Origin of the sequence: Aquamicrobium lusatiense (genome assembly GCF_014201615.1) — a bacterium.
GTDB classification, from domain to species: Bacteria; Pseudomonadota; Alphaproteobacteria; order Rhizobiales; family Rhizobiaceae; genus Mesorhizobium; species Mesorhizobium lusatiense.
Genome location: NZ_JACHEU010000006.1, coordinates 1 through 56,157, shown reverse-complemented (window position 1 = coordinate 56,157; position 56,157 = coordinate 1). Strand labels below are relative to the sequence as shown.

General features: G+C 63.5%; 54 protein-coding genes, 1 tRNA gene and 2 pseudogenes (1 of these 57 only partly in view). 13 read left to right on the top strand and 44 right to left on the bottom strand.

What is annotated here, in order from left to right; translation table 11 throughout:
* From trbJ to HNR59_RS19240, 24 genes are all read right to left on the bottom strand, one after another.
* Positions 1-238: the 5' end (the start) of a P-type conjugative transfer protein TrbJ gene (trbJ, locus tag HNR59_RS19355; protein ID WP_183832733.1), read on the bottom strand. It extends 545 nt beyond the left edge of the window; only the first 238 of its 783 coding nucleotides appear in the window; it begins with the start codon at positions 236-238; the stop codon falls past the left edge of the window.
* Positions 235-2,745, bottom strand: coding sequence for a conjugal transfer protein TrbE (gene trbE / locus HNR59_RS19350; protein ID WP_183832731.1), 2,511 nt, complete (start codon positions 2,743-2,745; stop codon positions 235-237). The genes trbJ and trbE overlap by 4 nt, the downstream gene beginning before the upstream one ends.
* Positions 2,746-2,755: 10 nt before the next feature.
* Positions 2,756-3,037: a VirB3 family type IV secretion system protein gene (locus HNR59_RS19345; RefSeq protein ID WP_183832729.1), complete on the bottom strand. Its 282-nt coding sequence runs from the start codon at positions 3,035-3,037 to the stop codon at positions 2,756-2,758.
* Positions 3,037-3,369, bottom strand: coding sequence for a TrbC/VirB2 family type IV secretion system protein (locus HNR59_RS19340; RefSeq protein WP_183832727.1), 333 nt, complete (start codon positions 3,367-3,369; stop codon positions 3,037-3,039). The genes HNR59_RS19345 and HNR59_RS19340 overlap by 1 nt, the downstream gene beginning before the upstream one ends.
* A complete protein-coding gene (gene trbB / locus HNR59_RS19335) occupies positions 3,366-4,364 on the bottom strand; it encodes a P-type conjugative transfer ATPase TrbB (RefSeq protein WP_183832725.1) in 999 nt (332 codons plus the stop codon). The genes HNR59_RS19340 and trbB overlap by 4 nt, the downstream gene beginning before the upstream one ends.
* A gap of 183 nt (positions 4,365-4,547) precedes the next feature.
* Positions 4,548-4,976, bottom strand: coding sequence for a CopG family transcriptional regulator (locus tag HNR59_RS19330; protein WP_183832723.1), 429 nt, complete (start codon positions 4,974-4,976; stop codon positions 4,548-4,550).
* Between the two features lie 4 nt (positions 4,977-4,980).
* A complete protein-coding gene (locus tag HNR59_RS19325) occupies positions 4,981-6,969 on the bottom strand; it encodes a conjugal transfer protein TraG (protein WP_183832721.1) in 1,989 nt (662 codons plus the stop codon).
* 25 nt (positions 6,970-6,994) lie between these two features.
* Complete coding sequence (locus HNR59_RS19320; RefSeq protein ID WP_183832720.1) at positions 6,995-8,740, bottom strand: relaxase/mobilization nuclease domain-containing protein; 1,746 nt, start codon at positions 8,738-8,740, stop codon at positions 6,995-6,997.
* Between the two features lie 243 nt (positions 8,741-8,983).
* A complete protein-coding gene (locus HNR59_RS19315) occupies positions 8,984-9,748 on the bottom strand; it encodes a lytic transglycosylase domain-containing protein (protein WP_183832718.1) in 765 nt (254 codons plus the stop codon).
* Between the two features lie 2 nt (positions 9,749-9,750).
* On the bottom strand, positions 9,751-10,086 hold the full coding sequence (locus HNR59_RS19310; protein ID WP_183832716.1) for a DUF736 domain-containing protein: 336 nt from the start codon (positions 10,084-10,086) through the stop codon (positions 9,751-9,753).
* A 67-nt stretch (positions 10,087-10,153) separates the two neighbouring features.
* Positions 10,154-10,696 (bottom strand): S26 family signal peptidase, encoded by a 543-nt coding sequence (locus tag HNR59_RS19305; RefSeq protein WP_183832714.1) that lies wholly within the window; start codon positions 10,694-10,696, stop codon positions 10,154-10,156.
* Positions 10,693-11,178: a DUF2840 domain-containing protein gene (locus HNR59_RS19300; protein WP_183832712.1), complete on the bottom strand. Its 486-nt coding sequence runs from the start codon at positions 11,176-11,178 to the stop codon at positions 10,693-10,695. The genes HNR59_RS19305 and HNR59_RS19300 overlap by 4 nt, the downstream gene beginning before the upstream one ends.
* The gene (locus HNR59_RS19295; protein ID WP_183832710.1) at positions 11,175-11,429 is read right to left on the bottom strand and encodes a hypothetical protein; all 255 of its coding nucleotides are present in this window, start codon (positions 11,427-11,429) and stop codon (positions 11,175-11,177) included. The genes HNR59_RS19300 and HNR59_RS19295 overlap by 4 nt, the downstream gene beginning before the upstream one ends.
* The gene (locus HNR59_RS19290) at positions 11,426-12,169 is read right to left on the bottom strand and encodes a DNA-methyltransferase (protein ID WP_183832708.1); all 744 of its coding nucleotides are present in this window, start codon (positions 12,167-12,169) and stop codon (positions 11,426-11,428) included. The genes HNR59_RS19295 and HNR59_RS19290 overlap by 4 nt, the downstream gene beginning before the upstream one ends.
* Positions 12,166-12,819 carry a ParA family partition ATPase gene (gene parA / locus HNR59_RS19285; protein WP_183832706.1) on the bottom strand — a complete coding sequence of 218 codons (654 nt, stop codon included), beginning with the start codon at positions 12,817-12,819 and terminating at the stop codon, positions 12,166-12,168. Before parA ends, HNR59_RS19290 begins: the two co-directional genes overlap by 4 nt.
* Positions 12,816-13,991, bottom strand: coding sequence for a replication initiator protein A (locus tag HNR59_RS19280; RefSeq protein WP_183832704.1), 1,176 nt, complete (start codon positions 13,989-13,991; stop codon positions 12,816-12,818). Before HNR59_RS19280 ends, parA begins: the two co-directional genes overlap by 4 nt.
* Positions 13,992-14,009: 18 nt before the next feature.
* Positions 14,010-14,291: a helix-turn-helix transcriptional regulator gene (locus tag HNR59_RS19275; RefSeq protein ID WP_183832702.1), complete on the bottom strand. Its 282-nt coding sequence runs from the start codon at positions 14,289-14,291 to the stop codon at positions 14,010-14,012.
* A 140-nt stretch (positions 14,292-14,431) separates the two neighbouring features.
* Positions 14,432-14,932 (bottom strand): DUF2285 domain-containing protein, encoded by a 501-nt coding sequence (locus tag HNR59_RS19270; RefSeq protein WP_246374866.1) that lies wholly within the window; start codon positions 14,930-14,932, stop codon positions 14,432-14,434.
* A 46-nt stretch (positions 14,933-14,978) separates the two neighbouring features.
* Positions 14,979-15,203 carry a transcriptional regulator domain-containing protein gene (locus HNR59_RS19265; protein WP_183832698.1) on the bottom strand — a complete coding sequence of 75 codons (225 nt, stop codon included), beginning with the start codon at positions 15,201-15,203 and terminating at the stop codon, positions 14,979-14,981.
* A 111-nt stretch (positions 15,204-15,314) separates the two neighbouring features.
* Positions 15,315-15,590, bottom strand: coding sequence for a DNA -binding domain-containing protein (locus HNR59_RS19260; RefSeq protein ID WP_183832695.1), 276 nt, complete (start codon positions 15,588-15,590; stop codon positions 15,315-15,317).
* Positions 15,591-15,689: 99 nt separating this feature from the next.
* Entirely contained in the window at positions 15,690-15,938 is a 249-nt protein-coding gene (locus HNR59_RS19255; protein WP_183832693.1) for a helix-turn-helix domain-containing protein, read from the bottom strand.
* 456 nt (positions 15,939-16,394) lie between these two features.
* Positions 16,395-16,715, bottom strand: a complete 321-nt coding sequence (locus HNR59_RS19250; RefSeq protein WP_183832677.1) for a hypothetical protein — start codon at positions 16,713-16,715, stop codon at positions 16,395-16,397.
* 473 nt (positions 16,716-17,188) lie between these two features.
* Positions 17,189-17,590, bottom strand: coding sequence for a single-stranded DNA-binding protein (locus tag HNR59_RS19245; RefSeq protein ID WP_183832675.1), 402 nt, complete (start codon positions 17,588-17,590; stop codon positions 17,189-17,191).
* 707 nt (positions 17,591-18,297) lie between these two features.
* Complete coding sequence (locus tag HNR59_RS19240) at positions 18,298-18,714, bottom strand: hypothetical protein (RefSeq protein ID WP_183832673.1); 417 nt, start codon at positions 18,712-18,714, stop codon at positions 18,298-18,300.
* A 277-nt stretch (positions 18,715-18,991) separates the two neighbouring features.
* Between HNR59_RS19240 and HNR59_RS19235 the strand changes: the two genes are divergently transcribed.
* Positions 18,992-19,498 (top strand): YcxB family protein, encoded by a 507-nt coding sequence (locus tag HNR59_RS19235; protein ID WP_183832671.1) that lies wholly within the window; start codon positions 18,992-18,994, stop codon positions 19,496-19,498.
* 47 nt (positions 19,499-19,545) lie between these two features.
* Positions 19,546-20,343, top strand: a complete 798-nt coding sequence (locus HNR59_RS19230; protein WP_183832847.1) for an aminoglycoside adenylyltransferase family protein — start codon at positions 19,546-19,548, stop codon at positions 20,341-20,343.
* A 175-nt stretch (positions 20,344-20,518) separates the two neighbouring features.
* Here HNR59_RS19230 and HNR59_RS19225 read toward each other — a convergent pair whose 3' ends face one another.
* The 4 genes and pseudogenes from HNR59_RS19225 to HNR59_RS19210 all read right to left on the bottom strand — a co-directional run.
* On the bottom strand, positions 20,519-21,454 hold the full coding sequence (locus HNR59_RS19225; protein WP_183832670.1) for a DUF2493 domain-containing protein: 936 nt from the start codon (positions 21,452-21,454) through the stop codon (positions 20,519-20,521).
* Between the two features lie 332 nt (positions 21,455-21,786).
* Positions 21,787-22,830, bottom strand: coding sequence for a DUF7146 domain-containing protein (locus HNR59_RS19220; RefSeq protein WP_183832669.1), 1,044 nt, complete (start codon positions 22,828-22,830; stop codon positions 21,787-21,789).
* Positions 22,830-27,188: a strawberry notch family protein gene (locus tag HNR59_RS19215; RefSeq protein ID WP_183832668.1), complete on the bottom strand. Its 4,359-nt coding sequence runs from the start codon at positions 27,186-27,188 to the stop codon at positions 22,830-22,832. Before HNR59_RS19215 ends, HNR59_RS19220 begins: the two co-directional genes overlap by 1 nt.
* A gap of 159 nt (positions 27,189-27,347) precedes the next feature.
* Positions 27,348-27,476: pseudogene (locus tag HNR59_RS19210) on the bottom strand (antitoxin of toxin-antitoxin stability system); the annotation flags it as partial.
* 309 nt (positions 27,477-27,785) lie between these two features.
* On the opposite strand from HNR59_RS19210, the gene HNR59_RS19205 reads away from it, so the two are divergent.
* Together HNR59_RS19205 and HNR59_RS19200 are read left to right on the top strand one after the other, a co-directional pair.
* Entirely contained in the window at positions 27,786-27,965 is a 180-nt protein-coding gene (locus tag HNR59_RS19205; protein ID WP_183832667.1) for a hypothetical protein, read from the top strand.
* Entirely contained in the window at positions 27,952-30,021 is a 2,070-nt protein-coding gene (locus HNR59_RS19200; protein ID WP_183832666.1) for a recombinase family protein, read from the top strand. The genes HNR59_RS19205 and HNR59_RS19200 overlap by 14 nt, the downstream gene beginning before the upstream one ends.
* Here the strand turns inward: HNR59_RS19200 and HNR59_RS19195 are convergent.
* From HNR59_RS19195 to HNR59_RS19175, 5 genes are all read right to left on the bottom strand, one after another.
* Entirely contained in the window at positions 30,018-30,572 is a 555-nt protein-coding gene (locus HNR59_RS19195; RefSeq protein ID WP_343060871.1) for an antitoxin of toxin-antitoxin stability system, read from the bottom strand. The genes HNR59_RS19200 and HNR59_RS19195 overlap by 4 nt on opposite strands.
* Positions 30,565-30,981, bottom strand: coding sequence for a hypothetical protein (locus HNR59_RS19190; RefSeq protein ID WP_183832665.1), 417 nt, complete (start codon positions 30,979-30,981; stop codon positions 30,565-30,567). Before HNR59_RS19190 ends, HNR59_RS19195 begins: the two co-directional genes overlap by 8 nt.
* 68 nt (positions 30,982-31,049) lie before the next feature.
* A complete protein-coding gene (locus HNR59_RS19185; protein WP_183832664.1) occupies positions 31,050-31,607 on the bottom strand; it encodes a hypothetical protein in 558 nt (185 codons plus the stop codon).
* Between the two features lie 99 nt (positions 31,608-31,706).
* On the bottom strand, positions 31,707-32,075 hold the full coding sequence (locus tag HNR59_RS19180; protein ID WP_183832663.1) for a thermonuclease family protein: 369 nt from the start codon (positions 32,073-32,075) through the stop codon (positions 31,707-31,709).
* A 175-nt stretch (positions 32,076-32,250) separates the two neighbouring features.
* Positions 32,251-32,415 (bottom strand): hypothetical protein, encoded by a 165-nt coding sequence (locus HNR59_RS19175; protein ID WP_166435462.1) that lies wholly within the window; start codon positions 32,413-32,415, stop codon positions 32,251-32,253.
* Positions 32,416-32,624: 209 nt separating this feature from the next.
* Here HNR59_RS19175 and HNR59_RS19170 point away from each other — a divergent pair, with 209 nt between their 5' ends.
* Positions 32,625-32,801, top strand: a complete 177-nt coding sequence (locus HNR59_RS19170; RefSeq protein ID WP_183832662.1) for a hypothetical protein — start codon at positions 32,625-32,627, stop codon at positions 32,799-32,801.
* Here the strand turns inward: HNR59_RS19170 and HNR59_RS20850 are convergent.
* The 8 genes from HNR59_RS20850 to HNR59_RS19130 all read right to left on the bottom strand — a co-directional run bounded on the left by HNR59_RS20850 (position 32,798) and on the right by HNR59_RS19130 (position 38,879).
* Positions 32,798-33,457 (bottom strand): hypothetical protein, encoded by a 660-nt coding sequence (locus HNR59_RS20850; protein ID WP_246374865.1) that lies wholly within the window; start codon positions 33,455-33,457, stop codon positions 32,798-32,800. The genes HNR59_RS19170 and HNR59_RS20850 overlap by 4 nt on opposite strands.
* Before the next feature lie 102 nt (positions 33,458-33,559).
* Positions 33,560-33,982 (bottom strand): antirestriction protein, encoded by a 423-nt coding sequence (locus HNR59_RS19160; RefSeq protein WP_183832661.1) that lies wholly within the window; start codon positions 33,980-33,982, stop codon positions 33,560-33,562.
* A gap of 96 nt (positions 33,983-34,078) precedes the next feature.
* Positions 34,079-34,378, bottom strand: coding sequence for a hypothetical protein (locus HNR59_RS19155; RefSeq protein ID WP_183832660.1), 300 nt, complete (start codon positions 34,376-34,378; stop codon positions 34,079-34,081).
* A complete protein-coding gene (locus tag HNR59_RS19150; protein WP_210307458.1) occupies positions 34,375-34,707 on the bottom strand; it encodes a hypothetical protein in 333 nt (110 codons plus the stop codon). The genes HNR59_RS19155 and HNR59_RS19150 overlap by 4 nt, the downstream gene beginning before the upstream one ends.
* A 72-nt stretch (positions 34,708-34,779) precedes the next feature.
* A complete protein-coding gene (locus tag HNR59_RS19145; RefSeq protein ID WP_183832658.1) occupies positions 34,780-35,256 on the bottom strand; it encodes a hypothetical protein in 477 nt (158 codons plus the stop codon).
* Positions 35,257-35,357: 101 nt separating this feature from the next.
* A complete protein-coding gene (locus HNR59_RS19140; RefSeq protein WP_183832657.1) occupies positions 35,358-37,478 on the bottom strand; it encodes a ParB/RepB/Spo0J family partition protein in 2,121 nt (706 codons plus the stop codon).
* A gap of 112 nt (positions 37,479-37,590) precedes the next feature.
* Complete coding sequence (locus HNR59_RS19135; RefSeq protein ID WP_183832656.1) at positions 37,591-37,926, bottom strand: hypothetical protein; 336 nt, start codon at positions 37,924-37,926, stop codon at positions 37,591-37,593.
* Positions 37,926-38,879: an ArdC family protein gene (locus HNR59_RS19130; RefSeq protein ID WP_183832655.1), complete on the bottom strand. Its 954-nt coding sequence runs from the start codon at positions 38,877-38,879 to the stop codon at positions 37,926-37,928. Before HNR59_RS19130 ends, HNR59_RS19135 begins: the two co-directional genes overlap by 1 nt.
* Positions 38,880-39,163: 284 nt before the next feature.
* On the opposite strand from HNR59_RS19130, the gene HNR59_RS19125 reads away from it, so the two are divergent.
* The 7 genes from HNR59_RS19125 (at position 39,164) to HNR59_RS19095 (ending at position 53,615) form a co-directional block, all read left to right on the top strand.
* A complete protein-coding gene (locus tag HNR59_RS19125) occupies positions 39,164-39,757 on the top strand; it encodes a DUF6088 family protein (RefSeq protein WP_183832654.1) in 594 nt (197 codons plus the stop codon).
* A complete protein-coding gene (locus HNR59_RS19120; protein WP_183832653.1) occupies positions 39,750-40,775 on the top strand; it encodes a nucleotidyl transferase AbiEii/AbiGii toxin family protein in 1,026 nt (341 codons plus the stop codon). Before HNR59_RS19125 ends, HNR59_RS19120 begins: the two co-directional genes overlap by 8 nt.
* Positions 40,776-40,888: 113 nt before the next feature.
* The gene (locus HNR59_RS19115) at positions 40,889-42,112 is read left to right on the top strand and encodes a Druantia anti-phage system protein DruA (protein WP_183832652.1); all 1,224 of its coding nucleotides are present in this window, start codon (positions 40,889-40,891) and stop codon (positions 42,110-42,112) included.
* A 15-nt stretch (positions 42,113-42,127) separates the two neighbouring features.
* Positions 42,128-44,986 (top strand): hypothetical protein, encoded by a 2,859-nt coding sequence (locus HNR59_RS19110; protein WP_183832845.1) that lies wholly within the window; start codon positions 42,128-42,130, stop codon positions 44,984-44,986.
* Positions 44,983-46,059 (top strand): hypothetical protein, encoded by a 1,077-nt coding sequence (locus HNR59_RS19105; protein ID WP_183832651.1) that lies wholly within the window; start codon positions 44,983-44,985, stop codon positions 46,057-46,059. The genes HNR59_RS19110 and HNR59_RS19105 overlap by 4 nt, the downstream gene beginning before the upstream one ends.
* Before the next feature lie 21 nt (positions 46,060-46,080).
* Positions 46,081-51,645, top strand: a complete 5,565-nt coding sequence (locus HNR59_RS19100) for a DEAD/DEAH box helicase (RefSeq protein WP_183832650.1) — start codon at positions 46,081-46,083, stop codon at positions 51,643-51,645.
* 5 nt (positions 51,646-51,650) lie between these two features.
* Positions 51,651-53,615: an AAA family ATPase gene (locus tag HNR59_RS19095; protein ID WP_183832649.1), complete on the top strand. Its 1,965-nt coding sequence runs from the start codon at positions 51,651-51,653 to the stop codon at positions 53,613-53,615.
* Between the two features lie 383 nt (positions 53,616-53,998).
* On the opposite strand, the gene HNR59_RS21010 is transcribed toward HNR59_RS19095, so the two are convergent.
* Complete coding sequence (locus HNR59_RS21010; protein WP_343060870.1) at positions 53,999-54,361, bottom strand: hypothetical protein; 363 nt, start codon at positions 54,359-54,361, stop codon at positions 53,999-54,001.
* Between HNR59_RS21010 and HNR59_RS21005 the strand changes: the two are divergent.
* Positions 54,284-55,264: pseudogene (locus HNR59_RS21005) on the top strand (recombinase family protein); the annotation flags it as partial. The gene HNR59_RS21010 and the pseudogene HNR59_RS21005 overlap by 78 nt on opposite strands.
* Before the next feature lie 54 nt (positions 55,265-55,318).
* On the opposite strand, the gene HNR59_RS21000 reads toward HNR59_RS21005, so the two are convergent.
* A complete protein-coding gene (locus HNR59_RS21000) occupies positions 55,319-55,651 on the bottom strand; it encodes a hypothetical protein (protein ID WP_343060869.1) in 333 nt (110 codons plus the stop codon).
* Between the two features lie 199 nt (positions 55,652-55,850).
* Positions 55,851-55,927, bottom strand: a tRNA-Met gene (locus HNR59_RS19085).
* Positions 55,928-56,157: the final 230 nt, after the last annotated feature.

Genomic DNA, 56,157 nt, shown 5'->3' with positions numbered 1-56,157 from the left:
GCATCTGCGCCTCGTTCTGGAGGCTGGTGATCTGGTTGTTGATCTGCTCCAGCGTCCGGGCGGCGGTCAGCAGGTTCTCGGCATGGTTGGTCGGGTCGTAGACGATGCGGCCGAAGCCGCCGAAGAAGCCATGGGCAGGCGTCGTGAACACCGGGGCCAGTGCCAGCGGGGCAGCGAGCGCGAGGGCGAGCACCGAGGCGCTCGCCGTGCGGGGGAACCGGGGCAGTTTGTACGTCATGGAGTGATCTCCTCTTCTTCCAGGGTGATGCCGAACTCGTCTTCATCGACGACGAGCGGTGGCAGGTCCTCGCTTTCCACCGCGAGATTGATGAGGTCCGGGATCAGGTCAGCCGCCCAGTCGACGCCGCGCGCTCGAAGCCAAGCGGCGAGGAAGCCGTCTCGGCCGTGCTCGGCGAAGATCTCGGCAATCAATGCCTGGTCGGATTTGGCGGACGCGGCGCAGAGCGCGAGACCGACTTCGGACAGGCCCAGTTCGAACAGCCGGTTACCCCGCCGGGACTGGCAGTAGTAGTCGCGCTTGGGCGTCGCCCGTGCGAGGATCTCGATCTGCCGGTCATTGAGGCCGAAGCGGCGATAGATCGCGGTGATCTGCGGCTCGATCGCGCGTTCGTTGGGCAGAAGGAGCCGCGTCGGGCAGCTTTCGATGATTGCCGGGGCGATGGCGGAATTGTCGATATCCGACAGCGACTGCGTGGCGAAGATGACGCTGGCGTTTTTCTTGCGAAGGGTCTTGAGCCATTCACGGAGCTGCTCCGCGAAGGCATCATCATCGAGCGCCAGCCAGCCCTCGTCGATGATCAGCAACGTGGGCCGGCCGTCCAACCTGTCCCCGATGCGATGGAACAGGTAGGAGAGGACGGCAGGCGCGGCGCCGGTCCCGACCAGCCCCTCGATCTCGAAGGCCTGCACGTCCGCCGATCCCAGATGCTCGCTTTCGGCGTCCAGCAGGCGACCATAGGGACCACCGACACAGTAGGCCCGCAGCGCCTGTTTCAGGTCGTTCGATTGCAACAGCACGGCAAGGCCGGTGATGGTGCGTTCCCCCACCGGGGCCGAGGCGAGCGAGGTCAGCGACGTCCAGATATGCTCCTTCACCTCGGGGGTGATCTGGATGTTCTCGCGCGTCAAGATCGCCACGATCCAGTCGGCCGCCCAGGCACGCTCGGCCGTCTCGTGGATGCGCGCCAGCGGTTGCAGCGAAACGGATGTCTCGGCTGCATCGGTCAGTTCGCCACCAAGATCGTGCCAGTCACCGCCCATGGCGAGCGACGCGGCGCGGATCGAGCCGCCGAAGTCGAAGGCAAAGACCTGGCTGCGCGGATAGCGCCGGAACTGCAAGGCCATCAGCGCCAGCAACACGCTCTTGCCCGCGCCGGTCGGGCCGACGACGAGAGTGTGGCCGACATCACCGACATGCAGGGAAAACCGGAACGGGGTCGATCCTTCGGTCCTGCCATAGAGCAGCGGGGGTGCGCCGAAGTGATCGTCCCGCCCCTCGCCCGCCCACACGGCACTTGAGGGCACCATGTGGGCAAGGTTGAGCGTCGAGACCGGCGGTTGCCGGACATTGGCATAGGCATGTCCGGGCAGGCTGCCGAGCCAGGAGTCGACGGCATTGACCGTCTCGACCATGACGCTGAAATCGCGGGACTGGATGATCCTCTCGACCAGCCGCAGCTTCTCGTCGGCGCGGCGGGCGTCCCCGTCCCATACGGTGACGGTCGCGGTGACATAGGCCATGCCGGCCATGTCGGCGCCGAGTTCCTGCAAGGCCATGTCCGCATCGGCGGCCTTGTTCGCGGCATCGGTATCGACCAGTGCGGATTGCTCGTTGGTCATCACCTCCTTGAGGATGGCGGCGATGGACTTGCGCTTGGCGAACCACTGGCGCCGGATACGGGTCAGCAGCCGCGTCGCGTCCACCTTGTCCATGAGAATGGCGCGGGTGGACCACCGATAGGGAAAGGCCAGCCGGTTCAACTCGTCGAGCAGGCCGGGAGTCGTGACGCCTGGAAAGCCGGTGATCGTCAGTACCCGGAGATGCTGATTGCCCAGGCGCGGTTCCAGCCCGCCGGTCAGCGCCTGATCCGGCAGCAGCGCGTCGAGGTGCATCGGAATTTCGGGCACGCGCACGCGATGGCGGTTGGTCGAGATGGTGGAATGGAGGTAGGTGAGCGTCTCCGCGTCATCGAGCCAGCGGCATTCGGGCATGAACCCGTCGAGCAGCGCCAGCACGCGGTCGGTGCGGTCGATGAAGCCGCGCACCTGTTCCCAGGGATTCACGCCCGAGGTCTCGCGGCCCTCGTAAAGCCAGGATTCCGAACGTGCCGCGTCTTCTGCGGGCGGAAGCCACAAGAAGGTCAGGAAGTAGCCCGAGACGAAATGGCTGCTTTCCTCTTCGAAATCGGCCTTGCGTTCGGCATCGACCAGCGCCGAGGCGGGATCGGGGAAGCGGCTCGCGGGATAGGTCGCGGCCTCGGTCCGCTGCGCCTCGACGAAGATCGCCCAGCCCGAGCCCAGACGGCGGAAGGCATTGTTCAGACGCCCGGTGACCGCAACCAGTTCGGCCGCGACGGCGGAATCCAGATCCGGTCCGCGAAACTTCGCAGTCCTCTGGAACGAGCCGTCCTTGTTGAGGACCACGCCCGAGCCAACCAGCGCCACCCAGGGCAGGTAGTCGGCGAGGCGCGATGCGGTGCGGCGGTACTCCGCAAGGTTCATCATGGATCGTGCCTCACACTGAAAGATGACCGGGGATACGCAGATGGCGGCGCACGACCTCGACGAAGAGCGGATCGCGCTTCGCGGCCCAGACGGCGGCGATGTGCCCGACCGCCCACATCAGGATGCCGGCAAGCCAGAGCTGGAGACCGAGACCGATAGCACCGGCGAGCGTGCCGTTAAGGATGGCGACCGAGCGTGGTGCGCCGCCGAGCAGGATCGGCTCGGTCAGGGCGCGGTGAACCGGAATCGAGAAGCCCGGCACGTCGTCGAGCGCTTCGAAGGCGACCGCCATCAGACCAGCGCCCCGCCGCCGAAGCTGAAGAAGGACAGGAAGAAGGATGAGGCCGCGAAGGCGATGGAGATGCCGAACACGATCTGGATCAGGCGCCTGAAGCCGCCGCCGGTATCGCCGAAGGCCAGCGTCAGGCCGGTGACGATGATGATGATCACCGCCACGATCTTGGCCACCGGCCCCTCGACGGATTCGAGGATGGATTGCAGCGGCGCTTCCCAGGGCATGGAAGACCCCGAGGCATGGGCGGCGGGTGCTATGAAGAGGCTTACATAGGTGACGGCGGCCGCTGTGGCGATGTGATGGCGGATACGGAAGGCGCGACGGATCATTCGGGGTCTCCTAAATCGTGAGTGGTGGCGGGTTCTGAAAAGGCGGGCGAAATCCGGTAGTCGCCGTCCGGCCCGAGGCCTTCGACGCGGGCGAGTTCGGCCAGCCGGCGCGCAGAACCGCGCCCGGCCAGGACGGCCACGAGGTCGATGGTCTCCGCGATCATGGCGCGCGGGACGGTGACAACGGCTTCCTGGATGAGTTGTTCGAGGCGGCGCAGCGCGCCGATCCCGCTCCCGGCATGGATGGTGCCGATGCCGCCGGGATGGCCAGTGCCCCAGGCTTTGAGCAGGTCGAGCGCCTCGGCGCCGCGCACCTCGCCGATCGGGATACGATCAGGGCGCAGGCGCAGCGAGGACCGCACCAGTTCCGACAGGGTGGCGACGCCATCCTTGGTGCGCATGGCGACGAGGTTCGGCGCGGAGCATTGAAGCTCGCGGGTGTCCTCGATGATCACGACGCGATCCGAGGTCTTTGCGACCTCGGCCAACAGCGCGTTGGTCAGGGTGGTTTTGCCGGTCGAGGTGCCGCCCGCCACGAGGATGTTGGCGCGGGTGGCGACCGCCAGCCGCAGGGCTTCGGCCTGCATCCGGCTCATTATGCCGACGGCGACATAATCATCGAGGCTGAACACGGCCACAGCGGGCTTGCGGATGGCGAAGGCCGGGGCTGCGACGACGGGCGGCAGTAGGCCCTCAAAGCGCTCGCCGGTTTCCGGCAGTTCCGCCGAAACGCGCGGGGAGCGGGCATGGACCTCTGCGCCGACATGATGCGCGACCAGGCGGACGATGCGCTCACCATCGGCGGCAGTGAGCGTCTCGCCCGTATCGGCCAGACCCTCGGACAGCCGGTCCACCCAGATTCGACCATCGGGGTTCAGCATGACCTCGACGACGGAAGGTTCCAGCAACAAGGTTGAGATGGCAGGCCCGAGCGCCGTCCGGAGCATCCGCGCGCCGCGGTCAACACTTGCCTGTTTGTGGTTGCTGCCTGCCATCTCGTCCCCGTTCCACCGGGGAGGCGAGATGCGATCCCCAACTGGGGATCACTAAAAGAGACGCAAAACGGGTCGGTTCAACAAGTTTCGGGCGTCGTAGTAGTGTGGGATAAAAATACAGGGAGACGGCGGTGTTGCCCTGTTCTGAAGCCGTGCCCGTCGCCTCTGTCCGGTGCGCGGCAGTCAGTTTTCTGATTCGGGCACATCCTCGGAAACCTCCTGCCGGAGCTTGGGCCCCTGGGCGAGCCGTCGGCCGAGCGCGGTGATGAATGCCTCATACCGCTCTCCCACCTTGGCCTTGGCCGCGTTCGCAGCAGGTTCCGGGAGGGCCGGCGTCGTGGCGAGCCAGAAGCGGATGAAGACCGCCAGGGTCTCGACCGCGATGCCGACATCGCGTTCCATCCGCGTGATGCGGCGGTCGATCTGATCGAGGCGCCGGGCGACGATCGCCTCCCGGCGCTCGGCATCATCGGGTGACAGGAAGGACGCGATGGCAGCCTCTGCGATCATGGACTGCGAGCGATCCCGGCGGGCGGCAAAGTCCGCCAAGGACTTCTCGATGGCCGGGTCGAGATAAACCGTGACCTTTCTCTTTTTCCGGGGATTGGTCATGTCGCTAGAGTTCCATGCCGTCGCCGGGGTTCATCGAGACTTGACGGGCGATCCCCTGCGCATGTGTCATCATGCGCCGGTTCTGCGCTGCTTCTTCGTCAGGATCATCGGCCAGGCCCGCCTCGAACTCGTTCTCGATGGGTTTCTTCTTCTCCACCGGCTTCACGCGGGTGAGTTCGGGTTGCAGCCTGCGTTCGGATTGCGTCGGGTCTTCATCCTCGGCCGGTTCAGATGAAGGCTCTTCTCCGGAATATTCCGGTCGCTCGGGAATCGGCAGTGCGGTCCAGTCGTCCGCCTGCGCCGTGTCGGGCGGCGTCAGGTCTGGTGGTGCGAGAAGGCGTTCGCGGAACCGCGCATCCTCGAAATACCGCGCCTTCTTCGCCCGGACCGGCGGGATGCCGGCGACCATGACGATCTCGTCGTCGGGCGGAAGCTGCATGATCTCGCCCGGCGTGAGCAACTGCCGCGCGGTCTCCGAGCGCGAGACCATGAGATGGCTGAGCCAGGGCGCAAGGCGGTGCCCGGCATAGTTCTTCATGGCCTTCATCTCGGTGGCGGTCCCGAGTGCGTCGGAGACCCGCTTGGCCGTGCGTTCGTCATTGGTGGCAAAGCTCACCCTGACATGGCAATTGTCGAGGATCGAGTTGTTCGGCCCATAGGCTTTCTCGATCTGGTTCAGCGACTGCGCGATCAGGAAGCTCTTGAGGCCGTAACCCGCCATGAAGGCCAGCGCGGTCTCGAAGAAGTCCAATCTCCCAAGCGCGGGAAACTCATCCAGCATCAGCAAGAGGCGATGCCGGCCGTCGTTTTCCTGCAGATCCTCGGTCAAGCGACGGCCGACCTGGTTCAGCAGCAATCGCATCAGGGGCTTGGTGCGGTTGATGTCGGAGGGCGGCACGACGAGGTAGAGCGTCGTCGGCCGATCGCCCCCGACGATATCGCTGATCCGCCAGTCGCACCGGCGCGTCACCTCGGCGACCACGGGGTCGCGATAGAGGCCGAGGAAGGACATGGCCGTCGACAGCACGCCGGACATTTCATTGTCGGATTTGTTGCGCAGCTCGCGCGCCGCGCTGGCGACGACGGGATGCGGTCCCGCTTCCCCCAGATGCGGGGTTCGCATCATGGCAAGCAGGGTGGATTCGACCGGGCGCTTGGGATCGGAGAGGAATTTGGCAACGCCCGCCAGCGTCTTGTCCGGCTCGGCATAAAGGACATGCAGGATCGCGCCGACGAGGAGCGAATGGGAGGTCTTTTCCCAGTGGTTTCGCTTGTCGAGGCTACCCTCCGGGTCCACCAGAATATCGGCAATGTTCTGGACGTCGCGCACCTCCCACTGACCGCGGCGCACCTCGAGCAGCGGATTGTAAGCCGAGGAGTTCGGATTGGTGGGATCGAAGAGCAGCACGCGGCCATGCTGCGCGCGGAAACCGGATGTGAGCTGCCAGTTCTCGCCCTTGATGTCGTGGACAATCGCCGAGCCCGGCCAGGTCAGGAGCGACGGGATGACCAGTCCGACGCCCTTGCCGGATCGGGTCGGCGCGAAGCACAACACATGCTCCGGCCCGTCATGGCGCAGATATTCCTTCTCGTATCGGCCGAGGACGACACCATCGGGATCGAGGAGGCGCGCGGCCCTGATCTCGGACTTCTCGGCCCATCGCGCCGAACCATAGGTGACGACGTTCCTGGCCTCGCGCGCCCGCCAGACCGACATGCCGATGGCGACCGCAATGGCGATGAAGCCGCCCGAGGCCGCGATGATCCCGCCTTTGGCGAAGATCGGTGGCGCATAGGCTTCATAGAAATACCACCACCAGAAGATCGCGGGCGGATAGTAGACCGGCACGCCGAAGAGCACGAACCAGGGCGGCCCGAGCTGGGGCTGATAGCCGAGGCTCCAGGCAACGTATTGCGTCGAGCCCCAGGTGGTGGCGAGGATGATGAGGAAGACGATACTGATCTGTCCCCAGAGGATTTTCGTCGCGGACATGGGCGATGGTCCTTTCCGGTTGAGGCTAGAGGCCGAGCCCCCGCTTGCGGCCGAAATCCCAATCGACGCCGCCATCGTCGCGGGCGACGCCTGACACATGGCGGCCGATCTGTTTTTCGAGAGAGGGCGACCAGGGCACGAGCTGAAATCCGAGGCCGTCGTCGATCATCGCGAAGCGGCCGGAGGCGAGCGCAAGCCGTTGACGGTAGGCGCCGGCGACATATTCGCCGCTGGCTGCGCGATTGAACGGCAGGCCGGTCTCAGTGGCGAGTTTCTCGCCGAGCGCATCGACCTCGCGCTGGCGCAGGGTGCTGAGAAGGCGACGTGCAAAGACGACGCGGCCGCCGTGGCCTTGCCGCTCGGCCATGCCCTCGCCGATGAGATGTTCCGCGCGCTCGTCCATCGCCTGACGGACCTCCGCGCCGAAACCGCTGTCCGAGAGGGCGATGGGTTCGCGGGCAATCGCCTGCCGGTCGAGCCAGGTCGCGCCGGTGGCGTCGATCTGAGCGCCGAGATCGAGATCGGAGCGGACGGCGAGTGCGACACGGCGCTGCCCTTGCGCGTCCTCCCAGGATCGCAGTTCCACGATCGAACCGGGCGGGCTGTCGCCTGTGGCATCGAGATGCGGCAGCCTGATATGATGGGTGCGGCCGTCGGTGCCGTCGACCACGGCATAGGCCGTGCCCTTCAACTCGTCATCGAGCCCGCGCTCGACCAGTCGGCCGATGACGGGAACGTCTAGACTTTCGCCGGCGAGAACATAGCTGCCGGAACCGCGCTCGATGCCGCGCTCGGTCAGGGCGCGGTGCATGCGCTTGATGATGTCCCCGCGCTCGCCCATCTCGCGCAGCACGGTTTCGGCCTCGGGCTTGATGAACCATTGCGAATGTCCGATCTGCCCGGCCAATCCCCGGATTTCGAGGGTGCGCAGACGGCCGACCTTCAGCGCATGGAACTCGTCCGGCTGGCCTCCGGCCGGCGGGGCAAGGTCGATGATCCCGGATTTGTGGGCGTCGCGGACAAGCTGCCGGTCGAGCTGGGTCCAGCGTTCCGCCTCGACCTGGCGTTCCAGATTGCGGTGGATCTCCAGATCGGTGCGCGGGCCGAGTTCCTGCGTGACGAGATCCTGCGCGCGGGCGCGCATCCCCTCCTTGATGTAGTCGCGGGAGATCACGAGGTCCTGGCCGTGATCCGTCCGGCCGCGCAGGATGATGTGGATATGCGGATTGTCGGTGTTCCAGTGATCGACGGCGACCCAATCGAGCTTCGTGCCAAGGTCCTTTTCCATCTGACCCATCAGCTCGCGGGCGTGCGCCTTGAGGTCGGTCATGTCGACGGCATCCTCCGGCGAGACGATGAACCGGAAATGATGCCTGTCGTCCTGGCACCTTTCCGCGAAGGCGCCGGCATCCATGTCGTCGATTTCCGGGCCGAACATCCGCGCCTTTTCCCCGTCGCGGGTCACGCCGTCGCGGCGCAGGTAATTCAGATGAGCGCCCAGCGGGGCGGAACGCGCGGTATGGCGCACCACGCGGGTCTTGATGACGACGATGCGCGAGCGCCCGCTCAGCAGGCGATTGGCCTGGATGCTGGCGCGCTGGCCACGCCCGAAGCGTGAGCGATTGCCGGGTGTGATCTTGCCGGAGCGCGAGACGCGCCCGCCGGCCTTCTGGGCGGCGGCGAGCGCCTGGGCGATGAAGGGCCGGGCCTGTTGCGCGCGGGTCGAGCGGATGCGCCCTGAACGGATGCGGAACTCGCTGTCATCGGACATGGGCCAACCCCGCACAGTGCAAAAGGATGTGGAATATCAGGAAGATGGGCGCGCAGCGCACGGTGCGCGCCAGCGCCGCACGGTGCGGAACGCGCCGGAAAATCCTGCAAAAACAACCGCCCAACCGAAGCGCACCGTGCGCCTTTTTATCTCGCCATCCTTCGGTCGTGGTGCCTGCCGCCACCCCTCGCGCCCTCCATGACACGCCAGCGCCCGACAGGATGCGAATTGCGTTGCCGCCGCTCATGGCTGGTCCCCACCTGCATTGCGGGTGACGAAGAGGCCCTCGAGCTGCAAGGCGGTGAGCGACTCCGGTGCAGCCGGGAGGAGCGAAGGGGCGTCGTCCGGCGTGCGGTCGGGGGACGCGGGATCGGCAGCGGAAGCACCGATCTCACGCGCCACGAAGATCGCCGCTTCGCGCCAGTCGGGCGGCGGAGCGACCGCCGAGCCGCTGCCGGTAGGCCGCTGACCGAGCAGGATCGGGGTCATCGCGGCGACATAGGCGCGCGTCTCGGCCGGCAGCGGACGAGCCGTCGCGCGGTATTCGTCGTAGCGGCCGGGACCGGCATTGTAGGCCGCGAGCATCGCGGCCACATTGCCGTATCGGTCCCACATCTCGCGCAGATACGCCGTTCCCGCGAGGATATTGTCGCGCGGATCAAAGGGATCATGGCCGAGAGCATGACGGATGCGCAGCCCGGCCCAGGTGTCGGGCATCACCTGCATCAGCCCCATCGCGCCAGCCGACGAAACGGCGCGCGTATCGCCCGCACTTTCGGCCCGCATCACGGCCATGACCCATGCTGCGGGGATACTGAAACGCTGCGATGCCTCGGCGATATGGGCGTCGTGCGGATGCGCGGTGACGGCGCGATCCGGCACGGTGATCTGCGCCAGAACCGGCGGCGCGACGATGACCGGGATCAACAGGCCGGAAAGAAGAAGGAGGATGATGCGGCGACGAGCGCCGCATCTTCCCGTAGCGGGATGGGTGCAGGGAATGATCATGGTCAGTCCTGCTCGTCGCGCTTCTTCGGACGGGTCCAGCGCAGGCTCCAGTCGCGACCTTCGTCGTCGGACTGGAACAGGCGGGCGCGGATCGGCTGCTGGAAGGTGGGATCGTCGAGCAGGACCGAGACGAACGGTCCCGCGCTTTCGCCGGTGTGTTTCCAGCCCGCGCCGACTTCCGGGCCATCCTCGTCGCCGAGATGGATGCGGTAGGCCGGTGCCTTCTCCGAGTCGGCATTGTCGACCGGAACGAAGGTCAGTTCCAGGTCGAGCGAGAGCGTGCGAAGCTGTCCGGAATAGCCGGACGGGGTGCGGGTGAATTGACCGATCTGTGGCATTGGAGGCTCCTTCCTCATGCGGTGGATGGGATGCGGGCCGCTCGCACGCCCCGCCATGGGCGCAACGTCACCGCTCCGGCGCGCGCCAGACGAGGCGGCCATCGCCGTCCTCGTCGGTGAAAAGCGGAATGGCCCGGCCGATCACCGCCGAGGCGGGGAACGGCCCGAAATAACGGCCGTCGAGGCTGTCGCCGACATCGAGGTTCATCAGGAATATCTCGTCCTCGGCGATGGTGCGGCAGCCCTGCCAGACCGGCAGGTCGCGGCCCCGGCTGTCGCGTTCCAGCGCCTCGCCCAACTCGATCCCGTCCACCGTGATCGCGCGGCCGTCACGGCACAGGCGCTGTCCGGGCAGGCCGACAACATGCTTGAGGAGCGGCACGTCGCGGGCGACGTAGCCGCGCGCGACCATGAAACCGGCGACGGATTCGGGCGGCATGACGGCGACCAGATCGGGCACCTCGAGCCGGTCCGCCGGCGCGATGGTGTAGAAGCCGATCGGCACGCTGGCCGATGCGTTCCAGACCAGCTTGGGTGCGGTCGGACCGATGCTGGCGATGACGGTGGCGAGCGCCGCCGCCGTCAGCATGACATAGCGGGCGCGGGTCATTTGCCGATCTCCCGGCGCCGGAGCCATGCGTCATGGCGATCCACGGTATAGGGACGCGGCGCTTCGCTCGCGTTCATCCAGTGGGCGACATGGCGCCAGTGATCGGGATCGACCTCGGCCGGATCGATGCCGAGCGCCTCGATGGCATCGACATGGCGAAGGACATCCTCGACCTTCGGCCAGCCCTCGATCTTCAGCAGAATCTCGCCGCCGGGACGCACGAAGGGCAGCGTCTGATAAGCGCTGCCGGGCGCAACGGCGCGCACGATGTCGATCCGCGAGATGACGGTGCCATAGTCATTCGCCGCCCAACGGACGAAGGCGAACACGGCGCCGGGACGGAAAGAGACGGTGCGGCGGCTGCGGTCGAGGATATGTTCCCCGGCCTCCTGACCGAACCTGATCCAGAACTCGATCTTCTTTTCCACCCACGTCAGTTCCACGCGGGTCATGTCATCTTCATGAGCTGCGGCGCCGATCATGAGCGCTCTCCTGATGTGTCGGGAAATTCGCGCGCGAGCAGGTCGCGCAGCATGTCGGTGACGGTGCCACCCCGCCGGATCGCGGCGATCTTGATCCGCCCGCGAAGCTCGGGCGTGATGTCGATCGTCAGGCGGGCGGAATAGACCGCGGCATCGCCGCCGCGCTCCGGCGGCGTGTCACCGGCCCTGATCCAGCCATCGGGATCGGCCGGGCGGGCAGCAAAGCCGCGCTTCTCGTTCCTCCCCGTCATGACGCGCCTCCGTGGTGAAACGGCAGCACCATGGCGATGCGCGCCCGCGCGCGCTCGGCCATGTCGGGGTCGATCTCGCAGCCGATGTAGCGCCGGCCGGAAAGCCGACAGGCTTCCCCGGCCGCGCCGGACCCGGCGAACCAGTCGCCGACCAGCCCGCCTTCCGGGCAACTCGTGCGGATCAGGATTTCCAGCAGGGCGGACGGTTTCTCGGTCGGATGGATCGCACGGCCGTGGCAGTTGCGCAGATAGATGACCGAGCGCATGAGGCGCGGCCCGCCGTCCTGGCTGACATAATGGCCGGCGTCGATCCGGCCGGTATGGGGAGGACGTTGCTTGCGGCGAACCGTCCGCGCGGTGGCGTCGGGCGTGGTCTGGACGTCGTTGTAGATGTCGCGCCAGGCCGTCTCGGCGGGATAGAACTGGACGGCCAGTTCATGCACCCGCTTGAAGCGGTCGGCATGAAACCCGGTGCCGTTCTGCTTTTCCCAGACGATCTCCTGTGCGATCCGCAAGCCGGCGTCAGTGAAGCGGTCGGCCGTCGCCATGAAGCAGCGCAGCGAGCCGAAGACCCAGAGCGAGCCGGTCGGCCGGAGGGCGGCGCGCGCCAGCGCGACCCAGCCCTCGACGCGCCGATCCCAGGCGAGCGAAGTGTCGCCATAGGGCGGATCGGCGAGGATCATGTCATAGGGCGCGTGCCAGGGCATTTCTTCACGGCAGTCGCCGGTGAGGACGGTCATCGCACTGCCCTCCCGATGCCCAGCCCTTCGATCTCGGCGGTGAGCGCGGCAATCTCACGGGCGGCGGGAGATTGGCGGTCGATCTCGCTGGCGAGCCGCCCGGACTGCGCGGCGTCGGCGAAGACGACGCGCTGGCCGATGGCGCTGGAAAGCATCGGCGGATCGTGGTCGGCCAGTGTTTCGGCCGTCTCGCGGGCGATGACGGTGCGGGCGCCGCAGCGGTTGAGCGCGAAGCGGGCGATGAGCTGCGGCCGGTAGATGCGGGCCTCCGCAAGGAGGGACAGCATCTCGGCCGAGGCCCAGCCGTCGAACGGCGAGGGCTGCACCGGGATCAGCACCAGATCGGCGGCGAGCAGCGCCGAGCGCATGAGCCCGGCGACACGCGGCGGCCCGTCGATGACAACGTGATCGACGTCGCGGGCGAGTTCGGGCGCTTCACGGTGCAGCGTATCGCGCGCCAGGCCAACGGTGCCGAAGGCGCGTGGCAGGCCCTCACGCGCGCGCTGCTGCGACCAGTCGAGGGCAGAGCCTTGCGGATCGGCGTCGATCAGGGTGACGCGGCTGCCCCGGCTCGCCAGTTGACCGGCGAGATGCAGGGCCAGGGTCGTCTTTCCGACGCCGCCCTTCTGGTTGAGGAGCGCGATGATCATCGCAGGCCCTCCGGCGGATCGAGCGGAAGGCGGGGCGCAGGGGGATCGTCGGTGCCTGACGTCCCGTTCTGAGCAGAGCCCGATCGGGATGCGTGCGAGGCGGCAGTTTCCCTTTTCTTCCCGGCGATGCTGAGGCTTTTCGCGGTGTCGCGGATGAGGTTTTCCACATCGCGCGCGCGCTCTTCAAGGTTAGACTCTTTGTTAGACTCTAAGTTAAGGGCGCGATTTCGTGTTTCTGTGCAGGATGTTAGGGCGGGTTTGGGTTCCCCATAGCACGCGACCCCGGTTCCCGATGGCACGCCTTTCCGGGTTCCGGATGGCACGAGGCCTTGCACAGGTTTTCCACAGGGCAGGATCGGCTCGAAGGTGAGCAGCGCGCGGCCGCCGAGTTCGATCTCCAGAAACAGGGTGTAGCCGGGCAGCGGCTGGCGGCGGATGATGTCGCGCAGTTCAAAGGCAAAGCGCTTGAACGGCGACAGGCTGCCGGATTTCTGGTGCAGGTGGCGGAAGTCGAAGCGCCAGCCTCTGCGCTGGCGTCCACCATGCTTGCGGACGATCCGGTAGAGCCAGCGTTCGAGGCCCCCGGTCAGATCGAAATAGGTCCGGTCGATGGTGAGCACCAGCGCGTCATCGAGGACGGCCTGATAGAACCAGTCCGGCACGATCATCTCGATGCCGTCGGCTTTGCCGCAGCGATCGGTGCGCTCCTTCCATTCGTTGATCCAGGAGAAGCGGTGGCGGCGACCTTCCGCCGGCTGGCGGATCGTGGTGGTGACGGTGGTGGACTGGAGCCGATCGAGCGCGGCTTTCAGGCGTTTGTAATCGCGTACCGATGTGCCGCGCCCGATGAAGCGGAGGATTTCATAAGGTGTGGCGACCATGAGCCGCGAGGTGCGAAGCCCGGCGTCGCGCGCCTCGACGATCTGGCTCGCCGCCCAGATCAGGATGTCGGCGTCCCAGATCGTGGCCATGCCGTGATCGGGAACCGCCTCGACCCGGATGCTCACGCTGCCTGCGGTGAAGTCGATCGGCGCGATGCGCTTCGACTTGGCGAGGGAAAAGAAGGGATAGGCCATGAGATCCTGCGCGTCTCGGGGCGCGAAGTCGCCGGGGAGCGCCCGGAACAGATCGAGCTGCCCGCGCTCGGAAAGGGATCGACGTCGCGCCGTCATGGATGGAACCCACTGCGCTCAGCGGGCGTAGCGGCCGGGCTGCGGACCGGCGGGCAGCGTCTGACGCTTGGCTGGCAGGACGGAACCGCGCGGATCGGAGGTCGAGGTAACTGCGCCCCGCGCGGCCCAGGCTTCGAGATCGTCGATGGCATAGACGACGCGGCCGCCGAGCTTGCGATAGGCGGGGCCGGTCCCGTAGGTGCGGTGCTTTTCCAGCGTGCGGGCGGACAGGCTGAGGAAGTCGGCCGCTTCCTTGGTGCGCAGGAAGCGCGGCGGCAGAATGACGGGTTCATGCGGCATGGAACGGGCCTCCGTGGTGTTGCGGCGGCCGCTGCGGATCAGCGGCGGACAAGGACCACGGTGGCGAAGAAGAAGCGGCGAGGTGCAGGGCGAAGTTGGGGGGTATCGAAATCGCCCACCATCGGGCGCAGGATGTTGCGCTATCCTGGATGGCGATGGCGCAGGAGTTTTCGATAGCCGCCCGCGACCATGGCACGGGCATCGCGCAGGAGCGCCTTGATGGCATGGCGGGCCGAGGATGCCTGCCATTCCTCGCGGTCGAGACGCTCAGTGTGCAGGATGACCTGCGCGATTTCCTGCTGGGTCGCGCCGGCCCTGTATCCGTCAAAAGCCCGGAGCATCCGTCGGAGACGTGCGCGCTGCTGCCGGGTCAGGCGCGTGTCGGGCGGGATGGCGCGACCGTGCAGGGCCGAGAGGAAGCGGCGGATCGCTTCGATCCGGTCGAAGCCGTCGAGACCGAGCGGAACCACGGCCACCGTAATCGCTTCGCCGCTGGCGGCGCTGTCGAGGATCTGGAGCATCTGCCCGTTGCCGAGCGCGAAACGGAAATCGCCACCGGCGCTGGCCATCGTGAGGTGGACGCGCCAGATGGCCGGGACATGGCCGAGGCTGTCCTCGAATGCCGGCGGGGCTGGCGTCAACAGGATCGCGCTCGTGTCCTCATGCGGCATCCAGAGGACGGCGGCCTCAGGTGGGGCAGTGAGCGGATCGACGGGGAAATCGCAACCCCCACCGCTGCCGGATGTGTTCGGTCAGCGGTTCGGGGTCTCCATGGCCAGCAAGCGAGGCTTCGAAGTCGGTGTCATAGGCGTCATTGCGGCGAAGCCATTCCCATGCGAGGTCGGATGCCGTCAGCGCATCCAGATGGTCGTATTCCGCCGCAGAACGCCAGGTCGATGCGTCAGGGGTCATCACTGCCTCCCGAGTCTTTTCCAGGGAATTTGGACGACTCAGGATTCCCGCTCGGGTTGAGTTCTGGAAGGCAGGCGCGGGTTGACAGGTGTTACGCGGCACGCATCGCGATCAGCCCTTGCGCTGGCTTTCGCGGACCAGGTCGCGATAGCCCTGTTCGGTCATCCAATGCGCGCGGGCAAGGTGGGCGTCATGGATCGAGCGGCATTGCACGGGATCGCGATCGGGGTCGAGCCCGAACAGAACCCGCACCGCTTCGCGCCAGTCGGCACCGTCGCGCTCGGCGTCCAGCAGCCGCATATAGAGCTTCATATGCTCGCGATCATAGGATGTGAGCGTGTCGCCTGGCGGTGGTTTGTCCAGAAACGCCTGTATTGCCTGTCCCATCAGTTTCTCATCGCCGTCGGTAACGGTTTTGTTAACCATCTCCGATGGGAGATGGCTATCCCTTTTGGGCGAGCACGGGCCGTCGCGGCGGCCGCGACATCACCGTTGCGCGTTGCTGCCTTCGTGAAGAAGCAGCACGCCTTCGCCCTTGTCCGTGGACAGCAGAACGATCCCGGCAGCTTCGAGCGCCCGGCGAACTTCGTCGCGCGTAGATTCATAGACCTCGAGTCCGTTCTCGGATTCGAGGCGCTTGAGCGCGGTAAGCGATACGCGGGCCTTGTCAGCGAGCGTCTCCTGTGTCCAACCCAGCAACGCACGCGCGGCCCGTGACTGTCGGGCGGTGATCATACATGATCACCTCCCATTCGGACCTGCACGCACTCCAGAACTACGACTATTTTAGTCGCTCCATCGCGCCGCGCCAATCTGTTTCTGCGCGAAAACTCCTGATCTTGAGAAAACTGGCCCCGCGGCCTCGCATCTGATTCGGTCGCCGGGGGGGGGCACACCGATGACGTCCTGGGAATACGGCCCGACAGGCCCAGGGAGAGGAGGATGGGTTTGGGAAGGAGGGCGAGGGAACCGTCGCCTCCTTCCCATGGGAGGGTTCAAGGGAGGGGCTTCGGCCCTTCCCTTGGGGAGGTTGTTTGAAGGAGGGGGCTGGCCCCTTCCTTCATGGGGAGAGTTTGAGAGGGGTGGCTTGTCCCCCTTTCATCAGCCCTGGTGGCCGGTCGATCCGGCCATCGGGGCTTGTGACGACGAAGCAAAGACGAGAGGCGGCTTGCGCCGCCTCTCGTCTGGGCCTCAGTCGGCACCGAGTTTGCAGATGACGGACGCAATGTCGTATCCGCCGATCCGGGTAATACGCTGGGCGACGAGGATGCTCACCGCGGTCGGGTCGGCCTCGATGGCCCGGATCGCGTCCTCCATGTCGTCATGGGGACCGAGGTTTTCGATGGGGATCACATCGCCGTCCTCGTCATAGCCGCCATGCAGATACATCGGCGCATTTGCCAGCCGCTCCGCCGCCAGTTCGGCTTCTCGGATGAGGCGGAAGGCAAGTTTCCGCTCGCGCCAGTAGGCTGCGCTGCCACCATCGATGCTGATGATCTTGTGATTATTCATATCATGTCTCCTTTCGCTCTCTGACGGAAGGAGCCTGCACTGTAGCCGCGAGGGGTCAGGGAGCGCGCAGCGACCGCCAGCGGCGGCGAGCGGGGGAGCCGATTTTCTGACGATGCCCTCGGGCATTGGCTGAAAATTGGGGGAACCGCGCAGTCCTTGACGCCGGAGTGGCTGGTGCATGATCCGAAGTCAGAGAGAGAAGAGCCCGCGGCCCCGACCAGGGGCCGCGACAATATTCGGCGCAACGCCAAAGGGGTGGTTTGGAGGGGAACCCCCTCCATGGGTGGGGGAGTTTGAGGGGGCGGGGCTCTGCCCTGACCCCTCATGGGGTGAGTTTGAGAGGGGCGGCTCGCCCCCTCTCATCAGGGCTTCGCGGCCGGTCGATCCGACCGGGGAGCCCCTCTTTGCGGGGGTGATAGGCGCAACCATGAGGAAACCCGGCGGCTTGCGCCGCCGGGCTCCGGGCGTCCCGCTCAGAAGGGGATGTCATCGTCGTCGATGAACTTGCCGTCGTCGTTCTCGGTCTGCTTCGCCCGGCTCAGGAAATCCACCGTCTCGGCGATGACCTCGCAACCGTAGCGGTCAACGCCCGCGGAGTCGGTCCACTTCGAGTAGTGGATGCGGCCACGAACCAGAACCTTCATGCCCTTCTCGCAATACTGCTGGACCGTCTTGCCGAGGCCGTTGAAGCAGGTGATGCGGTGCCATTCCGTGTCCTGGACCCGATAGCCGTTCTCGTCGCGGACGACGCGGCCTTCCGAGTAGCGGGGGCGCGAGGTGGCCAGGGTGAAGTGGGTGATGCCGGTGCCGCCCTGGGTGGTGCGGGTTTCGGGGGCCTGACCGATGTTGCCGGCGAGGATGACGATGTTCTGCATGGGTTTTCTCCGTTGCTTCCTCGGAGGGACCGTCCCTCCGACGAGACCCGGCCAAGGCCGTCGGGAGACTCCCGCAACTGCCGCCCGGCGGCAGCTTGCCCCCAAGGCCCGGAGTGGGGCGGGCAGCCGCGTCCTGCGCGGCAACACGGTCCGGAGCCGCGGGGGTTGCTGGTGGAAACCGAACGGACTTAGGGGATCAGTCAGTCGGAGGGATTGGTGCCTTCAGGAGCGAAACGGAGATGCAAAGCCATTTCCATCGTCATCGCCGGTAGCAGCGGCCCATCAGCCCCTGAACCGGAACCGCCCGGCACCGGACCTGTCCACCCGCCTTCTATTCCCGGCCCGCCCGCGCTCGCCGCCGGAAGGCTATGTCATGCGGGATGAGAACGACGGGGCTATCGGGCTTCCGGGCGCGACAGGGCATCGCTTGGGCTTCGACAGCGCAAGGCCTGGTCCCGCAGCGTTGCGAGAACCGGCATTGAAGGTGTTCGTGGCGGTATTCGCAATACGACGTGCCGATGCAGCAAGGATTAACCGCCATGGCTGTGGGGTCGTCCCGATGACGGATTTCCACGCCGGGCCGCGCGGGCCGGCAGCGATAGAGGCAAGTGCTACGATGATATGACCGCCTGATCATCGTGCGGGCGCCCCAAGCCCGGCGGCGCAGGCCGCCGGGTTTCATGGCGCGTCGGATCGCATCCTTCGCCTCAGCGCGAAAGCACCGCCTCGCCGAGCGCGTTGAGATTGAGCATCGCGGCAATTCCGATAACCAGACCGCCCGCGCCGCAAAGGAGCATCAGCCCGATGCCGGGATCGAGCATGTTCTTCGTGACGCCATGGACGAGCGCATAGCCCGCGACGACGGCCGGCACGGCGAAGAGAGCGAGCGCGGCCAGGCGCAGGACGGGGTTGCGGGCAAAGCCGACGACGACGATCACCAGCGCGATGGAAAGCAGCGCGGCGGCGGCCGCGGCCATACCGGACAGCAGAACGCCGGCCCCGGCGCCCCAGGCATATTGGGCGGCAGAAATGGCGACCATCACCGGCAAGGCATAGATCGCAAGATTATAGGCGATGACGCACATCATGATGGTGAGCAAGATGGCGAGCAGGATCAGGGTCATGGAAACCTCCACATGAACATTGCGGGATCACGTCAGGCTGCCGGGAGATACGCTCCGCCTGCGACTTTGCTGCTTCGCCGGTTCTTCGCAGGCCAATGAGACACCCGACGATCGCGCCCGTCAAGTTATGACCATCGTCGACGCAGCAACATTCCGCCGCGCGCCGTCATTGGACCTCGGCAGTCGGAAAGCTATGATGGACGGATGTGATTTCGTGAGGTGATCGAACAGTTGTCGCGGGTCATGAAAACTCGCGGAAAGCAGAAGCAGGGACGTGATGGCGGACGGCAGGAGGACTTCGGTCACCTATACAAGGGAAATGCTGGAAAGCGCCGTCAAGGCGTTCGTCTGGCGGCGCGGGATCGCCGAACAGAAAGGACTATGGTCTGTCGAAGCCGTGATGATCGCCGCCTTGGCATGGCTGCTCTGGAGCGGCGAACGCGGTTGGCCGATCGGCGTCATCGGCGTCGTCGTGCTACTTCCGCCTTGCCTGATCGTCGGGATGTGGGTCGCGCATTATCGAAACACGGTCGGAAAGTTTCGCCGTATGCCGTCCCGCCAGGCGGATTTTGTTTTCCGCGATGACGGCTTCGAGGTCATATCCGAGCTTGGGGAGGCTCGGCTCCCCTGGTCGACCATCACCGAGATCTGGGAACGTCCCGACTGCTGGATGCTGTTCACGGGGCCGAACCAGTTCATGACGCTGCCGATTGGAACAGTTATGGAAACAGATCGAGAGTTTCTGCGATCCAGGCTATCGTCTGCGGCACGGAGAAAATCGTGAAGGAAGGCTGTCGCAGGTTTCGGGATTTTTGCGACAAAGAAGCTGGTATGAGCGTGAAAAACGATGAAACGAAAATTCCTGTTGAGGCATCCAGAGCACTTTCAATTGTTGAAAACTGCCTTGGGACCTCGCTTCTAGGCGTCTATCTGCATGGCTCGGCGGTGGCTGGTGGTCTGCGGCCAAACAGCGACGTAGATTTACTTGTGATCGTCAGCCGGCCCCTGACACATGCAGATCGCAGGTTCCTCGTGGCCGAGTTATTGAAAGTTTCCGGCCGTTATCCTACCGACGACGCCGGCCGACGTCCTCTTGAGTTGATTGTTTTTCATCGAGCCGACCTCACGGCATCCGCTTATCCAGCTCGCAGCGAGTTCGTTTATGGCGAGTGGTTGCGGGACGCCTTCGAGGCCGGAGAGGTGCCGGAGCCGGTGTCTGATCCCGAACTTACCTTGCTGCTGGCGCAGGCACGGCAGGAGGCGCGAGCATTGATCGGCCCCGATCCCGTCAAGCTGCTGCCGGTCATTCCTGATTCCGACATACGCCGGGCGATTGGGGATGCGCTCCCTGCACTCCTTGGCACATTGGAAGGCGACGAGCGTAACGTCCTGCTGACCCTCGCGCGCATGTGGCGAACGCTGGTCACAGGAGAGTTTGTCCCGAAGGACGTTGCTGCCGAATGGGCTATGCCCCGTTTGGATGCTGACGCGGCCGTGCTGATTTCCCATGCGAGAGGGGTGTATCTCGGCACGGTGGAAGATGACTGGCGCGCATGGAGGCGACAAGTTCGGCAGGTTGCCGACGAGCTGGGTGAGCGCGTGGCGGCTCTCTTGTCGCACAATTCCTAAAACCTGCAACAGATCGGCCACGCCGGAAAATCCCAGCTTCTCGTGTCGCAAGCCTTTGTCGCAGGTGCCACTCCACTTGCGACATGATTTGCGACAAGGACCGACTGGCGAGAGCGCCCGTTCGGTCCGCATAGCAGACGGCACTGATCGGACGCCAAGTGCCAGACGGCGGGGCTTACGCCCCACCGTCGAACTTCATGACCGGGATGCCGAGCTTGCGGGCCTTGTCGGCGAGGTTCTCCTGGATTCCGGTACCGGGGAAGACGAGGACACCGACCGGCAACACGTCCAGCATGGCATCGTTACGCTTGAAGGGCGCGGCCTTGGCGTGTTTCGTCCAGTCGGGCCGGAAGGCGACCTGGGGCACCTTGCGGTGATCGGCCCAGCGGGAGGCGATCAATTCCGCGCCCCTCGGCGAGCCGCCATGCAGCAAGACCATCTCCGGATGTTTCGCATGGACCTGGTCGAGCCTCGCCCAGATCAGATGGTGGTCGTTGAAATCGGCGCCGCCGGTCAGGGCCACCTTCGGGCCGGCAGGCAGCATCACCTCGGTCTCGGCCCGACGCTTCGCGGCAAGGAAGTCGCGGCTGTCGATCATCGCGGCGGTCAGGTTGCGATGGTTGACCATCGAGCCGCTTCGCGGCCGCCAGGCGCTGCCGGTGTGGTGCTCGAAAGCCTCGGCGGCGAGGTCGCGGAAGAGTTCCATGCTGGCGCGCCGCTCGATCAGGGTCTGTCCCTCGGCCGTGAGGCGTTCGAGTTCGACGCTCTTGACCTCGCTGCCGTCCTGTTCCCGCTGCATCCGGCGCTGCGCCTGCTCGTTGTCGTCGAGATCGCGTTCCACCCGGCCGGTGGCGCGATGGAAGAGATTGACGGTCCCCCAGAGCAGCTCTTCGAGATCGGGCTCGAGGCGGGTGTCGCCAAGCGTCGAGACGAGAGCGTCGAAGATGTCGGTGACGGCGGCGGCGACGGTATTGCCCTCGGGCAGCGGCCTCGGATCGGGTTCGTCCTGGAACGGGTGCCAGCCGTAGAGCTGGAGTTCGGAGAGGGCGTGATCGGTCTGGGAGGAGCTGTGGAGCGGCTCGTCGCCTGCGGAATAGGTTTCGTTCGTCATCGGGAGCGTCCTTCGTCTGGAGACCGCGCCCATCGCGGCCTTCGCAGGCGTCGAAGCGCACGGGCGGGACGGGTTGGCAGCCCTCGCCCGCTCCGCGAGGGCCTTGATGGCCGGGTGCGGCTAATTTGCCTTTCGCGATGCAAAGGCGGCGCAGCCGCCGGCGGAAATTAGCCGGACGCGGCCATTGCCTGCCCGTCCCGCTTGTGCGCCGATCGCCCTCTCCGAAGGCCGTGGGTGCGGGACTCTCCGACGAAGGATGCTCCTGGCGATGACCTGAGACCGAAACCGGCAGGGGGCGAAGCTGGGCCGCGCCTCCGGGACCGATCACGCCCTCACCCTTCCATGAAACGGCGGACGTCTTCGGGATGAAGCTGATCCGTCAAGGCCGCCCGGAGGGCATCGGCGCCGTGGCGTCGCAGATCATCGTTGAAATCGCCCTCGCGCGGCGTGAGCGACATCGCCTCGATCCCGAGGCTCGCTGCTCTGGCAACCAGGCCGTCTCTTGCACCGTCCCCGGCCGGGTCGCGATCCCTGACGACATAGAGCCGGCGCAGGCTCAGTGGGAACAGGATGGCGGCGAGGTGAGCGGCCGAAAGCGCCGCCAGCATCGGCAAGCGGGGCAGAACCTGACGGGGCGACAGCACGGTCTCGATGCCCTCGCCGGCGGCGAGAACCTCAGCGGCGGTGCCGAAGCGGACAGCGTGGCCGAGAAGGTCGCCCATTGCCCGACGCGGTGTCTCGACAGCCGCCTTGCCGGAACCGTCCGGGGCGAGCCAGGTGCGATGCGCGCCGGTCTGGTGGCCGGCAAGATCGGTGACGGCGGCAACGAGTGCCGGCCTGATCTCGGTGGGCGAATGCTCGTCGGGCCTGTAATAGCACCTGGGATGGTAGCGCAGCGCGGTAGTGCCCGAGAGGGATGTGATCGCCCGCCCGCGCAGGTAGGTCTCCGCAAGGGTGCCGCAGATCGGCTGCGCCATGGCGAAGAGGCGGCGCGACGCTTCAGGCGAACCGGGCGCGCTGCTGGATGTGCTGCCGGTCGGCATCCTCGTCGACTCCGGTTCGGGATGCGGGAGCGCGAGGAAACGGCGCGCTTCCTCGGCCACGTCTCTGAAGTCGACCAGACCGAGCGCCTCGCGGATGACGTCGAGCAGATCGCCATGCTCCCCGGTCGATGCGTCGGTCCATTTGCCAGCTGCGCCCTTGCCCGAGGCAGGACCGGTAAGACGGACGAACATGGACCGGCCGGGATTGTTCTGGACGTCGCCGACCAGCCAGTATCGCCCGGCGCGATGACCGGACGACAGGTAGTGACGGCAGACCGCCTCGGCCTCCCGGCCGAGACGGATCGCCAGTTCGGATGCGTCGTGACGAGGCATCAGGCCGCCTCCCGCTCGCCGATCCGCTCGACCGGCCAGCGGTCGAAGAGCTTGGCGAGGATCGCCGGGCCGCTGGCATCGACCGGCACGAACATGCGCAGCTTCCAGGAGATGATCTCGTGGAAGAGACCATAGGCCGTGAGCCGCTGTCGCATGGTGTCGGTGAAACCCGACAGCTCGATCCGGTTTGCCCCCATGACGCGGACCCGGCGAAGCTGGAGGCCCTCGGCGAGGTCGAGGATGGTCCGACCTTCCAGCAGCGCCGCGAAAGCGTCGTCCGGCGTGACCGAGTTGATGCCGGTCTCGGTCGCATTGGCCGCCCAGGCCGGGGAGACCTTGCGACCGATGATGCGCTCGCCCGCGTCAGACTGGAGCCGATAGACGCGGGTGGAGTCGTTCGGCAGCCGCTTCCAGATCGGCAGCAGGAGCCCCGTCACCATATGCAGGGTGGACTCGGCAAACTCCGGCACCTCCGCGAGTTCCGCCTGCCAGACGGTAGCGAAGGCATCCCTGTCGGCTTCGACCCAATGGGTCTCGCCCATCATCCTGACCGGGACATTCTGCGCTTCCATCGGCCGGATCAGGCGGACGCGGCGCTCGATCTCGCCATCGTCCAGCATGACGCTGGTGGTCGGGATCTGCACTGCGGCGCGCCCTGAGCGCTCGTTAATCAGCAGCTTCGCGCGCGGATCGTCGAGTTCCGCCAGGGCGGCGTCGAGCGTCACCGGGTGGTTGCGCCTGCGCTCGGTGATGGTCAGCAGGCTGGTTTCCGCCCCTGTGCGCGGGTGCGTGTAGATCACCTGCCGATCCGCCACCACGAAGCTCTCGGCGCGCAAAGTCTCCAGCCCGGCGTCATAGGTGCCCGAGGCGATGGCACCTTCGATCCTTGCGGTCAGAAGCTGCTCGAAGGTGGTGAACAGGATACCCTGAAGCTCGATGGTCAGCGCCAGCAGCCGGTTGAGGAAGGTGGTGATGGCGGGCAGATCGTCCTTGATGCCGTTCGAGTCCATCAGCTTCAGCCCGGTGGCGGATTCGAACCGCTCCAAGCTGCATCCCTCGACCTTGCCGCGCACCAGCAGCAGGTAGAGCTGGCGCAGTGCATCGCGTGCATACTGCGATTCCAGGTTGTCCTCGGGCCGGAACAGGCCCTGGCCGCCGGTCTGGCGCTGGCCGCGCGTGATCGCGCCCAGCGTGTCGAGACGGCGGGCGATGGTCGAGAGGAACCGCTTTTCCGCCTTCACATTGGTCGAGATCGGCCGGAACAGCGGCGGCTGCGCCTGATTGGTGCGGTGGGTGCGGCCGAGGCCCTGGATGGCGGCATCGGCCTTCCAACCCGCTTCGAGGAGATAGTGGACCCGCAGGCGGGTGTTCTTCGCCGAAAGCTCGGCATGATAGCTGCGGCCGGTGCCGCCCGCGTCGGAAAAAACCAGCACGCGCTTGCCATCGTCCATGAAGGCCTGAGTTTCCGCGAGGTTCGCCGAACCAGCACGGTTCTCCACGACGAGGCGATCAATGGTCACGCCGCGCTTGCGGACGATACGGCGCGAGCGCCCCGTCACCTCGGCCACCGTGTCGGTTCCGAAATGCTGGATGATCTGGTCCAGCGCGCCGGGGACCGGCGGCAGCGATGCCAGACTGGCAATCATCTCGTCGCGCCCGGCTACGGCTTCGCGGCTCTCGACCGGCTGGCCGTCGCGATAGACCGGGCGCGAGGACAGGTTTCCTTCGCTGTCGGTGAAGGGCTCGTAGAGCTGCACCGGGAAGGAATGAGCGAGGTAATCCAGGACATACTCGCGAGGCGACAAATCCATTTTCAGATCACCCCATTCCTCGGTGGGGATCTCCGCCAGACGCCGTTCCATCAGCGCCTCGCCGGTCGAAACGATCTGGATGACCGAGGAATGACCCGCTTCCAGATCGGCCGTGATAGACCGGATGAGCGTCGGGGTTTTCATGCTCGTCAACAGGTGCCCAAAAAAGCGCTGCTTGGCGCTCTCGAAGGCCGAGCGGGCGGCGGATTTGGCTTGCCGGTTCAGCGTGCCGGAACCGCCATCGCCGCCGGTGATATTGGCGGCCTGCATCGCAGCGTCCAGGTTGTTGTGAATCACGGAAAAAGCATCGGCATAGCTGTTGTAGATGCGGATCTGCTCCGGCGTCAGTTCGTGGTCGAGCAATTCATATTCGACGCCTTTGAACGACAGCGACCGGGCAGTGTAGAGGCCGAGCGCCCGCAGGTCGCGGGCCAGCACCTCCATCGCCGCAACGCCCCCGGCCTCGATCGCCTCGATAAACTCGGCGCGGGTCTGGAACGGGAAATCCTCGCCGCCCCAGAGGCCGAGCCGCTGCGCATAGGCGAGATTGTGGACGGTGGTGGCGCCGGTGGCCGAGACATAGACGACACGGGCATTCGGCAGCGCGTGCTGAATGCGCAGGCCCGCGCGTCCCTGCTGGCTGGCGGCGACATCGCCGCGTTCTCCCTTTCCGCCGGCGGCGTTCTGCATCTGGTGGGCCTCGTCGAAAATCACCACCCCATCGAAGTCCTTGCCCAACCATTCGACGATCTGTTTGACCCTGGAAACCCTTTCTCCGCGGTCGTCGGAGCGCAGCGTGGCGTAGGTTAGAAATAGGATGCCTTCGTGCAGCGTGATGGGTTTCCCCTGCGGGAATCGCGACAGCGGCGTGACCAGCAGCCGCTCCATGCCAAGCGCCGACCAGTCGCGCTGCGCATCTTCCAGCAGCTTGTCGGACTTCGAGATCCAGACCGCCTTGCGGCGCCCCTGCATCCAGTTGTCGAGGATGATGGTGGCGGATTCCCGGCCCTTGCCGACGCCGGTGCCGTCGCCGACCATGAAGCCCTGCCGGAAGCGGATGGCGCCCTTGCCGTCTTCCGGCGCAGCGGCGAGAGTGTCGAGCGTGTCATCGACCGTCCAGCCTCCGGCGAGAAATCCGCCATGGGCCTCGCCGGCATAGATCACGGTTTCCAACTGCGCCTCGGACAGCTTGCCGAGAATGTCGGCGGGCAGCGTGGGGCGATAGGTGGGCTTCGGGGGCGCGATGCTCGCCATCGAGGCGGACTGCACGAGTTGGGTCGGATGCGCCTGCGCCCCGGCGATGCGGATGGTCTGAAGCCCGTAGTCCTCATAGATCGCATCCGACAGGCGACCGCCCTCGGCCGGCTCCCAATCCACGGTCTCGTAGGTGAGCGGCACACCCTCCGGCTCGGCCAGAGGCGCGGCGGGCGCAGCCATCGCGTTCCGGTTGACATAGCCGCGCACAGTGCGGGGCGCCGGGGGGCGAGGAGCCGATGGGGCGGCCGGCACGGCAACGTCGGGATCGACAGGCCGCCGGGCCGGAAGCTCCGCCAGCCAGCCGATCAGCGTGGCCACGTCCGGGGCGACACCTGGCGCGGCCGGAAACACCGCCGCATCTTCGGCGGGCAGCTTGTCGATGACGGTCAGCCGTGTGTCGATGGTGGTGCCGTGCTTGGCATAGACCGACCCATCGACGGCAGCGGAGAAGACCACGCGGCCGCGTTCCTGCAACCGGGTCCAGGAGGCGGTCCATGCCGGATTGTCGGGGGCGAAGCTGGCGCCGGTGATGGTGACGAGCCGCCCGCCGGGCGCAAGGCGCGCCAGCGCCGAGGCGACATGGCGGAAGGCGGCATCAGCCATCCGGCCCTCGACATTCGCCATGACCGAGAAGGGCGGGTTCATCAGCACCACCGTCGGGACAAGGCCGGGATCGAGGTGATCGTCGATCTGGGCGGCGTCGAAGCGGGTGACGGACAGGGCCGGAAAGAGGGAGGAGAGCAGGCCGGCACGAGCCTCGGCCAACTCGTTGAGGAGCAGCGTGCCGCCCGCGATCTCGGCCAGGATGGCGAGGAGCCCGGTTCCGGCCGAGGGCTCCAGCACCCGGTCGGCGGGCGTGATCGCCGCCGCCGTGACTGCCGCGAAGCCGAGCGGGATCGGGGTGGAGAACTGCTGAAAGGTTTGGGCTTCCTCCGAGCGGCGCGTATGCGTCGGCAGAAGCCCTGCGATCTTGCCGAGTTGCGGCAGGATCGCCGTCGGAGATCCGGCTTTACGGAAAAGCGCAGTGCCGTATTTGCGCAGAAACAGGACCGTCGCCGCCTCGCAGGCGTCGTAGGCGGTCTTCCAGGTCCATGCGCCAGTCGCGTCGGAAGCGCCGAAGGCGGCTTCCATGGCATTGCGCAAGGTGGCGGCGTCGACACGCTGACCGCGCTCCAGATGCGGCAGCAGCAGACCGGCAGCGGTGAAGACGCAGGCTGCGGTCTCAGGGTCATGGTCGAGCGGAAGCGGCGCGGTGGCGGATGCCGCCGCGGATGCGGAAATCATGTTCATCGGGGGATTCCTCGGGAGAGCGGAAAGAGACCGAGCCGCGCGGCGCTCTCTCTCGACCGCACCGGCTCAAATCCCTTCAGGCCGCTCTCTCCCTCTCAGTCCGTGGCGGGAGCGGGCATGAGACAAGCGCCCGGCCGTCAGGCGGGGCGCTTGTCGGGATCAGCCGAAGCGGCGTCCGGCTTTGGTGAAGGTGTAGTCGTTGGCGGCGATGGCCTCGTCGATGGCTTCATCCGAGGTCAGGTAGTCGTATTCGCGCTCAAGCTGGCGATAGAGCCAGCGGGCCATCTCAGGGTCATTCTGCCCATATCGGCGAGTTTGTGACCGTTCATTACCCGTACCATCCGCTCTTCGGGAGGCGGGTGCGATGCGAAGGCGTCGATAGATCCCGGAACGGTGCGATGGCGCGGATTGAAGCCGCACCGGGTCATGTAGTTATCATAGCGACCTGGATGCTGGACCCGGTCGCCTGTGTGGGTATGGCGATTGGCGAGCCGCAGGTTTCGCTTGGTGCCCTTGTTGAACTCGCCGAATTTCTGGCCGCGCATCGCGCAAGGGTAAGCTCCTCGACTGTAGGTACAGTCCTGGAGATTCCCCCCGATGAAACGATCGACACCCATTCCGCCCGAAAGATCGCGCCAAGTCGCTATGGCGTTCGATTCCCACAAGATGCTCGGCATGAGCCCGAGGCAGCGCGAAGCAGTCCTGGTGGCACTGGCGAACCTGCTGATGGAGGCGACCGAAGCCACCAGGAAGGAGGAGCCGCATGAACGCGCTTAGCCCTCTTCCGCCGGCGATCCTGAAGCGCAAAGCCGTCGTTTATGTGCGGCAGTCGACACAAAGTCAGGTCCTGCACAATCTTGAAAGCCAGCGAAGCCAGTACGACCTCGTGAACACGGCTCGACGTCATGGATTCCAGCATGTCGAGGTCATCGACGATGATCTTGGGCGCTCTGCCAGTGGCGCTGTCGCCCGCCCGGGATTCGAGCGTCTTGTCGCCTGGCTTTGCGCTGGAGACGTGGGCGCAGTGCTTTGCCTCGACGCTTCGCGCCTCGCCCGAAACGGGCGTGACTGGCACCACTTGCTGGAACTTTGCGGTCTGGCCGACGCCCGGGTCATCGACCAGGACGGCGTCTACAATCCCTGCTCACCCAATGATCGTCTGTTGCTCGGCATGAAGGGAACGATCAGCGAGTTCGAACTCGGCATTCTACGGGCGCGTATGCTCGAGGCCGCCCGGTCAAAGGCCAAGCGGGGCGAACTGCGCATCAATGTGCCCATCGGCTATATTTGGCACCGCGATGCGGGCCTTGGATTCGATCCCGATCTGCGTGTGCAGGAGGCCATCCGCCTGATCTTCAGCCGCTTCCGGGAGCTAAAGAGCGGCCGCCAGGTCCTGTTGTCGCTGACGCAGGACAAGCTCTCGTTCCCGCGCCCGTCCGAAGGGCGATACATGACCTCATTCGATTGGACACCAGTCCGGTATCGCAACGTCATCTCGGTGCTCAAGAATCCCTTTTACGCCGGCATCTATGCCTATGGGAAAAGCGGGCCCCGCGCCGAGATCGTCGATGGGCGAGCCCACAAATCCTACGGTCATGGCAAACCTATGGAAGAATGGGAGATCTTCCTGAAGGACCACCATGAGGGTTACATCGGCTGGGAAGAATATGAGCGCAATCTGGCCCACCTGGCGGCCAATGCGCACGGTCGGAAAGGCGGTGCCAAGTCTGGGCGCGGCGGTCGCGCGCTGCTCTCTGGCTTGATGTCCTGCGCGCGATGCGGCTGCCGTATCACGGTCACTTATCCCGGCCAGGCCCTGAGCCCGGTCTACCGTTGCGACTACATGAACACGATGCTTGGTCACGACCGGTGTCTTCATTTTGGCGGGTCGCGGATCGACGCCGCGATCGCCGCAGAGATCCTTCGCGTGGTTCAGCCCATTGCGGTAGAAGCAGCGAGGGAGGCGGAACGAATGCTGACAAAGGCCAGCGAAGAACGGCGACGCGCTGCAGAACTCGACCTGCAAAAGGCGCAATATGAGGCTGGGCTTGCCGAGCGCCGCTATGCGGCCTGCGATCCCGAGAACCGGCTTATTGCAGCAACGCTTGAACGGAACTGGGAGGCGACCCTGCAGCGTCTCGAGGCGTGCAAAATGCGCGTTGACGTCGGTGAGGCCCCCATCGTCCCAGTGGCACCGCCTGACCTTGAGGGCTTGGCTGAAGACATGGCCGCTGTCTGGAATGCAGCTGGCGTCAGCGCGCGGACGCGCCAACGCCTTGTGCGCACGCTGATCAAGGACATTGTCGCGGACGTCGATGAACAAAGGCGAGAGGTGATCCTGACCATCCACTGGCAAGGTGGCCAACACTCCCAGCTGCGCGTCAAGAAGCCCAAACCCGGCCAGCACGGCCACGTGACTTCCGACGATGCCTTGACCCTGATCCGATCCATGGCAGGGCGGTGGAGCGACAGTCACATTGCTGCGACGCTCAACCGAATGAGCCTGCGCACAGGGCGCGATCACAGTTGGACTGCGAAGCGCGTCTCCTCCACCCGGAAGATCAATGGCATTCGAGCCTACGCGTCAGCCGACAAGCAGAGCGGTTGGCTGACCATGGGTGAGGCGGCAGCGAAACTGAGGGTGTCACACCATGTCATCCGCTGGTTAATAAGGGAGAAAATCCTGCCAGCTGAACAGGTTATGCGGCACGCGCCACATCAGATAAGACTCATTGACCTTGAAAGCGATGCGGTTGCCGAAGCCCTGAAGCACCGAAATGCCCCGTGTCGCGACCCTCGGCAAACGACACTCCCAATGATTACAAACACTTAGAATGAGGTGCATAATGAATCGTTGTCGGCAAGATCGCGCAGCGCTTCGGTCACGATCTCTTCGGCATCGGCGGTCATGTCCTGCCAGGTCGGGCTGTCGCGCTCGACCGCGATCGCCATGCAATATTCGTGGTAGTAATGGCCGCGATGTGTTGCCTCGGCGCGAAGCTGGTAGAAATTGCGCCGCTGGACGCTCTGAAGGGCATCGGCGATGCCGTGCAGAATCCTGTCCTGCGGGGCATAGGACCGGATCTCGGCCGTGGCGTTTTTCCGGTAGGAGTAGAGGCATTCGAACGACGCGCCGTCCCCTTGCGACCAGAAGCCCGAGAAGAAGATGCGCGGCTCCTGACGCGACCCGCCGCCCATAAGACGAACATTGCGGGTCTTGAAGCGGATGCCGAGGATTTCCGCGATCTGCTGGAAATCCTCATAGACGGCATCATACCAGTCGTAGTCGAAGCCTCCCTCGCGATACCAGGCGCGGGCCTTGTCCTTTGCCTCGCCGGAAAGCTCGTCGAGCCGATAGACGGTGGTTTCGATGATCTCAGGCACAGGGGTCGCCTCCGTCGAGAACGATCTCCAGCCAACTGCTGCTGAAGATCCAGTCCACGGTCTCGCCGGTGGCGAGATCGAGAACATGCGCGCCGCCGCCGAAGGCGTTCACCCGCGCCTGTGAGCAGGTGGTTGCGTATTGGAATCCCCACAATCCGGTCAGGCCGAACGCGGCGGCGCAGCGTTTGACGAACTGGATGACGTGCTCGGGATCGCCGGTTTCGTCGTCGCGCATCCAGAGCTGCGTGCCGCCATGCTCGGGCTGGATCGAGAGCAGGAAACCCTCGGACGGTGGGTCTTCGGCAGCGTTTTGCTCGGACAGTGCATTGTAGAGGTCGAGCGCGCGGGCCGCGTTCTCGGGCGTGCCCACATCGAGCAGGCAGGAGAAATGGGTGAAATAGTTGGCCATGTCAGGCTCCTGAAATGAGAAAACCCGGCGCAAGGCCGGGCAAAGTGGATAGGAAAGTTGCAGAGGAATCAGGCGGCTTGCGGCAGCCGCAGAAGTTCTGCGGCGGTCTCGCGCCAGAAAGGATCGACCAGCCGGGCCTCGAGCAGGCTGGCCCGGTAGCGGTGATCGCGGGCGGATGCCGCATCGCCGCGCCCGGATGCCGCGAAGGCCACGCCGCGCAGCCGGCTGGCGTCGGTGACGACCCGGCGGGCCTCGGCATCGGACGCGACAGGTTGCTGCCAGAGGACGATCCCGGCCCGGACCTCTCCGGCGAGAACCAGGCCCTTGTCACTGTCCTGAATGGCCATGATGCGCGGGCGGAAACGCAGCGTATCGTCCGAGCTGAGGCGGACGTCGCAGCGCGCGACGCGCTGGCTGGCGACGGTCATGGCGTCTTCCGGGGATGGACACTCGCCGATGACGACCGAGCAGTCGAAACCGTCGGCATCACCGAGACCATCGTAACGGGCGGTGCCAATGCAGGAGATGTGCAGGGGCAGCCTCTGGGCGCGGTGCAGCCGGGGCAGCATATCGCGCGCGACGATTTCGCCGATGGGAGCGAACGTAGTTTGGCGGGATATGGTCATGGGGAATACTCCGCGACGGATGGCGGAAGCCTCTCTCCCGCCTGCAACCCGTCACGGCCAATCCGGCCCGCACTCTCACTCTCCTTCTGTGGCGGTGGATCAGCACCACGGTTCCCGGCGTCCGGTCCAGGTTCGAGCCAGCCCTTCGCCGACGAGAATATCGCCGACGTCACGGCCTTGGACGCGGATCGCGGCTAGGGTCCGGCCATAGCGGTCCGCGCCCTGACGCAGGATTTCAACGCGCCGCCCATGCAGGAGGTCGGCGAGCCTGGTCTTCGCTTGCAGCGCGCGATCGGATTCAGAGGCGCATTGCCCCTCGATCTCGGGGGCATCGATGTTGAAGATCCGAACCGCTTCCGCTTGCCGCGTCGTGCCCAGGCGGATGGAGTCTCCATCCCAAACCCGGATTTCGGCCGGTTCGCAGGATGCCGTGCAGAGCAGAACGGAAACGACGATGTGGCTGAGCATGGCAAAAGGCTTTCATCTTGAAGGAGCGAAATCGTCGTGATCGCCGACAGTTCTTTCCGATGCGAGCCGGGATCGCAATGCGGACCGGCACGCAAGCGGCAATTGGCGGCGATTGACGGCAGAAGGCCCGGCTGCGCCTGGGCACCGGGCCGTCGGGGTGAGGCGCTTTCGCGCCTCAGCTCCACGGATCGAGCTCCAACTCCACCATCTCCTCGTCGCCGTCGAACTCGGCGGCGGGGCAAGCGCCGTGGGTTCCATCCCCGGCCTGGAACACGACGATCTCGACCATCAGCGTGGTGGCGAGGCTGGCGGCGAAGGCGGTGGCATCTGCATAAGACATGGGTTCCGGCTCCTGTCTTTGGAGGCGGGGGACCATCCCCCGCGCGACAGGCGCCCGAAGTGTCTGATCGGATCTGCAATCACCCTCGCGCGTTCGGGCATATGTCCCGAATCCGCGAGGGCGGCACGCGCGCGTAGCCGACCCCCTGCGGGTTGACTGCAAAGAGACGGATCGGACCAAGGTTTGCGAATGGAAGCGGGGGTGGTGTTTTGCCTCTGACAGGATGCCCGATACCCGTCGCAGATGCTCCGCCGCGCCAGCCTTACCGCCATGCAGGTATCAGGATCGTGTTTCAGGCCGGGGGCGGAACAGAAGTGCCCGCCGAACGCGATGGCGGCCTCATGGTCGATGATGCGACGATCGCCGTGATGCCGCGCGCCGGCTAGTGACGGTCCTGGTGACCGCCCTGGATGTTGAGCCGCTCGCATAATGTGTCGATCGCGTCTGGATCGAGTCCGGGATGCGCGCCGCCATTGGTGAGGATGTCCCGAAGCAATGGCGCGAGACTGTCGGTCTCGATGGCCCGCTGCAACAGCCGGAGGCCGGTGAGAACGGCATCGCGCTCGGCGGCCGTAGCGGCGAGTGACAGATGTTCTTGTGCATCCTCGCCACGATCCGGCCGGGGATCGCCGTCCCGTCCCTGCGGATCGGGACCACGCGCACCGGCGAGGATCGCCTCGCCAAGCCCCACGGCCTGTTCCGCGCGCTCGACCCATTCTTCCGAAGAGGCGCGGCCGGCGCGCACATCGGCAAGCATCATCTTGAGAAGCCCGAGCAGGGTCTCGAAATGCCCGGCCTTGCGCTGAACCGTCTCCTCGAACTGCGCGGGAACCGGGAGCGCGGAACCGGACCAGGCGGCATCCGCACCGTCCCAGATGCCGGTGACAAAGGTTTCTTCGGCGCTATCGTGATCGAGCGATCCGGCCGCCCAGTCTTCGTCCTCGACGGCCAGGCGGCAGGCTTGCGCGACCGTCGCGGCCCGGTAGGTGCGACGCCGGTAGACCGGCAGGTGATACATGGTTTCGATGGTATAGTCGGGCATATCGGCCTCCTGAAACGATGAAGCCCGGCGCGATGGCCGGGCGGGACGGTGTGAGCGATGGGAAAAGACGCGCCCCGCTGCATGGCAGGGCGCGTATGGCGGTCAGTCGATGGCCGCGAAGATCGCCCGCGCCTCGGGGTGACGGGTCGAATAGTCGTAGAGCCGATGATAGCCGTCGACGAGGCGGTCGGACTCATAGCGGAACGACAGGTGGGAGAAGGTAAAGAGCGTGGCGATGATCCCGGCGGCCTCGGCCGAAACCTCGCCACTATATTCGGTGATCTGGTTGTCGATCCGGAAACGCGGTCGGGAGGTCGGCGCCATGAACAGCGGCTGGCCCGCATATTCGTAGAAGTTCCAGAAGCCGCCGCCATAGTCGCTCGGGCTGAGACGCTCCATGAAGCTATAGACGGCGTTCTCGGCGACGATCAGCAGGGGAAGCCCGAAAAGGGAGGGCAGAAACCGCTCGCGGTCATCCTCGGGCACGATCGACGCGGTATGATGATCGGTTGTGGGCATTGTCATGGTCGAGGTCTCCTGAGAGCGGAAGGGGACAGTGAGGCCGGATGCCGCTCTCTCCACCTGTCCGGACCTCGCCCAATCCCTTCCGTCCTCTGCCTCTCACATCTCCCAAAGCCCATCGGCGATTTCGCGCGCGATCATGGCGCGGGCCTTCATCATCACATCGTCGCCGGAGGTGTCGATATGGCCGTAGAACCGTGCTCGGGCGCCATGCGCGTGCCAGTCGGCGTAGCGGCAATATTCACGGGCATCGAGCCGAAAGGCGCGCATGTCCTCGGCCCAATGCGGTTTCGGCTCCACGACGACGGTGATGCCACCCTGCGTTTCCTCCCACGGAAGCGAACGCTCCGAGGGAGGATTGCGGCGATCGTCGGCGAAGATCTCATCGACCGTCATCATGTCGTGCCTCCGTGCCCGGTGCCCGGAACGGGGCTTGCCGGATCGGTGGGCTCGTGACGGCTGCCCTCGATCTCACAGGTCATTGTCGAGAAGAACTCGTCGCGCTCCAGCATCCGCTCGAAATATTCCGCGCCGATCTCATCCTCGGGCGGTGGATCGTCATCGAACTCGTGGTGCCACCATTCTCTGGCGATGCGGGTGCGCCATGCCTGGGCTTGGGCCGCGTCGAGGAAGACACGAACATCCGTGCCATGACGATGCTCATAGATAGCGACATGGACGGTTTGCGGAACGGGGCGGCAGCGGGTGTGATCGGAAATGGACAGCATGGTCATTGTCTCCTGAAACAAAACGGCCCGCCGTCCTGCGACGGCGGGCCAGATGGATGTCGAAAGCAGGCGTCACGCGGCGGCACGACCCTCGATCGCGGCGGCGCTCACCTCATCGGCGGTGATCTCCTCCAGACGGGCGCGGCTGTATCCTTTGCTGGCCAGCCAGAGTTCGGCCGCCTCGCGATCCTCGGCGAGGTGCAGCATCTCGACATTCTCGCCGACGTCTTGCAGGACGCGGACCTGACCGATCTTGGGGCGCTCGATCACCCGGAAGCTCAGATCGCTGTCGATGCCGTAGCTGCGCATGACGGTGATCAGGATGATACCGCCTTCGCCGAAATCGCCCTCATGCAGGGTGAAGGACGGCGGGGTCGTATAGGTCGGACGCTCGCGGCCCGGTTCCTTGCGCACGAGACGGCCGACGCCATTGCGGGATTTCCACGCAGCCAGCTTTTTGGTGAAGCGCGCGGGCGGCTTGGGCTGGCCGTCGCTATAGGCGACGAGCGAGCCGAGCGGCGCGATGTCGAAGATGAGGGATGCGGACATGGTTCTGGTCTCCTGAAACGAAAACGGCCCGGCGGAATGCCGGGCCTTGAGGTGGAAGGGATGGAAGGCGGGGCGACCGAAGCCACCCCGCGCGGGGGCTGTCACTCGGCGGCTGCGAGGGCCACCGGATCGTCGGCGGCCGCGTCATCGTCGTCGCCGGCGAGGAAGGCCGGCAGCACAGCAGCGTCGTCCTCCTGGTCGACCCCGCCATCCACGGCCTGCGTCTCCATGGCGGGGCGCAGAGGCTCCGGCAGCCAGCCGGTCTCGGCCAGAAGCCGCTCGGCCTCCTTGGCCATGTCGCCCTTCTTCAGGTGGTCGATGAGCTGGGCAGCCCTTTCGCCGACGCCTTCGCGCACCGCCTCGACGATCCGCGGCTTGGTTACGCGGCCGAGATAGTTTCCGACGGTCGGCCGCCAGCCCACCGCCACCATGTCGAGCCCGGTCGCCCGCGCCAGCCGTTCGGCCTGGGACAGGCGCACGTCGAGACCGTGCTGGCTGACGCCCATGCCACTATAGGGATTGGGCTTCTCGTGCAGGGCGTTGACGCCGAAGCTGACGCAATGGGCGAGCAGCTCCATGCGGGTGTCGTCGTCCTGATCTGCGAGCCAGTCCCAGAGCGCCGCATCGTCGGCAGGGATGTGATCGCCCCAGCGTTCATGCCGATCCTGGATGGACTTCGCCGAGGCGCTTTCGCCCAGATCCTCGGCTTGTGCCGGGAAGTGAACCTCCCGGACATGGGCCTCCAGGCACCCCTTGGTGGAATGCGGCAGGAAGCAATCCGTGACCAGCCGATGCAGCAGCGCCGTCATGGCGACATGCGGGTTCATCGCCACCGCATCCCGAAGCGCAAGGGTGCGATGCGCGGTCAGTTCGCTGACGAGGCGATCGGGCAGCGGCCGGATGGTCTCAACCTCTTCGTCCTCGCCGGTCTCAGGCGCGGCCCCACCCACGGTGATGACGGCGCGCTGGACGCTGCCGTCCGCGCTGCCTTCGGCAGATGCACCATCGGCATCATCGCCTTCCTGGCCTTCCACCGCCTCGTCTTCGGGGCGGACATAGCCACGCTCGACGGCAAGCTGGCCGTCATGGCGGATGCTGACGAAGACACCGGCACGGGCCATCTGATCCGCGTCGTAGACCATTGGCCGGGATTCCAGGGCGTCCAGCGCTTCCTCGATCTCGCCGAGGCGCGCATCCACCTCGTCGGGGAATTCGTCGGCCTGGGCATATTCTGCCTCCAGCGCGTCGAACTCGTCCCGCAGCTTCTCGCGTTCCGCGCGCTCCTCGTCGGTCAGGTCGATGGTGGTGCCGGCCAGACGGCGCAAGCCGCTGGTGTGGCCGTAGGGGAAGTCCACCGCGATCTCGATCCACTTCCAGCCTTCGTCGGCGATGGTCTCCGCCTCGGCCTTCAGCTTCTCGCCGGCCAGCCGGTCGAGCAGCACCGGGTCCTGAAGCCAGCCGCCATCGTCCTGCTGAAATAGATCGCGCAGCACATAGCCGCCGGCCGCCTCATAGGCATCGATGCCGACGAAGAGCGCCCGCTTGTCGGAGGCGCGCACCGTGGTTTCGGTGAGCAGGCGGCGAATATAGTAAGGTTCCTTCTGCCAGCCGTCCCGGATCGCATCCCAGACCTGTTCCTGACGAGTGTGATCCTCCGAGACGGTGAAGGCCATGAGCTGTTCCAGCGTCATGCCATCCTCGGCATAGACATCGAGCAGCACGGGCGAGACCGAGACCAGGCGAAGGCGCTGCTTGACCACCTTGGCATCGACGAAGAAGGCGGCGGCGATTTCCTCCTCGCTCATGCCCTTCTCGCGCAGCACCTGGAAGGCGCGGAACTGATCGAGCGGATGCAGCGGCGCACGTTCGATATTCTCGGCAAGCGAGACCTCGTCGATCAGGATGTCGTCTCCGGTGTCCGAAACGACGCAGGGCACCGGCGCGGTCTTGTTGAGGCGCTTCTGCTTGACCAGCAGTTCCAGCGCCCGATAGCGCCGGCCGCCGGCAGGCACCTCGAAGAGGCCGGTCTCCTTGCCCTCCGCGTCGAGCTCGGGGCGGACATGCAGGGACTGGATCAGCCCGCGCCGGGCGATGGACTCGGCCAGTTCCTCGACCGAGACGCCGGCCTTCACGCGCCGGACATTGGACTGGCTGAGCACCAGCTTGTTGAAGGGAATGTCGCGCGAGGACGACAGGGTGATCTTCTGCGTGGCAGTGGCCATCTGGGTTACTCCGCGACGGGCGCCGAGAGCCTCTCTCTCAGCCTCCAACCCGTCACGAAACCCCATCCCCTCTCTCCCTCTCACCGCCCCGGCACCGATCACCGCGCCGCGATCAGAAGAAGAGCCGCGGCCGCTCCGCGTTCACGCCGTATTTCCGGCGCAACGTCTCGATGGCCGCGTCCTGCCGTGCGATCCGGCGTCGGAGGCGCTCGATCTCCGGGCCGGTTACGTTCAGCATCTCGTCGAGGACGCGCCGATACGCGGTCTCGTCGGCTCCGGTCCAGCGGGTCATGCGGCGATGATAATGCCGCTTCTTCGGGCGCTGGCGGATCGTCTCGGCCTCGGCCCGGTCACTGAGACCCTGTTCCACGCGGGCGAGGTTGGCGCGGGTTTCGGCCAGAGCGGTTTCCATGCGCGCGAGCATGACGCGCAGGCGCTCGCGGTCCATTACGCTGCCTCTCGCTCGTTATCGGTGGCGGTGGCGCCGCCCACATCCGGCAGATGCGCCAGAATCCAATCGGCGGCCTTGCTCGCCTGCGAGGCGGCCCGCACGATGGCGCGGGAATCTTCGCGCATCACCTCCAGCCACGACCCGACATAATCGGCATGACGAACGGTCGGCACGATCCCAAGGGACGCGCAGCAAAAGGCGCTTGAAATCTCCGCGATCATCTCCTCGAAGGCGTATTTCTTCGTCCCGAAGGAGCCAGAAAGATCGCGGTCGAGCCGGCTGCGATGGCCGCTCGCGTGCGAAATCTCGTGCAGGGCCGTGCGATGCCAGTTTATCGGCTCGAAATACGCCTGCGGCGGCGGCACCTGCACATAGTCATGGGCGGGGGCATAATAGGCGCGATCCCCGCCAATGCGAAAGTCGATGCCGGTGGCCCTGATGAGCGCCTCGACCCTCGGCTCGATCAGGCCGGGCAGCGGAGGCGGCATGGCCACGGCAATATCCTCGGGAAGACCCTCGCATTGGGCGGCGTTGAACACGGTGAACCGCTTCAGGAACGGGATGCTGCCGGGTTCCTCGCCGGTCTCGCGCGCCCGCCGCTTCTCGTCTTCGGGCGTGAAGCGGTCGGCATAGACGACGGTGGTGCCGCGCTCGCCCTTGCGGACATTGCCGCCGAGCGACAGCGCCTGGCGGAAGGTGAGCCAGCCCTGACCGGGGAAACCGTGCTGGACCACGGCGCCCCAGAGGATCAGGATATTGATGCCGCTATAGCTGCGGCCGGTACTGGCGTTCCGGGGCAGGCCGAGCGGGGCCTTGGCCGTGGCCTTGCCCCATGGCTGGGCCCACGGAAAGCGCCCGGCCTCCAGCTCGGCGATGATCTTGTCGGTGATTTCGTCGTAAAGGTTCGTCCGGTCCGATCCGGTGCGTAGGGTGGGGTCATTTCTCGACATCGCGGTTCTCCGCGACGGGCGCCGGAGACCCGCTCTCCAGCCCTCAACCCGTCACGGCAAACCCGCCCGTACTCTGCCTCTAAAGGGGGTGTTGCAGCGGAATCCTCGGCTCGAAGGGGTCGGCCGAGACGACAGGCTCGGCCGCAGGGGAAGGCTTTCCCCTCCCGGATATTCAGGAAATTCGTCTTCGTCCGGTGGCCGCGAATGCCCCAAGTTGCAGCTACCAACGTATAAAGATTGAAAAGTGTCAGAAACTCGCATATACTTCTGACAGGAGATGACACGTGCAAAGACTGACCGAACAGATTCTGGCCCATGCGAAGAGATTGCCCGAAGGGGAACCTATCTCGGCCAAAGGCTTGCTCCATCTCGGAAAACGGGCCGCGGTGGATCAGGCCTTGTCGCGTCTTGCCGAGCGAGGCCACCTGATCCGGGCCGGTCGCGGTGTCTACCTTCGTTCCGTCGAAGGGCGGTTCGGCACACGCACACCTTCGGTGGAACAGGCGGTCGAGGCGCTTAGCAGGCAGCGCGGTGAGGTGATCGTGTCCGCCGGTGCGGCGGCGGCAAACACACTCGGTTTGACCACACAGGTGCCGGTTCGCTCGATCTTCCTGACATCGGGCCGCAGCCGCAATATGAAGCTGGGCAAGCAGGTCGTCGAACTCCGGCACGCGCCGCGGTGGCAACTGGCGCTTGCCGACAGGCCGGCCGGTGAGGCAGTTCGCGCTCTGGCGTGGCTCGGTCCCGAGCAGGCGGAACCGGCGCTCAAGAAATTGAAACGAACGCTGCCACCGAACACGTTCGAAGAACTGGTGTCGGCGGCTCCGCAGTTTCCCACCTGGCTCGCGCAAAGCTTGGGCAAGGTGGCCTATGGCTGAAGCGTTCCTTGGACTGTCGCTCGATGACCGCCGCGACGCCTTGGGCGTCGCGGCGGATGCAACGGGGCGACCTGCACATCTGCTTGAGAAGGATGTCTGGGTCGTCTGGACGCTCGCCACGCTCTACGGATCACCGCTGGGCGAGCATCTGGTCTTCAAGGGCGGAACATCGCTGTCGAAAGGATATGGCGTTATCCGGAGATTCTCCGAAGACGTCGATCTCACCTATGATATTCGAGCGCTCGCGCCCGATCTCGTTGGTGAGGACGGAGAGGCGCTGCCGAAGTCACGCAGCGAGGAGCGGCGCTGGTCGAAGGCCGTGCGGCATCGTCTTCCGGATTGGGTTGCGGCGGAAGTCGACCCCATTCTCTCAAAAGCGATTGCCGCTGGCAGTCTCGCCGCAAAAACACGCGTGGATGGCGACAGGCTGTTCGTCGAGTACGAGGCCACCGCCACTGGGTCGGGCTATGTGTCACCCAATGTGATGCTCGAATTCGGGGCGCGCTCGACGGGGGAGCCGGCCAGCTACAGAGACGTTGTTTGTGATGCCGCGGAATCGCTCGACGGCGTGGACTTCCCGGTGGCGCGTCCAAGGGTGATGCATGCCGAGCGGACGTTCTGGGAAAAGGCGACGGCGATCCACGTCTTTTGCTTGCAGGAACGGCTGCGCGGCGAGCGTTTCGCACGTCACTGGCACGACATTGCGCGACTGGACGATGCCGGGCTTGCCGAGGCAGCCTTCGCCGATCGCGAACTCGCCAATGCGGTGGCCACACACAAATCGATGTTCTTCGCGGAGAAGGCCGCTGATGGAACCGCAATCGACTATGGAGCCGCCGTCAACGGCCATCTCCACCTCGTTCCGGACGGCAAGGCATCGGAGGCGCTCGAAGATGACTACCGGCGAATGGTGGATGACGGATTGCTGCTGGAAGACGCGGAAACCTTCGGAACCTTGATGGAAAGATGTTCCGACGTCGCCAAACGTGCGAACCGGTCAACGCGTCTGACCCAATAAGAATGAACGGAGTCGTAAGGGTACATTCGTGGATTTTCGAGCCGAGGCCGTCTTGTGGTCAGACGGTCGCATCAAGTACGGATGTAGAAAGATCGGACGGGGGACAGTAGGAAATGAACAGTAACAAGGTTTCGATAATCAATATTGCCTCACGAGAGGCCAACATAAAGCGAAAACTCCGCCGACATCTGCATGCCTTAGGTTTTGAAAAATCTGATGAAGGCGCACTCCAAATTCAGGGGTCAGGAAAGGATATTGTACGCACGCTCCATCGTGCCCAGCGGGAGGAGCGGCTTCGGGCAAACCGTGAATTCATTGCCGCCAAGGCCGAGAAACTGTTGGGGCACTTTGCATCTGGCAGGGAAATTGATGCCACTAGAATTTCACCGATACTCGAGCGCGTATCGGCGGGGACGCGGCAAGGCGATCTGTTTCGCCTCGCGTCACTGACATGGTCCGTCCCGGTTTCAAATGGTTTTGGCAGGCGTATGCGGTATCTCGTCTGGGATGAAAATAACGGCAAGCTGATGGGTCTCATTGCCGTCGGGGATCCAGTCTTCAACCTTGCTGTGAGAGACAGACTCATTGGCTGGGATACGCATGACAGAAGTGCCCGCCTCGTCAATCTGATGGATGCCTATGTTCTTGGAGCTATCCCTCCCTACAACGCACTCCTGGGAGGTAAACTTGTTGCGTGCTTGCTTCGGAGCCGGGATCTGTATGATGATTTTGCACGGACCTATGGCGGGTCCACTGGAATAATTTCGAAAGAGGAGAAAAAGGCGCGACTCCTCGCTGTTATCACATCGTCTTCTATGGGGCGATCGTCGGTCTATAACCGCCTCAAGCTGGGGGGACAGCAGTATCTGAAATCCATTGGCTATACAGGCGGGTGGGGACACTTTCACATACCGGATCGGTTGTTTTCAGAATTGCGTGATTACCTGCGCGATATCGACCATACCTATGCAGACCAACACCGTTTCGGCCAAGGACCAAACTGGCGTCTGCGAACCACAAGGGCAGCACTTTCAGCGCTCGGTTTCAAAGAAGACATGCTGCGACATGGAGTTCAGCGCGAGGTCTTCATTTGTGAACTCGCCAAGAACGCAGCCAAGATATTGCGCACTGGAAAGGGGAAGCCTGACGTCGGAGAACTCCTCTCTGCCAAGGAAATATCCGAGTTGGCGCTCGAGCGGTGGACGATACCTCGTGCCAAGCGCAGGCCTGAATTCAAGGACTGGGATGCGAGTGACCTCATCGATCTCTTCGGGAATCAGACCCGCATGCTCCGCAACCAGCTAAAAAGCTCAGATCTGTTCAAGGACACGGGCTGAGGGTCATAGTTGGCCATGACTGTGTCTCTGGACGATTGGCAGAAGAAAATGGAGCGACATTTCGCGGCGCTTGCAGAGCGTCGCGCGGCGTCCGGCTTTCCTCTTTTCGCTCTGGAGCACGGTCTGGATGATGGCGAACTGGAGGAAATCGCCGAGCAGCTACGGGCACGTCTGAACACCGGACTGCGACTGGCGCCGCACTGGTTGCTCTGGACAATCTATGCAGCAGAAAGGGGATATACTTACGAAGGCGGTGAATATTGGCAGTCTTTCGAGGATGTCACACCTGGCTGGGATTCCCGAGACCGGTACCGCGTCACGGCTTGGTTTTCGAAATTCCAATCAACCTACAATGGCGTAGTTCCTTCCGGACCATGGGCGTCGCATTTCAGCATAATCGCCTGGCCGATCACCCATGCCGTTTTGCCCCGCTATTTGCAGCAGCAATTTGCTCGGACGTTATATGATCTGCGCTTCATGCTCGCGCGACTGACAACGATCGAGCCTGCGGTAATTGGCCGTTTGATCGCGAGCAATATCTACTACGCATCGACTCGTTTCGAGCAGTTCCTCCAGCAAGAGGAGTTGGTCGGCCGTATCGTCCTTGCGCTTCTGCACCAAGACCCACGTGAAGGCGAAGAGCCGCTTTTGCCCGCGACGCTCAATCGAATCGTTGCCGATCTCGAGCAGATGCGACACGCCCGTGGTTGGCTTAGAGAGGCAAGTCGCGTTGTAGCTGATCGCTTCAAGGGCATTGGTCGGGGCGCCGCGCCGCGAACCTTCGGCGACGGCCAAGATTCAGTCGAGCGGCGGCTGCAGGCTACCAGGCCTGACATTCGGCCCGATTTGCGGCTGCGATATGCCGGCGACGGGCGTTGGACGCTCGTGATCGACGTCCCCAATTTCAAGGCAATTGCCGCTCTCAATCCGGATATCCAGCAGTTTCTTCGGCAGACCCGCTCGAAGTTGAATGGCGATGATGTCAGACGGCCGGCAGGCTGGGTCCTGTCCGGCAACCGCCGTGCGGTTCTCAAGGCTTGGCCTGACCCGTCCAGGCCGCTGGTCAGTTTCGAGACTTCAAACGGAGTCGTCGATCATCTTCTTGAGAGCGAATGCCGGATGAGTCCGGGTCCGATCTGGCTCTTCCGCATTGGCGCTGACGGCATCGCCCGCGAAATTGCCAGCCGTCTGATGCGCCCCGGCTATGATTACATTTTGGCGTCGCCCGAAGAATTTGAAGACCTGCAAGATGGCATGACAGGCTGCGCCATCGAATGCAGCGATATCCGCGCCATCCGAGTTTCGGTGCCTTCCGATGTGTCCGCCGCATATATTCAATGGCTGCGGATACGAAATCTCGAACTTGCCAGAACCATCCGTGTCTGGCCTGCTGGTTTGCCCGGCCGGAACTGGGATGGAGAAGGGCGAAGCGAATGGCTGACGACCGAAAAGCCGTGTTTCGGGATTGTTCCCGATCATCCCGTGGATTCCTACCGTGTCACGCTCGATGATGACGCGACCGCGACCTTTCCGGCCGGGGAGCCGGGACAGCCAACCTTCATTCAACTACCGCAATTGGCGGCGGGGACATATCGCCTCAACGTCAAAGCGCACCGAAGTGGGGCTCTGGATGAAACGGCACCGCCCTCGCATGAAGGTTTTCTGGAACTCAGAATACGCGAACCTGAACCATGGATACCCGGAACGACCTCGCATGTAGGCCTTGTGGTCACCAGCAATCCGCATGACGCTACACTGGACGTGTTTTGGGAGAATGAGTTGGACCTAACGGTTTTCGGTCCCGAAGGTCGTCAGGTTACCCCGCATGTGAGCCTTGAGGATGCCAAAGGCGAGGAGATCTATGGCGCCCAGGTCTGCCCACCAGTCGACCTGCCGATTCTTCCAGAAATTTGGGAAAGGCGGTTCCAGGAATTCCTGCAGCAGCAACACGCGGAGTGGCGATACCTTGAGGCTGCTTCCGGCCTTCTCACAATCGAGGGGCAGGAACTTGGGCGGTTCTTCGTCCGGTTCGACCACGATGCGCTTCCGGTCCGCTGGGTCTTGCGTCATCAAGGCGAAGCCGTTGCGCTTCGGCTTATCGACGATACAGGGCAAGAAGACGCGGAACCGAAATGCCGCTTTTTCAGCATGGAGACACCAACCAGGATCGAGCGCCTCGATGCTGGAGAAGCCCTTGCGGGGTTCGATGTCCAGTCGCCAGGCGGGCTGTTTATCGTCCAACACGGCAAGTTCCGGGACTTGGTCATCGTGAGCACCGGGCTGTCCGGTAGCGGCCTGGAGGGCTTGGGTGTTCATCCTGTCTACGCCCGCATTGCCGACAGCCCCAAATCCATCATCAAGCATATGAGGATATTGCGCTACTGGAGGTCAGCGCGGCTTGCGGGCTTCCTTGCCAACGCACGGCGGGGGCAGGTCGTGGTTGGCCTGACCACTCGCCTTTATGGGGCCTTGGCCGGTCGAGATTGGGGCCGAGCCGAGGCCGCTTTCATGCGAAGCAGCGATCGTGAAAAGGGTCTCGATCATCTGCAATCGTTGCTTGATCACAGGGGAGGTTTTCCGTCCGTGCTGCGTCGTGATGCCCTGAGCATCGAAGGTGGAAGAAAGGCGATTGTGGGCTGGTATGCCGATTTGGCCGCACGCTATGGCGTTTGTTCCGACCAAGCGCTTTGCTCCCTGGCAGTCGATATAGCCAGCCGTCCGCACGAGGTGCCGCGCCTCTACCGTGACAGGCTGCCGGACCTTCTCAAACGCATTCTGGCGAAACCTTTGTTGCTACGCGGAGCCCGGATCGTCGCGCTCAGCCATGCGTGCGTGGAAAATCGGCCCATAGAATTGCTGCCGAGGTGGGAATGACGATCACTGAACTCACTCCGGATGAGGTTTTGGGCTGCTGCCGTACGGCGCTTGGCATGGGGATCGAGCCTTCTGGGCTTGACGACATTCTGTTGGCGGGCCTCCTGCGGCGTGCAGCAGGGATACACTGTCCATGTTCAAGGACCGCGCTTCGCGCCGCCCTCATGGAAAGCCTTTCATACTTGCAGCCGGACTTCGAAGCACTCGCCGATCGGCTGGACAATCTGACCGAGGCCATGATCGTCGCCGGTGACTTGCTAGAGCTATCCGATGTCGCGACCGATGAACCAGACGCTAAAGGAACCTGGGTATTTGCGGCGCCGCCATCTTTTGTGGTTCGCCGTACCGGAAGCATCTTCTTGACCGGAATCGCTCCCGATCAGGACATCTTCTTGCCGGAACACCTGGCGCGGCGCGTGGTCCGCTCCCACGTGACGCAGTTTATCGCACCCGAGCCCGGCGAGGATCTGATCGAGCAGTTGATCGCGCACGGACTGCATCAATTGTCTGAGTCCGTGTGGCTCCGATCGCCCAAAGCGCAGACCCCTGAACAGTTGATCCAACGTTTCGAAAATCAACTGGCCTCTCAGCCGACATGCGGACCGGTATCCGGTCTCGAGATCCTCGATCGAGACACCAAGGTGACCTATTATCGCGGGCGATGGGGCGCACCGCGTGGGCAGACCGGTACATTTGTCGCACGCCGGCCGCAGGAGTTCGGCGCGCCACTCTGGAACTTCGCAGAACTCGCCGATGGCACGTTGAAGCGGATCGTCGACTTGCCTCTCAGGCACTTTCGTTGGCGCGGATGCGATGCCGCGTGGCACTTACAGATGGCGATTGACCGCATAGCGGGACATCCGCAGCAATACAGGCGCAGCGCCACAGATGCCGGTGTCCGTTTCGATTTCTTTTCGCCGTTGCCACTCTGGGCGCAGCGCCGATTGATGGTTCTCGGTCACGAACGTCCACGTAGCCGCAGCTTGTTCGCGTACGAGATTCCCGTGGCAGAGGCGGCAGAAGAAGAAAAAAATCTTCAGGAAAACTTGTGGCTGGTGCCGACGGACGCGTAAGAATGCGGGAGGGGGACAAGTATGCAGACAATTAAAGAAACTATAGAAAACCTGCACGGCTCGCTGAGTGACTATATCGAGGCGACATACCACATAAGTGCCCCATCGTTGATTGCGCAGCGGCAACACCTTCTTGAACGTGACGGTGTCATTCATCGCGTCCCTTATCTCGAATCGACGCCTAAATACCAAACGGGCGATACATTCGGCTCAATGGTCGGACTGCCGTCGGCCGCGCAGACGCTCTTTTCACGATTGAGTTCTCCGAGCGAAGGCCTTCCGCGGTTGATTTACGATCCTCCGTACAAGCACCAGGCGGAGTCGCTTCGTCACAACCTCATCGATGGAAAGAATCTGGTCATCATGACGGGGACGGGTTCGGGAAAGACGGAATCTTTCCTTCTTCCGATCCTGGGCAAGTTTGCGCAGGAGGCGCAAACGCGTCCCAGTGTCTTCGCTGAGCAGCCCGCGATGCGGGCGCTAATCATGTATCCGATGAATGCGCTCGTAAACGACCAGTTGGGGCGACTTCGCGCCTTGCTGGGCGACCCGCGCCTCGTCAGTTCCTTCAAGGAGTGGTGTGGCCGCCCACCTCGATTTGCCCGATATACAAGCCGGACCCCGTATGCGGGCATTCGCACGTCGAAGAAGGATTCGTCGCGACTACAATCCTTCGACAGCTTCTACGTCGACGTGCTCAGGCGTGCGGACAGCGACGATGCCGAAGAAAAGGCACAAGCTGTAGAGTTGCTGACCGCCTTGAAGGATCGCGGCAAATGGCCAGCAAAACCCGATCTGGAAGCCTGGTTCGGGCAAAAGGGCAGCGCTTGGCAAGACCGGAAGACGGGAGAGTTCGTCAGGGCGGTTACGCTGCCTGACGACTCCGAACTTCTGACGCGACACGAAGTCCATGCCGCACCGCCTGACCTGCTCGTCACGAACTACTCGATGCTCGAATACATGCTCATGCGGCCGATTGAGCGAGCAATCTTTGACAGGACACGTGAGTGGCTTGCTGACAACCCGAACGAGACCTTTCTGGTGGTGCTCGACGAAGCGCACCTCTATCGCGGTGCCGCCGGCGCAGAAGTGGGACTGCTGCTAAGACGGTTGCGGGACCGGATCGGTGTCCCGGAAGACCGTTTCCGGATCATCTGCGCGACAGCGAGTTTCAAAGATGCTGACTATGCCCCGGCGTTTGGATCGCAACTCTCCGGCGTCCCGGCTGATACCTTCGTTCCAATCGAAGGCACACTCGATCTCAAGGAAGGTGCCGGGAAGGGAACGTTGGAGGACGCCGAAGCCCTTTCCGGGATTGATCTGAATGCATTCTACGAGGCGGATTCTGACGATGCCAAGCTGGCATTGATTACGCCGTTGCTCGACTACCGAGGCGTTACGGGTGCGGAATCGACAGAACGTGGGCTCTTCGATGCGTTGAAATCGTTCCCTGCTATGTGCGCACTAATTAATGCGACGATGAAGGAAGCCCGGCCCATCGCCGAGCTTGGCACTTTTCTGTTTGCCGGCGATGTTCCGGCCAAAACCGCCGATGAAGCCGTTACTGTCCTGATGGCGCTCGGTAGCGTTGCGAGGCCGGAGCCGAATCTACCCGGATTGCTGCCCTGCCGCATACACAACTTCTTTCGGGGCTTGCCTGGCCTTTGGGTTTGTATGGACCCAGACTGCAGCGAGCTCTCCGAGGATCAACGTGATGGCATCTGCGGGAAGATGTACTCGCAGCCGTCGGAAGAATGCGGGTGTGGTGCCCGGGTCCTTGAGTTGTTCACCTGCCGCAACTGCGGGACCGCTTACGCTCGCGCCTATACCGACGACGTCGATTCACCGCGTGCTCTCTGGTCCGAGCCGGGAGAGCAGTTGCGCATGGCGAGTGGAGAGACAAGCCCGTTGCTACCTATCGACTTGCTTCTTGAGCAGCCTGCGCACGACGATGGCGCCGAACCAGCCGACTACGATCTGGAAACAGGGCAACTGAATCCGCTCACACCCGGACCGCGCATGCGAACGGTCTTCATCCGTCAGGATCGACTGAACGATACCGCCGATGACGAGAATGAGAACGACAACAGCTTCGAGTCACGTGGTCAGTTCACTCCGTGCGCGGTTTGCGGCAAGACGGCACGCTTTGGGCGCAGCTATGTGCAAGACCATCAAACCAAGGGTGACCAGCCCTTCCAGGCGTTACTCGCCCGACAAATCCAAATTCAGCCTCCAGGGCCACAAGAAGCGACACCATTTGCTCCTCTGCGCGGCCGCAAAGTGCTCGCCTTCTCGGACTCCCGACAAGTGGCAGCTCGCCTCGCACCCAATCTGCAGATGTATTCCGAGCGAGATTCTCTCCGCCCCCTGATCATCAGCGGCTTCAATTGGCTCAAGGAACAGGATGCAATTCGCCCGCACCTGAATCTCGACGACCTATATTTTGGTGTGTTGCTCGCCTCTAAACGCCTGAACGTGCGCCTGCGTCCGGAAATGCGGGGCGGGGAAAACTTTGATGCTGAAGAAGTTGTAGACGAGGCGGTCCGCCAGGATGAACTGGAAGATCCGTCGACCTTGTTGAGCCTGCTGTTGGAAATTCGGGCTCACCGTCCGCCGGAGTCGCTGCTTAGCAGCATGCTGACGACCTTGACCGACAGGTTTTGGGGGATGGAACCCCTGGCGCTCGCAACTTTGAAAGAAAGCGATCGCCACACAAAGAAGATATTGGGCCTGCCGCCGATACCGGGGTTCGCTGAGACCGATGAGGCCAAACTTGCGATCGCGCGTTACTGGTTGCGGTGCTGGAACAACAACGGCTTCAGGCTTGCGCAGATGCCGGGCACCTGGATTAATCGGCCGCCATCAGAAGGGTTTCGGGTCAAGCCGCGAAACCCGAAAGCTAAGATCAAGGCGATTGAATCCGTCATCGACGATAAGGCCGCCAGGAAGGTCTTTTGGGATAGCTGGTCGCCGGAACTGCTCAAGTGGTTCACGCAATCAGTGGAGAGTGGGTATCGGTGCCTGAACGGCAGCGAGCTTTCGCTCCAGTTTGATGGTGCCTGGGTGCATTGCTCAAGTTGCAAATCGGTCCATCGTCCTATCCCTGGCATTGAAAGCTGCCTTGACTGCGGAAGTGATACCGTCTCCGCGCTTGATCCAGATGCCGACCCGGTCTTTCTTGCGCGCAAAGGTTTTTATCGCAAACCGGTTACGCAGGCACTTGAGGACCCGCCGCGGCAGCCGATGGCTCTCATTGCCGCTGAACACACTGCCCAGCTCAACGCGCCGCAAAACGAGGATGTGTTCTCCAAAGCAGAAGAAAATGAGCTCTTGTTCCAGGATATCGCGCTGAGTGGGAGCGGTCTTGGAGGGCGTTCCACCGCAATCGACATTTTGTCCAGCACGACGACTATGGAAGTCGGTATCGACCTCGGAGCATTGTCAGGCGTGGCCCTGCGAAACATGCCGCCTGGGCGTGCTAACTATCAGCAGCGGGCAGGCCGTGCAGGTCGCCGCGGCAATGCTGTAGCCACAGTCGTCGCGTTTGGGAGCGCAGACAGCCATGATGAGCACTATTTCTCCCAGCCCGACGAGATGATCCGGGGTGATGTCGTCGACCCGAAACTGACATTGGACAACCCTGAGATCGTGCGCCGCCACATCCGCGCGTTCCTCCTGCAGAACTATCACCAGGATCGCCTTCCGATCATCGACCCTGACCAACCACACGATCTATTTTCTGTTCTGGGAAGTGTCTCCGGTTTTCGGAAGGCGGATTCGCTCTTGAATCGGGATGACTTCGCGGCATGGCTCGCCGACAATGAGGAGACGTTGCGTACCCGCATAGCCGGGTGGATTCCTGAGCAGCTATCCGGAGACGATCGGGCTCTTCTCCTAGGTGAGTTCGTCAGTGATTGCCTTCAAGCTGTGGACGAGGCCATCGCCCCTGGTCCCGGTGAAGAGGACGAGACCGAGGATGAGGACGACGACGATATCGCCGGTGACGAAGAAGCAGCTGAGGAAGGAGAAGAACACCCGCAGCAGGCTTCCAGCCCCGGCAAGATGCTGGACCGCCTCCTTTACTGCGGGAAGCTACCTCGATACGCATTTCCGACTGATGTTGCGACCTTCCACGTATTCGACCGCGACCGGTCGTCCCGCCACAGACACATCATGAAATTCGCGCCCTCACAGGGCTTGCCGATAGCGCTTTCCCAATATGCGCCGGACAAACAGGTCTGGATTGCGGGTAAGTGCTACACCTCGGGGGCCATCTATTCGGTCATGAAGGACGACCGCTTCCACGCTTGGGAGAGCAAACGTCTCTACATGGAATGCAGCGACTGTGGTTTCGCGAGGACGTTCGAAGCGGGTGAAATCGTCCGCAATGACACGACTGATTGCGAGGCATGCGGTGGCGAAAACACATTTGGGCCCGCTCGCTACTGGATGCGGCCGCCGGGATTTGCTCACCCGATCGGCGTCGAGGAGATGACGTCTCCAGACGAAATTCCGGAAACTAGCTACGCCACCCGAGCGAAGTTGACGATGGGAACGCCGGGAGACGATGAGGGCTGGTCCGAAGCTAATGAGCGAATCCGTAGCTTGAAAACTCGGCGGCACCTCCTGGTGTCGAATACGGGTCCGCAGCAAGAAGGATACAACTACTGTGTCAAATGCGGCCGAATAGAAGCGAGCAACACCCCTTCGTCGATCCTGGCGGCGCCCCACCGCAAGCCTTATCCGGATGATGACGACAAACTCATGTGTGATGGCATTGGACCGACACGCCACCTCGTGCTTGGGACCGATTTCATCACGGACATCGCGCTGTTCTCAATGCGCGTGGCCGCGCCGCTCAAGCTGAAGCCGGGACACTATTCAACGGATGTCGCGCTGCGAACTGTCAGCGAAGCACTTGCCAAGGCGGCATGCCAGATACTGGAGATCGAGCCTGGTGAGTTGATGGCCGAGTATCGACCTGCGCTCACTCCTGCGGGGAAAAGCGGGTTGGAAGCAGAGATCTTTCTCTATGACACGCTTCCTGGCGGCGCGGGCTTTGCGAGTCAGTTTGCAGATCGCGGACTTGAGCTGTTCCAGCGCGCACTCCAGTTGCTGAAAACCTGCCCCGAGGACTGTGACGCTTCGTGCTACCGCTGTTTGCGGAGCTTTAAGAACAAATTCGAACATCGCCTGCTCGACAGGCATGTGGGCGCTGAACTGCTGGAATATCTGCTGACAGGACAGAATCCCGGATTCAGCGCTGAACGCCTCAAGCGATCTACAGCCTTGTTGCTGAACGATCTCCTCCGGCGCGACGAGGGGATGGCGACATTCGAGGCTGGGCCAAAAATCGCCTATGGGAATGGAAAGTCGGTAACGGCTCCAATTCTTGCTGAATGCAAAGGTCGGAAGTTCGTCATTGCACTTTCGGGGCCGTTGACGACAGGTCATCCCGCTGATCCGACGATAGCTGAATTTCGCGACAGCGGCACTGAGTACCAGGTCATTGTCGAGAATGAACTCGTCATACGGGGTAACCTTCCAACGGCAACGCGCACCATCTACCAGCAGGTCACCGGTTGAAGTAGATGATAGAACTGGTTGGCGTCGGCGAAGGGAAAGAATACGAGGCAGCACTGCATTTGCGAAAGCAATTGCTTGCCGTCTGGCCCGACCTCAGCCAGCACCCCGACGATCATGTGAAGATTTTCGTTGGCCTTAAGCTTTACGGACATCCGATCGAAGACATCGACCTTTTTGTGGTGGGGCAGTTCTCTGAGCCACGCGAGTTTGACATTGAGTTCAAATTCTATCCGCGTGAGGGCGAGCCTTTCGTTCCGCGGCGCGCTTGGGTGCGCAACTTCGCCCTTGTCATTGAGGCCAAATCACACGATGCGACGGGTGTTAGGTTCGACGACAAGGTTGCTTCGGTAAGGTATCCCAGAGGTTGGGAGTGCGTGACCGAGAAGGCCCGGCAGCAGGTATTCGAACTCAAGAAGTACCTTGCGCGGAACGGTGTGCCGAAGATCTATCTCCAGGATCTGATTTTCTTTTCCGGACTGCGTGAGCCCGACCTCCCTAAACGGCCGCACAACTGTTTCGGCATCGATGCGAGCTTCGAACGCATTCTGAACATTTTGGGCCAAGTGTCGTCTCCGGCGAACAACGACCGCCGCGTAACGCTCAGCTTCGGCTCGGAGGATGTCTTCGATTCAGTGTTCTCGTCGGAGTCCACTTTGCTTCAGACCATGGAGCCCACGCCGCTCGACCGGCGGCGCATGGATCGCATTGTCAAGGCAGCACTGCCCGAGGCCTGGCTCGATGATCTGACACATAGGCAAGTCGTAGTCCGTGGCAGAGGCGGCGTTGGGAAGACCGTCATCCTTCTTCAGATGGCGTATCGTGCCTATGACAGTAACCGGATGCGGTCGCTCGTGCTGACCTACAACAAGGCACTTGTCGCCGACATGAGACGCACGATGGCACTGCTCGGTGTCCCTCACCAGATCGAAAAAGGCGGCATCCGGATTGAAACGGTGCATGCGTTCGTCGGCCGCCTGATGCATGAACTCGGCATCATCAAGACTTACGATAGCTTTTTGGAGCGCTACGAGGAACACAAGGAAACTCTCCTGGACTACATTCGTAGCGGAGCGCTTTCCCGTGATGACCTTGAGAGCGTCCTTCAGGACAACGCCGATGATTTTGCCTGGGACGCAATCTTCGTCGATGAAGGGCAGGATTGGCCATCCAATGAAATCGAGATTTTGCGGGCAGTCTACCAACCCGAACGCATTGTTGTGGCCGACGGAGTCGATCAGTATGTGCGGGCATCCGTAGCGGATTGGTCATCGGGACTTGCACGGGAAAAGATGCGGCCACGCCGGTTGCGGCGGTGCTTGAGAATGAAGGCTAATCTCGCGCATTTCGTAGCCGATTGCGCTGATTCCCTCGGCCTTCAGAACTGGGATCTCGAACCAAATCCAGACGCCAATGGAGGACGGGTCATCATCGTTGAGGGTGACATGTCCGGTCAAACTGCGTTGTTGAGTCAGATTTTCGGGGAAGCCGCGGAACTCGGAAACTACCCTGTCGATCTACTTGCATGCGTTCCGCCATCGCTGGTGGTCCACGACGGTGAAGATACCTACTCGATACCGGGACGGACTATTCGCCAGAACGGAGGCGTCGTTTGGGACGCATCATCGTCTGACGTCCGGGAAATTTATCCAACGGAACGCGACGCTTTGCGGATCGTGCAATATGACTCCTGCCGCGGGCTCGAAGGCTGGACCGTTATCAACTACGCCTTTGATGATTTCTATGATTACAAATACCAACAATGGTTGGCATCACCGCCGAATCTTGGTGGATTATTTGAACCCAAGGAGGATCTTGCGGCGGCTTTTGCCGCGCAATGGATGATGATCCCCCTGACCCGAGCGATGGATACGTTGGTCATCAATGTGTCAAAGCAGCCCTCGGTTGTGAAAGATGCGCTCATGAGGGTGCAGAAGCGGAGTTCAGATTTCATTGAATGGATAACGCTTTGACGCCGCTGAATTGGCGATCACATCTGATGTATGGCAGCAGTTTTGAGCGCTATTCAACCCAACCAGTATGGGGTTCTATGGCGGACGCGACGATTCGCGGTAGGCAGCCTAAGGCAAGGCTGTCTTTTCGGTCTGTATTGCAACCGACACCTCATCGACGTTAGACTGATATCAGGACATGGCTGGAACGTTTTGCTGTGCGAGCAGATGTTCAAATCCCTTGGCGAGCCGCCCATTCGCACAGCATCGCGCCAGTATTTGCGCGACGCCATGCTGCTCAGGACTACGCCAATGCCCGATCCTGCCCTCCATTCCTGCCCGAACGCCGCCGGGCGCTTCTCTGTAACCGTTCGGAATTGCTGCGTAAACTACACGCAGGCAATTCAGCAAGCGGGACGAGGATGGCTCGGCAACGGCAAACCACAGCCACGAAGCTTCGACTGGTCACCCAGACCAGCGATGAGGCCGTGGCGCGCGTGGCCGAGGCTCAGGAACCGGACCCTCGCCTCGTCGATCTTGTCCGCCAACTCGCCCGGCAGGCCGCGCGCGATTTCGTCCAACAGGAGACCGCCCGGCTGCCGCGTGACCGCCTCCCCGACTGAGGAGGCCCGCGCATGAGAGTCGCGCTCTACGCCCGCTATTCGTCCGACAACCAACGCGACGCCTCGATCACGGATCAGCTTCGCATGTGTCGGCTGCGCGCCGAGAAGGAAGGCTGGACGGTCGTCGAGGAATATACCGACCATGCCATCTCCGGCTCCAGCATGATCCTGCGCTCCGGCATCCAGGCGCTGATTTCGGATTCCGGGCGCGGCCGCTTCGACATGATCATGGCCGAAGCGATGGATCGCCTGTCACGGGATCAGGAAGACATCGCCGGCATCTTCAAGCGCATGACCTATGCCGATGTGAAGATGTTCACCCTGTCCGAGGGGGAGATCACCCATCTCCATGTCGGCCTGAAGGGCACGATGAATGCGCTTTTCCTGAAAGACCTGGCCGACAAGACCCGTCGCGGCCTGCGCGGTCGGGTCGAGGACGGCAAGTCGGGTGGCGGGCTCTGTTACGGCTACGACGTAGTGAAGAAGTTCGATGATCGTGGTGAAGCCGTGCGCGGCGACCGAACCATCGACGAGACCGAAGCCGGGATCGTGCGCCGCATCTACGCCGGTTATCTCGACGGCCAGTCGTCGCGTGCGATTGCGATGGCATTGAACCGGGAAGGAATCGCGGGTCCCCAAGGCAAGGAATGGGGGCCATCGACCATTCACGGCAATCCGAAACGGGGCACCGGCATCCTGAACAACGAACTCTATATCGGCAGGCTGGTCTGGAACCGGCTGCGCTACATCAAGGATCCCGATACCGGGCGGCGCGTGTCCCGCCTGAACCCGGAATCTGAATGGGTGACGCAGGAGGTTCCCGAACTGCGGATCATTCCCGATGATGTCTGGGCGGCCGTGAAGGAGCGCCAGAACCGGCTTGCCTATGAACCCAAAGCCGAGAAGACCACCAACTTCATGAACGACCGCCGGCGCCCGAAGCATCTCTTCGCGGGGCTGGTCAAATGCGGCTGCTGCGGGGGCGGCTATTCGATGATCTCGAAGGACCTGCTCGGCTGCTCAACCGCGCGCAACAAGGGCACCTGCGACAACCGGCTCAACATCCGCCGCGATGCGCTGGAGGCCTCGATCCTCAACGGGCTACGCAAGCATCTGATGGACCCCGCGCTGTTCAAGGAGTTCTGCACCGAGTTCACCAAAGAGGTGAACCGGCTGCGCATCGAGCGCGGCGCGGATCTGGAGGGTTGGAAGCGGGAACTGGAGCGCACGGACCGCGAACTTGACAAGGCTATCGACGCAATCCTGCAAGGCGTCCCACCGCTGAAGCTGAAGGAGAAGATCGAGAAGCTGGAGGCCCGCAAGGCCGAGTTGACGGAGAAGCTGGCCACTGCGGACGAACCGCCGCCCCTGCTGCATCCCAACATGGCGGCGCTCTATGCGCAGCGGATCGGCCAGCTCTACGAACACCTGCAAGACGAGGACGGCCGCGCCCGCGCCGCCGAGACCTTCCGGTCGCTGGTCGACCAGGTAACGCTGATGCCGGACAATGGCGAACTGGCCATCGTCCTGCGCGGCGATCTCGGTGCGATCCTGCGGTTTACGGCCGGCAAGAAAAACCCCGACTTCCTTGCGGAGGCCGAGGCTCTGGACAACCTGCTATCGCAGGGATCGTTGGTTGCGGGAGTTGGATTTGAACCAACGACCTTCAGGTTATGAGCCTGACGAGCTACCGGGCTGCTCCATCCCGCGTCAACCTTGTCGCGCTCGGGAGCGGCATCAAGGAGGCCGCTTAATATCCCAATCTGCGACGAAGTCAAGCGGCTTTCGGATAGTTTTTTCGGCTATCCGTCGCTTAATTCCGGTCCAGTTAAATCTTATTTCTTAAGAGAAGATTTTCATGCGTTTTGCAGACCTGGCAGCGACCTACTCTCCCGCGTCTTTAGACGAAGTACCATCGGCGCTGGGGCGTTTCACGGCCG

Excerpts from the sequence above, each read along its gene's own strand:
- HNR59_RS19185 (WP_183832664.1), bottom strand. The coding sequence starts at position 31,607 with ATGACCATATCCCGCCAAACTACGTTCGCTCCCATCGGCGAAATCGTC.
- HNR59_RS19345 (WP_183832729.1), bottom strand. The coding sequence starts at position 3,037 with ATGGCGGTCGCCTTCGAAGCGCTCGACGACGTGCCGGGCTTCTCGATT.
- HNR59_RS19160 (WP_183832661.1), bottom strand. The coding sequence starts at position 33,982 with ATGACAATGCCCACAACCGATCATCATACCGCGTCGATCGTGCCCGAG.
- HNR59_RS19145 (WP_183832658.1), bottom strand. The coding sequence starts at position 35,256 with ATGTCCGCATCCCTCATCTTCGACATCGCGCCGCTCGGCTCGCTCGTC.
- HNR59_RS19280 (WP_183832704.1), bottom strand. The coding sequence starts at position 13,991 with ATGACGGCGCGACGTCGATCCCTTTCCGAGCGCGGGCAGCTCGATCTG.
- HNR59_RS19260 (WP_183832695.1), bottom strand. The coding sequence starts at position 15,590 with ATGGGACAGGCAATACAGGCGTTTCTGGACAAACCACCGCCAGGCGAC.
- HNR59_RS19250 (WP_183832677.1), bottom strand. The coding sequence starts at position 16,715 with ATGAATAATCACAAGATCATCAGCATCGATGGTGGCAGCGCAGCCTAC.
- HNR59_RS19235 (WP_183832671.1), top strand. The coding sequence starts at position 18,992 with ATGGCGGACGGCAGGAGGACTTCGGTCACCTATACAAGGGAAATGCTG.
- HNR59_RS19105 (WP_183832651.1), top strand. The coding sequence starts at position 44,983 with ATGACGATCACTGAACTCACTCCGGATGAGGTTTTGGGCTGCTGCCGT.
- parA (WP_183832706.1), bottom strand. The coding sequence starts at position 12,819 with ATGATCATCGCGCTCCTCAACCAGAAGGGCGGCGTCGGAAAGACGACC.
- HNR59_RS19225 (WP_183832670.1), bottom strand. The coding sequence starts at position 21,454 with ATGACGAACGAAACCTATTCCGCAGGCGACGAGCCGCTCCACAGCTCC.
- HNR59_RS20850 (WP_246374865.1), bottom strand. The coding sequence starts at position 33,457 with ATGCCCGACTATACCATCGAAACCATGTATCACCTGCCGGTCTACCGG.
- HNR59_RS19110 (WP_183832845.1), top strand. The coding sequence starts at position 42,128 with ATGACTGTGTCTCTGGACGATTGGCAGAAGAAAATGGAGCGACATTTC.
- HNR59_RS19255 (WP_183832693.1), bottom strand. The coding sequence starts at position 15,938 with ATGATCACCGCCCGACAGTCACGGGCCGCGCGTGCGTTGCTGGGTTGG.
- HNR59_RS19305 (WP_183832714.1), bottom strand. The coding sequence starts at position 10,696 with ATGACCCGCGCCCGCTATGTCATGCTGACGGCGGCGGCGCTCGCCACC.
- HNR59_RS19300 (WP_183832712.1), bottom strand. The coding sequence starts at position 11,178 with ATGATCGGCGCCGCAGCTCATGAAGATGACATGACCCGCGTGGAACTG.
- trbE (WP_183832731.1), bottom strand. The coding sequence starts at position 2,745 with ATGATGAACCTTGCGGAGTACCGCCGCACCGCATCGCGCCTCGCCGAC.
- HNR59_RS19175 (WP_166435462.1), bottom strand. The coding sequence starts at position 32,415 with ATGTCTTATGCAGATGCCACCGCCTTCGCCGCCAGCCTCGCCACCACG.
- HNR59_RS19275 (WP_183832702.1), bottom strand. The coding sequence starts at position 14,291 with ATGCCGCATGAACCCGTCATTCTGCCGCCGCGCTTCCTGCGCACCAAG.
- HNR59_RS19180 (WP_183832663.1), bottom strand. The coding sequence starts at position 32,075 with ATGCTCAGCCACATCGTCGTTTCCGTTCTGCTCTGCACGGCATCCTGC.
- HNR59_RS19190 (WP_183832665.1), bottom strand. The coding sequence starts at position 30,981 with ATGGCCAACTATTTCACCCATTTCTCCTGCCTGCTCGATGTGGGCACG.
- HNR59_RS19325 (WP_183832721.1), bottom strand. The coding sequence starts at position 6,969 with ATGTCCGCGACGAAAATCCTCTGGGGACAGATCAGTATCGTCTTCCTC.
- HNR59_RS19115 (WP_183832652.1), top strand. The coding sequence starts at position 40,889 with ATGAACAGTAACAAGGTTTCGATAATCAATATTGCCTCACGAGAGGCC.
- HNR59_RS19220 (WP_183832669.1), bottom strand. The coding sequence starts at position 22,830 with ATGCCTCGTCACGACGCATCCGAACTGGCGATCCGTCTCGGCCGGGAG.
- HNR59_RS19095 (WP_183832649.1), top strand. The coding sequence starts at position 51,651 with ATGATAGAACTGGTTGGCGTCGGCGAAGGGAAAGAATACGAGGCAGCA.
- HNR59_RS19215 (WP_183832668.1), bottom strand. The coding sequence starts at position 27,188 with ATGAACATGATTTCCGCATCCGCGGCGGCATCCGCCACCGCGCCGCTT.
- HNR59_RS19200 (WP_183832666.1), top strand. The coding sequence starts at position 27,952 with ATGAACGCGCTTAGCCCTCTTCCGCCGGCGATCCTGAAGCGCAAAGCC.
- HNR59_RS19310 (WP_183832716.1), bottom strand. The coding sequence starts at position 10,086 with ATGCCACAGATCGGTCAATTCACCCGCACCCCGTCCGGCTATTCCGGA.
- HNR59_RS19295 (WP_183832710.1), bottom strand. The coding sequence starts at position 11,429 with ATGACGGGGAGGAACGAGAAGCGCGGCTTTGCTGCCCGCCCGGCCGAT.
- HNR59_RS19140 (WP_183832657.1), bottom strand. The coding sequence starts at position 37,478 with ATGGCCACTGCCACGCAGAAGATCACCCTGTCGTCCTCGCGCGACATT.
- HNR59_RS21010 (WP_343060870.1), bottom strand. The coding sequence starts at position 54,361 with ATGGTCGGTATATTCCTCGACGACCGTCCAGCCTTCCTTCTCGGCGCG.
- HNR59_RS19135 (WP_183832656.1), bottom strand. The coding sequence starts at position 37,926 with ATGGACCGCGAGCGCCTGCGCGTCATGCTCGCGCGCATGGAAACCGCT.
- HNR59_RS19320 (WP_183832720.1), bottom strand. The coding sequence starts at position 8,740 with ATGTCCGATGACAGCGAGTTCCGCATCCGTTCAGGGCGCATCCGCTCG.
- HNR59_RS19120 (WP_183832653.1), top strand. The coding sequence starts at position 39,750 with ATGGCTGAAGCGTTCCTTGGACTGTCGCTCGATGACCGCCGCGACGCC.
- HNR59_RS19100 (WP_183832650.1), top strand. The coding sequence starts at position 46,081 with ATGCAGACAATTAAAGAAACTATAGAAAACCTGCACGGCTCGCTGAGT.
- trbB (WP_183832725.1), bottom strand. The coding sequence starts at position 4,364 with ATGGCAGGCAGCAACCACAAACAGGCAAGTGTTGACCGCGGCGCGCGG.
- HNR59_RS19150 (WP_210307458.1), bottom strand. The coding sequence starts at position 34,707 with ATGCTGTCCATTTCCGATCACACCCGCTGCCGCCCCGTTCCGCAAACC.
- HNR59_RS19330 (WP_183832723.1), bottom strand. The coding sequence starts at position 4,976 with ATGACCAATCCCCGGAAAAAGAGAAAGGTCACGGTTTATCTCGACCCG.
- HNR59_RS19240 (WP_183832673.1), bottom strand. The coding sequence starts at position 18,714 with ATGACCCTGATCCTGCTCGCCATCTTGCTCACCATCATGATGTGCGTC.
- HNR59_RS19245 (WP_183832675.1), bottom strand. The coding sequence starts at position 17,590 with ATGCAGAACATCGTCATCCTCGCCGGCAACATCGGTCAGGCCCCCGAA.
- HNR59_RS19230 (WP_183832847.1), top strand. The coding sequence starts at position 19,546 with ATGAGCGTGAAAAACGATGAAACGAAAATTCCTGTTGAGGCATCCAGA.
- HNR59_RS19315 (WP_183832718.1), bottom strand. The coding sequence starts at position 9,748 with ATGATCATTCCCTGCACCCATCCCGCTACGGGAAGATGCGGCGCTCGT.
- HNR59_RS19290 (WP_183832708.1), bottom strand. The coding sequence starts at position 12,169 with ATGACCGTCCTCACCGGCGACTGCCGTGAAGAAATGCCCTGGCACGCG.
- HNR59_RS19205 (WP_183832667.1), top strand. The coding sequence starts at position 27,786 with ATGAAACGATCGACACCCATTCCGCCCGAAAGATCGCGCCAAGTCGCT.
- HNR59_RS19130 (WP_183832655.1), bottom strand. The coding sequence starts at position 38,879 with ATGTCGAGAAATGACCCCACCCTACGCACCGGATCGGACCGGACGAAC.
- HNR59_RS19155 (WP_183832660.1), bottom strand. The coding sequence starts at position 34,378 with ATGATGACGGTCGATGAGATCTTCGCCGACGATCGCCGCAATCCTCCC.
- HNR59_RS19340 (WP_183832727.1), bottom strand. The coding sequence starts at position 3,369 with ATGATCCGTCGCGCCTTCCGTATCCGCCATCACATCGCCACAGCGGCC.
- HNR59_RS19265 (WP_183832698.1), bottom strand. The coding sequence starts at position 15,203 with ATGACCCCTGACGCATCGACCTGGCGTTCTGCGGCGGAATACGACCAT.